We start from the raw sequence: 54,277 nt of genomic DNA on the forward strand, positions 1-54,277 counted from the left end.
ATGGCAAAAGGTAAATTCGAGCGTACGAAGCCTCATGTGAACATTGGCACGATTGGTCACGTTGACCACGGCAAGACGTCGCTGACGGCGGCGATCACGAAGTATTTCGGCGAGTTCAAGGCCTACGATCAGATTGACGCTGCTCCGGAAGAGAAGGCGCGCGGCATCACGATTTCGACGGCGCACGTCGAGTATGAGACGCCGACCCGTCACTATGCGCACGTCGACTGCCCCGGCCACGCCGACTATGTGAAGAACATGATCACCGGTGCTGCCCAGATGGACGGCGCGATCCTGGTTGTTTCGGCTGCCGACGGCCCGATGCCGCAGACGCGCGAGCACATCCTTCTGGCGCGCCAGGTTGGCGTTCCTGCGATCGTTGTGTTCCTGAACAAGGTCGACCAGGTCGACGACGCCGAGCTTCTGGAGTTGGTGGAGCTGGAAGTTCGCGAGCTTCTGTCGAAGTACGAGTTCCCGGGCGACGACATTCCGATCGTCAAGGGCTCGGCGCTTGCTGCTCTCGAAGACTCCAACAAGGAGATCGGCGAGAACGCGGTTCGCAAGCTGATGGAAGAGGTTGACGCCTACATCCCGACGCCGGAGCGTCCGATCGACAAGCCGTTCCTGATGCCGATCGAAGACGTGTTCTCGATCTCGGGCCGCGGCACGGTTGTGACGGGTCGCGTCGAGCGCGGCATCGTCAAGGTCGGCGAGGAACTGGAGATCGTCGGCATCCGTCCGACGGCCAAGACGACCTGCACGGGCGTTGAGATGTTCCGCAAGCTGCTGGACCAGGGCCAGGCCGGCGACAACATCGGCGCGCTGCTGCGCGGCGTTGACCGTGAGGGCGTTGAGCGCGGCCAGGTTCTGGCCAAGCCGGGTTCTGTGAAGCCGCACAAGAAGTTCAAGGCGGAAGCCTACATCCTGACGAAGGAAGAGGGTGGCCGTCATACGCCGTTCTTCACGAACTACCGTCCGCAGTTCTACTTCCGCACGACGGACGTGACGGGCATCGTTTCGCTGCCGGCCGGCACCGAGATGGTGATGCCTGGCGACAACATCACCGTTGACGTCGAGCTGATCGTGCCGATCGCCATGGAAGAGAAGCTGCGCTTCGCTATCCGCGAAGGCGGCCGCACCGTCGGCGCCGGCATCGTCGCTTCCATCGTCGAGTAAGAAGAACAAGAGATCTGTCGCGGGCGGGAATACGCCCGCGCCGCGCCAGAACAAGGAATAGACGCATGAACGGACAGAATATCCGCATCCGACTTAAAGCGTTCGATCACCGCGTGCTCGATGCTTCGACGCGTGAAATCGTTTCGACGGCCAAGCGCACCGGCGCTAACGTCCGCGGCCCGATTCCGCTGCCGACCCGCATCGAGAAGTTCACGGTCAACCGTTCGCCGCACGTCGACAAGAAGAGCCGCGAACAGTTCGAGATGCGCACCCACAAGCGCTTGCTCGACATCGTGGACCCGACCCCGCAGACGGTTGATGCGCTGATGAAGCTCGATCTGGCCGCCGGCGTGGATGTCGAAATCAAGCTCTAAGAGCTGAACCATGAGCCGGCGGGGCAACCCGGCCCGCTCCTCTGAAGGAAGATGAACCGATGCGTTCAGGTGTAATTGCACAGAAGGTGGGAATGACCCGCATCTACAATGATGCCGGTGAGCATGTCCCCGTTACCGTTCTCCGCATGGAGAGCTGCCAGGTCGTCGCGCAGCGCACGCAGGAAAAGAATGGCTACACCGCCGTTCAGCTCGGCGTCGGGCTTGCCAAGGTCAAGAACACGTCGAAGGCCATGCGCGGTCATTTCGCCGCCGCCTCCGTGGAGCCCAAGGCCAAGCTTGCCGAGTTCCGCGTTTCGCCGGACAACCTGCTGGACGTCGGCGCAGAGCTGACCGTCGACCACTTCGTCGCCGGCCAGAAGGTCGACGTTACCGGCACTTCGACCGGTAAGGGTTTCCAGGGTGTCATCAAGCGCCACAACTTCGGTGGTGGTCGTGCGACCCACGGTAACTCGCTGTCGCACCGCGTGCACGGCTCGACCGGTCAGCGCCAGGACCCCGGCAAGGTGTTCAAGGGCAAGAAGATGGCCGGCCACATGGGTGCCACCCGCGTGACCACGCAGAACGTCGAGGTCGTTTCGACCGACGCCGATCGCGGGCTTATCCTCATTCGTGGCGCGGTTCCGGGCACCAAGGGCGCCTGGATCCTGGTTCGTGACGCCGCCAAGGTGGCGCTGCCTGCCAACGCGCCGAAGCCGGCCGCGATCCGCGCCGCCGCCAACAATCAGGCTCCGGCCACCGAGGGAGCGGAATAATGGACCTCAAGATCACCACTCTCGCCGGTAAGGACGCCGGCAAGGTGAAGCTCTCGGAAGAGATCTTCGGCCTTGAGCCGCGCGAGGATATCCTCGCCCGCGTCGTCCGCTGGCAGCTCGCCAAGAAGCAGCAGGGCACGCACCAGACCAAAGGTCGCGCCGACATCGCGCGCACCGGTGCGAAGATGTACAAGCAGAAGGGTACCGGCCGCGCCCGTCACTCTTCGGCACGTGCTCCGCAGTTCCGTGGCGGTGGCAAGGCTCACGGCCCGGTTGCCCGCAGCCACGAGCATGATCTGCCCAAGAAGGTCCGTGCACTTGGCATCAAGCACGCGCTCTCGGCCAAGGCGAAGAGCTCGTCGCTCATCGTTGTCGACGATCTGAAGCTGGCCGAGGCCAAGACCAAGGCTCTGGTTGAGAACTTCGCGTCGCTCGGTCTGACCAACGCGCTGTTCATCGGCGGTGCGGAACTCGACCAGGGTTTCAAGCGGGCTGCTTCGAACATCCCGAACATCGACGTGCTGCCCATCCAGGGCATCAACGTCTACGACATTATGCGCCGCGGCACGCTGGTCCTTTCCAAGGCCGCCGTCGAGGCTCTCGAGGAGCGCTTCAAATGACCGACCTTCGTCATTACGATGTGATCGTCTCGCCGGCGATCACCGAAAAGTCGACCATGGCGTCCGAGCAGAACCAGGTGGTCTTCAACGTCGCCAAGAAGGCGTCGAAGCCGGAGATCAAGGCAGCAGTCGAGGCGCTGTTCGGCGTCAAGGTGACGGCTGTGAACACGCTGGTCCGCAAGGGCAAGGTGAAGCGCTTCCGCGGCACGATCGGCCGCCAGGGCGACGTCAAGCGAGCAGTGGTGACGCTGGCCGATGGCCAGTCGATCGACGTCGCGACGGGTCTCTGAGCTAGGCCGCGAGGACAACGACAATGGCACTGAAGAAATACAACCCGATAACGCCGAGCACCCGTCAGCTGGTCATCGTTGACCGCTCGGGCCTCCACAAGGGCAAGCCCGTCAAGGGCCTGACCGAGGGGCTGACCAAGTCGGGCGGCCGCAACAACTACGGTCGCATCACCGCCCGTTTCATCGGCGGTGGTCACAAGCGCACGTACCGCATCATCGACTTCAAGCGTCGCAAGTTCGACGTGGTCGGCACGGTCGAGCGCCTGGAATACGACCCGAACCGCACCGCCTTCATCGCTCTCATCAAGTATGAGGATGGCGAGCTGAACTACATCATCGCTCCGCAGCGCCTGCAGGCCGGTGACAAGGTTGTGGCTGGTGAATCGGTCGACGTGAAGCCTGGCAATGCGATGCCGCTCTCGGCCATGCCGGTGGGCACCATCGTGCACAACATCGAGCTGAAGCCCGGCAAGGGCGGCCAGGTTGCCCGTTCGGCTGGTGCATATGCCCAGCTCGTCGGTCGCGACCAGGGCATGGCGATCCTGCGCCTGAATTCGGGCGAGCAGCGCATCGTGCACGGTTCTTGCTTTGCTACCGTCGGCGCCGTGTCGAACCCTGACCACGGCAACATCAACGACGGCAAGGCCGGTCGTTCGGTGTGGCGCGGCAAGCGTCCGCATAACCGCGGCGTTGCCATGAACCCGGTCGACCATCCGCATGGCGGTGGTGAAGGCCGCACCTCTGGTGGCCGTCATCCGGTCACCCCGTGGGGTAAGCCTACCAAGGGTAAGAAGACGCGGTCCAACAAGGCGACCGATAAGTTCATTGTGCGCTCGCGCCATCAGCGCAAGAGCTAAGAAGAGGTAACGCCAAGTGACTCGTTCGATTTGGAAAGGCCCCTTCGTCGACGGCTACCTTCTGAAGAAGGCAGACAAGGTTCGTGAAGGTGGTCGTAGTGAGGTGATCAAGATGTGGAGCCGGCGCTCCACCATCCTGCCGCAGTTTGTCGGCCTCACCTTCGGTGTCTACAACGGCCAGAAGCACGTCCCGGTCTCCGTGAACGAGGACATGGTCGGCCACAAGTTCGGTGAATTCGCTCCGACCCGGACCTATTACGGTCACGGCGCGGATAAGAAAGCGAAGAGGAAGTAAATCATGGGCAAGGCCAAAGCTCCGCGCAGGCTTGCTGATAACGAGGCTCGTGCCGTCCTGCGCACGATCCGTATCAGCCCGCAGAAGCTGAACCTGGTTGCCGCGTTGATCCGCGGCAAGAAGGTTGCGACTGCGCTCAACGATCTGGAATTCTCGCGCAAGCGGATTTCGGAGACCGTGAAGAAGACGCTGGAATCGGCGATCGCTAACGCGGAAAACAACCACGACCTCGATGTCGATGCGCTGATCGTGGCCGAGGCCTATGTCGGCAAGTCGATCGTCATGAAGCGTTTCCACGCTCGTGGTCGCGGTCGCGCCAGCCGTATCGAAAAGCCGTTTTCGCACCTCACGATCGTCGTGCGTGAGGTTGAAGAGAAAGGGGAGGCTGCATAATGGGCCAGAAAATCAATCCGATCGGTCTCCGTCTCGGCATCAACCGCACCTGGGATTCGCGCTGGTACGCGAACACCGGCGAGTACGGCAAGCTGCTGCACGAAGACCTGAAGATCCGCGAGTATCTTGAGAAGGAACTCAAGCAGGCCGCGATCTCCAAGATCGTCATCGAGCGTCCGCACAAGAAGTGCCGCGTGACCATCCACGCCGCTCGCCCGGGTCTGATCATCGGCAAGAAGGGCGCCGACATCGAGAAGCTGCGCAAGAAGCTGACCGAGATGACGCAGTCCGAGACGCATCTCAACATCGTTGAAGTGCGCAAGCCGGAGATCGACGCGACGCTGATCGCCCAGTCGATCGCCCAGCAGCTCGAGCGCCGCATCGCTTTCCGTCGCGCCATGAAGCGCGCCGTGCAGTCGGCCATGCGTCTCGGCGCCGAGGGCATCCGCATCAACTGCGGCGGCCGTCTTGGCGGCGCCGAAATCGCTCGTATGGAATGGTACCGCGAAGGCCGCGTGCCGCTGCATACGCTGCGCGCCGATGTCGACTACGGCACCGCTGAAGCTCAGACGGCTTATGGCATCTGCGGCGTCAAGGTATGGGTGTTCAAGGGCGAGATCCTGGAGCATGACCCGATGGCTTCGGAACGTCGTGCCACCGAAGGCGACCATTCGCAGGGCGGTGAGCGCTCCGAGCGCGGTCGTCGTCGCGAAAACGCCTGATAGGCAAGGGAATTTGGAGTTAGAACGATGCTGCAGCCAAAGCGCACAAAGTTCCGTAAGCAGTTCAAGGGCCGCATCCACGGCACCGCGAAGGGCGGCACCAATCTGGATTTCGGCGGCTTCGGACTGAAGGCGCTGGAGCCGAACCGCGTCACCGCGCGTGAGATCGAAGCGGCTCGCCGCGCGATCACCCGCGAGATGAAGCGCGCCGGTCGGGTCTGGATCCGTGTGTTCCCGGACGTTCCGGTGACCTCGAAGCCGACCGAAGTGCGCATGGGTAAGGGTAAGGGCGCGGTCGACTACTGGGCTTGCCGCGTCAAGCCGGGCCGCGTCATGTTCGAGATCGACGGTGTGTCGGAAGAGATCGCCCGCGAGGCTCTGCGCCTCGGTGCCGCCAAGCTCTCGGTTCGCACGCGCTTCGTGCAGCGCATTGCAGAATAAGAAAGGGCTAAGCGATGAAGGCCTCTGATGTACGTATGAAGACCGTCGACGAGCTCGACGCTGATCTTGCCGATCTGAAGAAGGAGCAGTTCAACCTGCGCTTTCAGAAGGCCACCGGCCAGCTCGAAAAGACCGCGCGCGTGAAGCAGGTCCGCAAGGACATCGCGCGCATCAAGACCATCGCTGCTGAAAAAGCAGCGGCCAAGAAGGCATAAGGACGAGAATCATGCCAAAGCGCATCCTGCAGGGCACCGTCGTCAGCGACAAGAACGAGAAGACGGTCGTCGTCAAGGTCGAGCGTCGCTTCACCCATCCGGTGATGAAGAAGACCGTGCGCATGTCGAAGAAGTACAAGGCGCATGACGAGAACAACACCCACAAGGTGGGCGACCAGGTGTCTATCCAGGAATCGGCTCCGATCTCCAAGGATAAGCGCTGGGTCGTGATCGGTTCCGATCAGGCGTAACGAAACGAATTTTGGACAGACCGGGGAGGGGCTTTTAAGCCCGTCCCGATAGCGAAGAAGAAGGCGGCCAGTCATGATTCAGATGCAAACAAACCTCGACGTCGCGGACAACTCCGGCGCCCGTCGTGTCATGTGCATCAAGGTGCTGGGCGGTTCGAAGCGGAAGTATGCATCCGTCGGCGACATCATCGTGGTGTCGATCAAGGAAGCCATTCCGCGCGGCCGCGTGAAGAAGGGTGATGTGATGAAGGCGGTCGTGGTTCGCACGGCCAAGGACATCCGTCGTCCGGACGGCAGCGTGATCCGTTTCGACAAGAACGCAGCCGTTCTCGTCGATAACAAGAAAGAGCCGGTGGGCACCCGTATCTTCGGGCCGGTTCCGCGCGAGCTTCGCGCGAAGAACCACATGAAGATCATCTCGCTCGCACCTGAAGTGCTGTAAGGAGCCGGAGAAATGCAAAAGATCCGTAAAGGCGACAAGGTCGTCGTGCTTTCCGGCAAGGATAAGGGCCGCTCCGGCGAAGTTCTGTCCGTTCAGCCGAAGGAAGACACCGCCATTGTTCGCGGTATCAACATCGTGGTCCGCCACCAGCGCCAGACCCAGGCCCAGCAGGGCGGTCTGATCCGCAAGGAAGCGCCGATCCATCTTTCGAACATCGCCGTTGCCGATCCCAAGGATGGCAAGCCGACCCGCGTCGGCTTCAAGCTCGAGAAGGACGGCAAGAAGGTACGAGTCGCCAAGCGCTCGGGAGAAGTCATCAATGGCTAAGGCAGCACAAACCGCGCAGAACACGCCGCGCCTGAAGCAGGTCTACAACGAGACCATCAAGAAGGCGCTGCTCGAGCAGTTCAAGTACGACAACGAGATGCAGATCCCGCGTCTCGACAAGATCGTGCTGAACATGGGTGTCGGCGAAGCTACCGCCGATTCCAAGAAGCCTTCCGTGGCTGCCGAGGACCTGGCGCTGATCGCCGGCCAGAAGCCGGTCGTTACCCGCGCCCGCAAGTCGATCGCCGGCTTCAAGGTTCGTGAGAACATGCCGATCGGCACCAAGGTGACGCTTCGCAAGGAGCGCATGTATGAATTCCTGGACCGCCTGGTCAACATCGCGCTGCCGCGCGTTCGCGACTTCCGCGGCCTGAATCCGAAGAGCTTCGATGGCCGCGGCAACTACGCCATGGGCATCAAGGAGCACATCGTGTTCCCGGAGATCAACTACGACAAGGTCGATCAGATCTGGGGCATGGACATCATCGTTTGTACGACTGCGAAGACGGACGACGAAGCCAGGGCGCTGCTCAAGGCTTTCAACTTCCCCTTCCGCCAGTAACGGCAGCGAGCAAAGGAAAAATCTGAAATGGCAAAGACCAGCTCAGTCGAGAAGAACAACCGGCGCCGCAAGCTTGTGGACCAGTACGCTGCCAAGCGTAAGGCCCTCAAGGAAATCGTCATGGATCAGTCCAAGCCGATGGATGAGCGCTTCCGCGCCCAGCTGAAGCTCTCGGCCCTGCCGCGCAACTCGGCCAAGATCCGTATCCGTAACCGCTGCGAAGTCACGGGCCGTCCGCGCGCCTTCTATCGCAAGCTCAAGGTCTCGCGTATCGCGCTTCGCGATCTTGGCAACAACGGCCAGATCCCGGGCCTGGTCAAGTCGAGCTGGTAAGGAGGACATGATATGTCATTGAGCGATCCTCTCGGCGATATGCTGACCCGCATCCGCAATGCCTATGGCCGTAAGAAGTCGACCGTGTCGACCCCGGCCTCGCGTCTGCGTGCCCGTGTTCTCGATGTGCTGAAGTCGGAAGGTTACATCCGCGACTACAGCCAGACCGACTTCGACAACGGCAAGTCGGAAATCGAGATCGAACTGAAGTACTTCGACGGCAATCCGGTCGTGCGCGACATCTCTCGCGTTTCGAAGCCGGGCCGCCGCGTCTACGTTTCGGCCAAGTCGATCCCGCAGGTCGCCAACGGCCTCGGCATCGCCATCCTTTCGACCCCGAAAGGCGTTATGGCCGATCACGAAGCACGCGAGCAGAACGTCGGCGGTGAAGTCCTCTGCCAGATCTTCTGATCGGCGAGTTGAGATAGGAAGGACGAGAGAAAATGTCTCGTATTGGTAAGAAACCCGTCTCCGTACCGGCCGGCGTGACCGCTTCTGTCAACGGCCAGACCGTGACGGCCAAGGGTCCGAAGGGCGAACTGAAGTTCGTGGTCAACGACGAAGTTCTGGTCAAGCTGGACGAAGGCCAGATCGCCGTCGAGCCGCGCGATCAGTCGAAGGACGCCCGCTCCAAGTGGGGCATGTCGCGTACTCAGATCGTCAATATCCTGACCGGTGTGAAGGACGGCTTCGAGAAGAAGCTCGAGATCACCGGCGTCGGTTACCGTGCTGCCATGCAGGGCAAGAACCTGCAGCTCGCGCTCGGCTTCTCGCACGACGTGGTCTATGAGACCCCGCAGGGCATCACGATCACTGTGCCGAAGCCGACCGAAATCACCGTTTCGGGCATCGACAAGCAGCAGGTCGGCCAGGTCGCGGCCGAGATCCGCGAATATCGCGGCCCAGAACCCTACAAGGGCAAGGGCGTGCGCTATGCTGGCGAGAAGATCGTCCGCAAGGAAGGCAAGAAGAAGTAATCGGCTCGGCCCTGAACGGATTGTTCGGACAGGGCCGGACCTGAGAAATGCAACGCCACGGGGTGTTGCCGCGGGAGGAGGGAAACCTACCGCACAGGGCAAGCCCCGTCTTACAAGGCAGGAATCACGACTATGGCAACCAAGGAAGCCACCCTGCGCCGCTCGGCGCGTATCCGTCGCCAGATCAAGGCAGTCGCCAACGGTCGCCCGCGTCTTTCGGTGCACCGCACCTCGAAGAACATCTATGTTCAGGTGATCGACGACGCCAAGGGGCAGACCATTGCAGCCGCCTCGACCCTGGAGAAGGACTTCAAGGCCGGCAAGAAGACGGGTGCCGATACCGCGGCTGCCGCCGCTGTCGGCAAGCTGGTTGCCGAGCGTGCGATCAAGGCTGGCGTCAAGGACGTCGTCTTCGACCGTGGCTCGTACATCTATCATGGCCGCGTCAAGGCGCTGGCCGAAGCCGCCCGCGAGGGTGGCCTGAACTTCTAAGCCTGAGCCCTTTCCGAATGCCGGCTTCAAAAAGAGGCTGACATTTCGGAACGGATCGTGCAGAAGGCGCAAGTTTTCGCCGCCGGCGACCTCGAAAAGGGGCGCCGGCATTTCAGCAACCCGTGCTTCCGGAAAAGAACAAGGACTAGGATATGGCACAGGAACGTAGGGAAGGCGGCCGCGAACGTGGCCGTGACCGCGAAGAGCGCGACGACGGCATCGTCGACAAGCTCGTACACATCAACCGCGTCGCCAAGGTGGTCAAGGGTGGCCGTCGCTTCGGCTTCGCCGCGCTCGTCGTCGTCGGCGACCAGAAGGGCCGCGTCGGCTTCGGCCACGGCAAGGCGCGCGAAGTGCCTGAAGCGATTCGCAAGGCGACCGAATCGGCCAAGCGCGACATGATCTTCGTCCCGCTGCGTTCGGGCCGTACGCTGCACCACGACGTCGAAGGGCGTTGGGGCGCCGGCAAGGTTCTGCTGCGCACCGCCAAGCAGGGTACCGGCATCATCGCTGGTGGCCCGATGCGCGCTGTCTTCGAGACGCTCGGCATGCACGACGTCGTCGCCAAGTCGATGGGCTCGTCGAACCCGTACAACATGGTTCGCGCCACGTTCGACGCCTTGAAGCGCCAGATGCATCCGAAGGATGTGGCTGCTGCGCGTGGCATCAAGTATTCGACCCTTCAGGCCCGCCGCGGCAATGCCGTTGCGGCTGATGAATAGTCGATAGCTTAGAGGGACCACAAACATGGCCAAGAAAGCTACCAAGACCGTCACCGTTGAGCAGATCGGTTCGCCGATCCGTCGGCCGAAGGAACAGCGCGCAACGCTGGTCGGCCTCGGTCTCAACAAGATGCACCGCAAGAGCACGCTGGAAGATACGCCTTCCGTGCGTGGCATGATCGCGGCCGTCCAGCATCTCGTCCGCGTTGTGGACGAGAAGTAAGCCGCAGGAGAACGACCATGAAACTCAACGAACTGCGTGACAAGGACGGCGCGACCAAGGCTCGCAAGCGTCTCGGACGCGGCATCGGCTCGGGCTCCGGCAAGACCGCCGGCCGCGGCGTGAAGGGCCAGAAGGCCCGCTCCGGCGTTGCCATCAACGGCTTCGAGGGTGGCCAGATGCCGCTCTACCGCCGTCTGCCGAAGCGCGGCTTCAACAACATCTTCGCCAAGAGCTTCGCTACCGTGTCGCTCGCTCGCATTCAGACGGCGATCGATGCCAAGAAGCTTGACGCCAAGGAAACCGTGACCGGTGAGGCACTCGTCAAGGCCGGCGTCATCCGCCGCCTCAAGGACGGCGTGCGCGTCCTCTCCGACGGCGAACTCAAGGCCAAGCTCACCTTCGACGTGGCCGGCGCTTCGAAAGCCGCCGTCGAGAAGATCGAGAAGGCCGGCGGTTCGGTGAAGCTGCCCGAAAAGGCATCTGCCGAATAATATCTCAGACAAGCGGCCGCGCTCGACGCGGCCGCTTGCATCTTGGCACCGCCGAGCCTATGTCCGGTGCTCGGTGATAGGCGCTGCCCGAAGCGGGCGCTCCCGCGTCATCTGGCGGAGAAATTTCCATGGCTTCGGCTGCTGAACAACTAGCATCCAATCTCAATTTCGCGGCTTTTGCCAAGGCCGAGGATCTCAAGAAGCGCATCTGGTTTACGATCGGCGCTCTCCTCGTTTATCGCCTCGGCACTTACATCCCGCTTCCAGGCATCGATCCGGCCGCTTTCTCGCAGGCCTTCCAGTCGCAGTCCAAGGGCGTGCTGGGCATGTTCAACATGTTCGCCGGCGGTGCCGTGCAGCGCATGGCGATCTTTGCGCTGGGCATCATGCCCTACATCTCCGCCTCCATCATCATGCAGCTGATGACCTCGGTCATTCCGTCGCTGGAAGCGCTGAAGAAGGAAGGTGAGCAGGGCCGCAAGATCATCAATCAGTATACCCGCTACGGCACCGTGCTGCTTGCCATCGTGCAGGCCTACGGCATTTCGGCGGGACTTGAGAACGGCAACGGCATCGTCACGGATCCGGGCATGTTCTTCCGCATCTCCACCGTCATTACCCTGGTGGGCGGCACAATGTTCCTGATGTGGCTGGGCGAACAGATCACTGCCCGCGGCATCGGCAACGGCATCTCGCTGATCATCTTCGCCGGCATCGTCGCCGGCCTGCCAAGCGCCATTTCCGGCACGCTGGAACTCGGCCGCACCGGCGCGCTGTCGACACCGCTGATTCTGGCCATCATCGTGCTGGCCATCGTGGTCATCGCCCTGATCGTGTTCTTCGAACGTGCCCAGCGCCGGCTTCTGATCCAGTATCCGAAGCGTCAGGTCGGCAACCGCATGTTCCAGGGTGATACTTCGCATCTGCCGCTGAAGCTCAACACTTCAGGCGTCATTCCGCCGATCTTCGCCTCGTCGCTGCTGCTGCTGCCGGCGACCGTCGCGGGCTTCTCGAGCACGACCAACCTGCCGGGCTGGGCGAACGCTCTCCTGGCCTCGCTCGGTCACGGCCAGCCGCTCTACATGGCGTTCTATGCTGCGATGATCGTGTTCTTCGCTTTCTTCTACACGGCGATCGTCTTCAATCCGAAAGACACCGCCGACCAGCTGAAGAAGCATTCCGGTTTTATTCCCGGTTATCGCCCAGGCGAGCGCACCGCCGAATATATCGACTATGTGCTCACCCGCATCACGGTGATCGGCGCCATCTATCTGGTTGTCATCTGTCTGTTGCCGGAGTTCCTGATTTCGGCCACTGGCGTACCGTTCTACCTTGGTGGCACTTCGCTTCTGATCGTTGTCAGTGTAACGCTCGACACCGTTGCGCAGATTCAGGGTCACCTGATCGCGCATCAGTACGAGGGTCTGATCAAGAAGTCGAAGCTGCGCGGAGGTAAGAGGGGTAGATGAGGTTGATATTGCTTGGCCCGCCTGGTGCGGGCAAGGGGACGCAAGCGCAGCGACTGGTCGAAAAACACGGCATTCCGCAACTCTCCACCGGAGATATGTTGCGTGCTGCGGTCAAGGCTGAAACACCGGTCGGTCTCAAGGCTAAGGCGGTCATGGATGCCGGCGAACTGGTGTCCGACGCTATCGTCAATGCGATCGTTGCCGAGCGCATCGATCAGGCTGATTGCGCCAAGGGGTTCATTCTCGACGGTTATCCACGCACGCTGGCCCAGGCCGATGCGGTGGAGACGATGCTGGCCGAGCGCAAGCTGAAGCTGGATGCCGTGATCGAACTTGTTGTCGATGACAAGGTTCTGGTCGGCCGAATCGTCAAGCGCGCGCAGGAAGCGGCAGCAGCCGGGCAGCCCGTTCGCAAGGACGACAACCCGGAAGTCTTTGAAGAGCGTCTGCGCGAATATTACAAGAAGACCGCACCGCTCATCGGCTACTACCATGCCAAGGGTATGCTGAAAGGCGTCGACGGCATGGCTGATATCGACGCCGTGACCGGGCAGATCGAGACCGTTCTGGCTGCTGCTGTCCAGAAATGAACAATTCAGCTTGACTGGGCCGGGCTGCTGGAGTATGGCGGCCCGTCTCCCTATCAGGCATGAGCTTTGCTTGTCCGTGAGGACAGGGCAGCCGCTTTGAACAGGAACTCCCGCAAGGGCCGGCCTCCACCGGACGCGGGTTCACGTAATAAGCGCCGGTTCGACGTTGTCGTCCGGCCCAAATGGAGAAAGAGAAGTTATGGCCCGTATAGCCGGCGTCAACATTCCGACCAACAAGCGCGTCGTCATCGCGCTTCAGTATATTCATGGCATTGGCAAGAAGTTTGCCCAGGAGATCGTCGACAAGGTCGGCATCCCTGCCGAGCGCCGCGTCAACCAGTTGACCGACGCCGAAGTGCTGCAGATCCGCGAGGCGATCGACCGCGATTACCAGGTCGAAGGCGATCTGCGTCGCGAAGTTTCGATGAACATCAAGCGTCTGATGGACCTCGGCTGCTACCGCGGCCTGCGTCACCGTCGTTCGCTGCCGGTGCGCGGTCAGCGCACGCACACCAACGCCCGCACCCGCAAGGGCCCGGCGAAGGCGATTGCCGGCAAGAAGAAGTAATTAGGGCAGTAAGAGAGTAGGGCACTACGGCAGTAGGATTGGCAGGAAGACTGCCCTAATGCCGTATTCCCTTGCCGTCTTATCCCTGGTGTAGCCGCTGGCATTACGGCGGTGTAGAGATCAACTGAAAGGACTACCATGGCCAAGGAAGCCGCACGCGTCCGTCGCCGCGAACGCAAGAACATTTCGTCGGGTGTCGCTCATGTCAACTCGACCTTCAACAACACCATGATCACCATTTCCGACGCGCAGGGCAACGCGATTGCCTGGTCGTCGGCTGGCGCCCAGGGTTTCAAGGGTTCGCGCAAGTCGACCCCGTTCGCTGCCCAGATGGCTGCCGAAGACGTTGCCAAGAAGGCGCAGGAACACGGCATGCGCATGCTCGAAGTCGAAGTTTGCGGTCCGGGTTCGGGTCGTGAATCGGCGCTTCGCGCGCTGCAGGCCGCCGGTTTCACCATCACCTCGATCCGTGATGTGACGCCGATCCCGCACAATGGCTGCCGCCCGCGCAAGAAGCGTCGCGTCTAACAGCTTTTTCGAACACCGTCGGGAACGCCTCGTGCGTTCCCGAATGGTTTCCAGGTCGCCCGCCACGATTGGATGGTGGTGGGGAAACGGAAGGACAGAAAATGATCCAGAAGAACTGGCAGGAACTGATCAAGCCCAACAAGATCGACTTCTCGTCGAAGGGCAAGACGCTGACGACGCTGGTCGCTGAGCCGCTTGAGCGCGGCTTTGGCCTGACCTTGGGCAACGCGCTGCGCCGCGTGCTGCTTTCGTCGCTGCGTGGCGCGGCCGTCACCGCCGTGCAGATCGACGGCGTGCTGCATGAATTCTCGTCCATCGGCGGTGTGCGCGAGGACGTGACCGACATCGTTCTCAACATCAAGGAAATCGCCATCAAGATGGAAGGCGATGGTCCCAAGCGCATGGTCGTGCGCAAGCAGGGCCCGGGTGCCGTCACCGCTGGCGACATCCAGACTGTGGGCGATGTCGAGATCCTGAACCCCGACCATGTCATCTGCACCCTCGACGAGGGCGCCGAGATCCGCATGGAGTTCACGGTCGACACCGGCAAGGGCTATGTCCCGGCCGAACGCAACCGTGCCGAAGACGCGCCGATTGGCCTTATCCCGGTCGATTCGCTCTATTCGCCGGTCAAGAAGGTCTCCTACAAGGTCGAGAACACCCGCCACGGCGAGGAGCTCGACAAGGACAAGCTGACCATGACGCTCGAGACCGACGGTTCGGTCACGGGTGAGGACGCAGTGGCTTTCGCCGCTCGCATCCTGCAGGATCAGCTGTCGCTGTTCGTCAACTTCGACGAGCCGCAGAAGGAGGTTGCGACCGAAGCCGTCACCGAACTCGCCTTCAACCCGTCGCTCCTCAAGAAGGTCGACGAGCTGGAGCTTTCGGTGCGTTCGGCCAACTGCCTGAAGAACGACAACATCGTCTATATCGGCGACCTCATCCAGAAGACGGAAGCGGAAATGCTCCGCACGCCGAACTTCGGTCGCAAGTCGCTGAACGAGATCAAGGAAGTTCTGGCTGCGATGGGCCTGCACCTCGGTATGGAAGTGCCGGACTGGCCGCCGGAAAACATCGAAGACCTCGCCAAGCGTTACGAAGACCAATATTGAGCATGAATTCCAAGGATCGGCGGCGTGAGCCGCTCGATCCGACGGTCATGCGGAAAACCATCAGAGGCCGTGGCCTCTTGAACAACTGAAGAAGGAAAAGAGCCATGCGCCACGGTTTCAAAGGCCGTCGCTTCGCCCGCAGCGTAAGCCACCGCAAGTCGATGTTCGCCAATCTCGCCGTGTCTCTGATCGAGCACGAGCAGATCGTCACCACCCTGCCGAAGGCGAAGGACCTGCGTCCGATCGTCGAGAAGCTGGTCACGCTCGGCAAGCGCGGCGACCTGCATGCCCGCCGTCAGGTCATTGCCCAGATCGGCAACGAGCCGGTCGTGAAGCGACTGTTCGACACGATTGCGCCGCGTTATGCGGAACGCAACGGTGGCTATCTGCGCATCATGAAGGCAGGCTTCCGCAAGGGCGACAACGCCGCCATGGCGGTCATCGAGTTCGTCGACCGCGATACCTCGGCCAAGGGCGCTGCTGACCGCGCTCGCGTCGAGACGGAAGCGACCGAGACCGAAGCGGCGTAAGCCTTTCGGACTTTCTTGAAAGACATTCAGGGGCCCCGAGGGGTCCCTTTTTGTTGCGCAAATCCCACATGAGCTGCGGCCGACGCATCGGTGCGAAAATCGAAATCAATTTTTTTAAGCACGATGCGCGGTTTGAGAGCGTTAGAGCGTCCCTTGTGTGAGGCGTGGCGCTCTAAGGGAAAGGTCGCAGAAATGCTCCCGAATATTCTTCGCGTCGTCGTGTTCCTCATCGGATTGATTACCGGCGGCACTGTCGTCGCCGAGGCCAAGGAGGCACCATCCATGTTGATCGAAGCGATCACCAGCGGTGACATTTCGGTGCTCAAGGCCGCGATCGCAGCGGACACAGACCTGGAACAACGCGACGGCAAGGGCCGCACGGCGCTGCTGATTGCCGCTCATGCCGACAATGCCGAAGCGGCCAAGTTGCTCATCGAGGCGGGCGCCGACGTCAATGCCAAGGACGACATCCACGACACGCCGTTTCTCTATGCGGGTGCCGAGGGCAGGAACGAGATCCTGAAGGCCATTCTCGCCTCCGGCAAGGCCAACCTGAAGGACACCAACCGCTTCGGCGGTACTGCCTTGATCCCTGCCGCGGATCATGGCTATCCGGAAACCGTAGCGATCCTGCTTGCGACCGATATCGACGTCGACCACGTCAACGATCTCGGCTGGACAGCGTTGATGGAGGCCGTGATCCTTGGTGACGGAGGTCCCGTGCAGCAGCAGATCGTCGACCTTCTGCTCAGTGCCGGCGCCAAGGATATCCCTGATCGTGATGGCGTGAGCACGCTCGATCACGCCCGACAGCGCGGTTACGACGCCATCGCTCAGAGGATTGCCGAGGGCGTGCGCTGACTGTCGGGTCGGCCATCCCAACGATGAACGGGGATGGTCACCGAACCTTTGCCCGGCTGTCATCTGCCGGTCATGGCTTTCCAACAAAACGGTGAGGGCGGGTCTCGGGAGAGACCTATCACCGTTTGAAGGACCGACGACCATGACCACTCTCATCAGGCGTTCGCTGCTGGCTACGGCAGCGCTTTCCGCGCTTCTCGTTTCGGGCACTGTTCACGGGCAAGATGCCGCCGATGCCTACCTGCAGCGCGGCGCCAAGGGCGACATCACCCAGCAGGGTGGCGCACGGCGTCTGACCGGTGAGGCTACCGCAGAGCTTCAGAAGTACATCCAGAGTGGCGAGGTGAAGAACGTCATTCTGCTCATCGGCGACGGCATGGGCGATTCCGAGATCACGGTGGCGCGCAACGTTGCCGAAGGCGCAGGGGGCTTCTTCAAAGGCATCGACGCTTTGCCTGTCACCGGCCAGTACACGCACTATTCCATCGACAAGAAGAGCGGCAAGCCAAGCTACGTCACCGATTCCGCAGCTTCGGGTTCGGCCTGGGCGACAGGCACCAAGTCCTACAACGGCGCCATCTCGGTCGACATCCAGGAAAAGCCGCACAAGACACTGATCGAACTCGCCAAGGCTGCCGGCATCGGCACCGGCAATGTGTCCACCGCCGAGATCCAGGATGCCACGCCGGCTGTCCAGGTCGCCCACGTCACGCAGCGCAAATGCTACGGCCCGACCGCGACTGCTGAAAAGTGCCCGGCCAACGCACTGGAGAACGGCGGTCTCGGCTCAATCTCGGAGCAGTTGCTGAACACACGCGCCGATGTGGTGCTGGGTGGTGGCGCCAAGAGCTTCGGTGAAACGGCCAAGGCAGGCGACTGGAAAGACAAGACCTTGCTCGACCAGGCCAAGGAGCGCGGCTTCCAGCTTGTTACCAACGCCGACGAGCTCAAGGCCCTGACCGTGGCAAACAACGACAAGCCGGTGCTCGGCCTCTTCTCGGAAGGCAACATGCCGGTACGCTGGAAGGGTCCGAAGGCCACCCACCACGGCAACATCGACCAGCCGGCTGTGACCTGTGAGCCGAATGCCGAGCGCGCTGCCACCGTGCCGACACTGGCTGCGATGACGACCAAGGCGATCGATCTGCTCAAGACCAACGACAAGGGCTTCTTCCTGCAGGTCGAGGGCGCTTCGATCGACAAGCAGGACCATGCAGCCAATCCGTGCGGCCAGATCGGCGAGACGGTCGATCTCGACGAAGCCGTGCAGGTCGCACTCGACTTCGCCAAGGCCGATGGCAAGACGCTGGTTATCGTCACCGCAGATCACGCCCACACCAGCCAGATCATCCCGAACGAGACCAAGTCGCCGGGCCTCACGCAGGCACTCAACACCAAGGACGGCACGGTCCTCACCATCAACTACGGCACGTCGGAAGATGAGGAGGACCAGGAACACACCGGCGCGCAGCTGCGCGTCGCGGCCTTTGGTCCGCATGCGGCCAACTTCGCCGGCCTGACCGACCAGACCGACATGTTCTTCACGATCCGTGATGCGTTGAAGCTGGCTGACTGACAGGGCCTTGCCCCTTTCCAGCAATACGGGGAGAGGGCACTGACGGCACCTGTCGCAAAGTGCAGGCAGAATTGCGGTCTTCGTAAATTTCAGGACGAAATGATTCCGGTTTCAACGTGCTGGCGGTTTTCATGACGAAAACCGCCAGTTTTTTTATGCCATGAAGATTTGGCCGGTTCGCCGAAAAGGCGCATTCGAAGGCATTTTGGCGGCCTTTTACCGAGCGGGGAAAATGGGTGAGGGCGACGCTGTTGGATTCCGCTTCCGCGCTTCCTACTTTGTCGGAAACCCTCTAGCCTCGCGCGCAGTCAGAATCGTTAGCCAAGGCCCGCCATGCGCTGCCCCTATTGCCAATCCGAAGACACGCAGGTGAAGGATTCGCGTCCTGCCGAGGATGGCGCCGCCATCCGCCGGCGCCGCGTTTGCCCCGACTGCGGCGGCCGCTTCACCACATTCGAACGTGTGCAGCTACGTGATCTCGTCGTCATCAAGAAGTCCGGCCGCAAGGTGCCATTCGATCGTGACAAGCTGGCCCGCTCGGTCGAGACGGCGGTGCGCAAGCGCAATGTCGATCCCGACCGCATCGACCGTGCCGTCACCGGCATCGTGCGTCAGCTGGAAAGTTCGGGTGAAACAGAAATCCCGTCGGCTGAAGTTGGCCGTCTGGTGATGGATGCGCTGAAGTCGCTGGACGACGTCGCCTATGTACGCTTCGCCTCGGTCTATCGCAATTTCCGCGAGGCCAAGGACTTCCACGAAGTGCTGGGCGAGTTGAAGAGCGACGAGGACGCTGGATAGGTCGTGATTTCGCATAGCAGTCCAGAACAGCAGGCTCTCGACCGCCGTTTCATGGCCGCGGCGATCCGGCTGTCGCGGCGCAACCTCGGCCGTACTGCCACCAATCCCTCCGTTGGCACCATTATCGTGCGCGACGATGGCGGTGGCCCGATGATCGTCGGCACCGGCGTCACCGCGGTCGGCGGACGCCCCCATGCCGAAACCGAGGCACTGGCCGAGGCCGGCCCGCTGGCCAAGGGCGCTACCGCCTATGTGACACTGGAGCCCTGCGCCCACCATGGCCGCACGCCGCCTTGCGCCAATGCGCTGGCAGCCGCCGGCATCAGGCGGGTGGTCGGTTCCGCGAGCGATCCTGACCCGCGTGTGTCCGGCAAGGGCTATGCCATCCTGCGCGACGCCGGCGTTGAGGTCGTCGAGCGTGTTCTTGCCAAAGAAGCGGCCGAGCAGATGGCGGGCTACCTGATCCGCTCCCTCAGGAAGCGGCCGGAAGTGATTCTGAAACTTGCCCTTTCCGCCGACGGTATGATCGGCCGCAAGGGCGCTGGCCAGGTCTCGATCACCGGTGATGCCGCGCGCCGGGAGGTCCATCTGATCCGGGTGGAAGCGGATGCGGTTCTGATCGGCATCGGCACGGCACTTGAGGATGATCCTGCGCTTACTGTTCGCCTACCGGGGCTGGAAGGACGTTCGCCAGCGCGGATCGTGCTCGATCGTCACATCCGTTTGCCGGAAACAGCCAAGCTGGTGGCGGAGGTGGATCGCGTGCCGCTCTACATAGCAGCCTGCGCCGAAGCCGATCCTCAGCGCAAAGCGGCGTTGGAGCGGCGCGGTGTGCGCTTTGTCGGCACTGAAACGGTAGACGGCCGTATCGCCTTGCCGGAGCTGATGGAAGACCTGGCCGCGCTTGGCATGGCGAGCGTGCTGGTCGAAGGTGGTGCGGAAGTCACAAGGGCGTTTCTCGACGAAGAACTGGTCGACCGTATCATCCTGTTCACCGGGCCGGAGGCAATCGGCGACGGCGGCATCGCTTCACCCATCGATGCCGCCGGCATTCCGGCTAGCTTCCGCAAGTTGCGCGAGACCAGCTTCGGTGAGGATCATTGCGCCGAATGGGTAAGGGATATTTTCTGATGTTCACTGGCATTGTCACCGATATTGGCACCGTGGCTGCGGTGAGCCCCCGCAAGGAAGGCGTCGGCCTGCGCATCGACACCAGTTATGATCCTGCCACCATTGACATCGGTGCCTCGATCTCCTGCGGTGGGGTATGCCTGACTGTGACGGCGCTGCCGGAGCAGGGCTCCAACGCCCGCTGGTTCGAAGTCGAGGCCTGGGAAGAGGCATTGAGGCTGACCACCGCGTCCGATTGGAGGGCCGGTAGCCGCATCAACCTGGAGCGCGCGCTGAAGATTGGCGATGAACTGGGTGGCCACATCGTGTCCGGTCATGTCGACGGCACCGCGCTGATTGTGGCACGCGAAGACGAGGGGGAGGCGGTACGCTTCACGCTCGAGGCGCCGCGCGAACTGGCGAGGTTCATCGCTCCAAAGGGTTCGGTGGCGCTGGACGGCACCTCGCTGACCGTGAACAAGGTGGAAGGCACGCATTTCGACGTGCTTTTGATCCACCATTCGCTGCAGGTGACCACCTGGGCGGACCGGCAGGTGGGCGATCGCATCAACATCGAGATCGACACCATGGCGCGTTATGCGGCGCGGCTGGCGGAGGCTGCGAAAGAGGGACTTTAAGGCCACCTTAGGGGGCGCGATGTCTGGTTTCCGGTTTGAGGCGACGGTGGTTCATTGGCGGGGACCGTCTCCATTTTTCTTCGCTCCGGTACCGCCGCCGTGCGGTGACGAGATAAAACGGCTTTCGACGTTCGTCACCTACGGCTGGGGGATGATACCGGTCGAGGCAACGATCGACGGTGTCACGTTCTCGACATCGCTGTTCCCGAAGAACGAGAGCTATCTTTTGCCGCTGAAAGCGAAGGTGCGGCAAAAGCTCAACCTGACGGCGGGCGATACGATTTCCGTCGAGATGAGAGTTCAACCGGCGCAGCGCAGATAGCCGGTGCGCGGCTCCATCGCCTTCAGATGGCCGTCCATGGATGTGGTCACGGATCTGGAATCGTACCGGCCAGCACTTGCGAATAGGTCGCCGCATCGATGTTGCCGCCTGAGATTACGCAGACCACATTGCCTTTGATCTGGTCGCTGGCCAGGGCAACGGCCAGCGAGGCGGCGCCTGCGCCTTCCGCAACAACCTTCGCTTTCGAGAACAGCAGCCGCATTGCATCCGTGATCTGGTCAAGGCTGACGGCAACAGCACCGTCAATCAGTTCGCTCACCACCGGCCACAACTGCGGCACGAGCGAAGGGCCGCCGATGCTCTTCACGAAGGACGGCTTTGTCTCGATCTCCACGATATTTCCCGCGGCAAGCGCTGCGGTGACGGGAGCGGCGCTCTCGTCCTCGGCGGCAACAATCATTGCCTGCGGACGCAGCGCCTTGACCGCGCTGGCGACACCGGTCGTCAGGCTGCCGCCGCCAAAGGGCGTCACCACGACATCGATTTCGGGGAGGTCCTCGACGATTTCCAGGCCGATGATGCCGTTCCCGCTCAGCACGGCCTGATCCGTCACGGGATTGATCAGAAGCTCGTCAAGTTCAGGCCGCTCTGCCTCGACGATGTAGCGCCACCACGTCTCCGTGGAGATGAAGCGCACGTCGCCGCCGAGCCTGCGGACGCCGTCGATCTTGGCACGGGGTGCTCCCGAATACATGTAGGCGGCCATCGGGACACCGAGCCTGTGCGCCGCCCAGGCCATGCCATAGGCCATGTTGCCGGAGCTTGCCGTCGCAACGCCGCTGCACAAGGTCTTGATGTCACGCGACAACAGCGCGTTGAGTGCCGGCCTCAGCTTGAAGGCCCCTATGGGGGAGAGTGTTTCCAGTTTTAGGAAGATGCGCCGATCCGGCAGCCTGAGATCGAGCTGAACCAACGGCGTGCGGTGCATGTAGGCAGCCAGCCGGGTCCGCGCTGCCTCGATCTCGTCGAGCTGCGGGCGTCGTGGCCTTGCAGTCTCTGAGCTGTCTGCCCACTTTTCCATGGAATACCTTCGTCCATCATGTGTTCTGGCGCGGATTATATTTTATCCCTAAAACAATAAAAGGGTGTCCCGGCGAAGTGCCGGCATCGCGCATGACTGTCGGTGAGCGCATGTGATGGCAGGCATGCTCAAACGTCGCTTGCGCCCGCCGTCGCTTCGGCCTAAGTCACCGACAATTCCGGAGACCTTCATGGCTGGCACATCCCAACACGGCAAGGCGTTCATTCAGCCGCAGAAGAACGCCCACCTTCTCATCATCGAGGCGAGGTTCCACGACGACCTCGCGGACGCGCTGCTTGACGGTGCCGCGAGCGCACTCGGCGAAGCGGGCGCGACCTACGACGTGGTGACCGTTCCTGGCTCGCTCGAAATCCCCGGCGTCATCGCCTTCGCGCTCGACGGCATGGCCGAGGGCGGCAAGATCTATGACGGCTTCGTGGCGCTCGGTACCGTTATTCGTGGTGATACCTATCATTTCGATATTGTGGCGAACGAGTCGAGCCGTGCGCTGATGGATCTTTCTGTCCAGGAGTCGATTGCAATCGGCAATGGTATCCTGACCACCGAAAACGAGGAACAGGCCTGGGTACGCGCCAAGAAGAGCGAAGGCGACAAGGGCGGGTTCGCGGCGCGTGCAGCGCTGACCATGATTGCGCTCAAGGAAAAACTGGGAGCGCCATCGTGACCGAACCGTCCGATTCTGCTCCGCGCCAGGCCAACAAGCGGGGTGCCGCGCGCCTGGCAGCAGTGCAGGCGCTCTACCAGATGGATGTCGCCGGCTCCGGCTTGCTGGAGATCACCGCCGAATACGAGGCGTTCCGGCTCGGCAAGGAAGTCGACGGCGCGCTCTACCGTGAGGCGGACGCACAGTGGTTTCGTGCCATCCTGGCCGGCGTGGTCGAGAACCAGAAGACGGTTGACCCGGTTATTCGCCAGTCTCTGACCGAGGATTGGCCGCTGTCGCGGCTGGATTCCACGCTGCGCGCCATCCTGCGTGCCGGCGTCTACGAGCTGATGAAGCGCGAGGATGTGCCCGTCGCGGTGATCGTCTCTGAATATGTCGATATCGCCAAGGCCTTCTATTCCGAGGAAGAGCCGAAGCTGGTCAATGCGGTGCTTGACCGTGTTGCACGCCGTGTGCGCGGCGAGGGCAGGGGAAAGGACGCTCGATGAGCGTCGTGACGGTCGCGGCGGAAAACGAGGCGCGCCGTACCGCCTTCATCTTGTCCGCTGCCCAGGCGGTGCTGGGGTCGGCCGGACCGATCTGCTTTGCACTCGGCGCGCTGGCTGGCGAATTTCTTCTGGGGCCAGACAAGTCGCTCGCCACGGCACCACTCACCGGGTTCTCCGTCGGCCTGGCGGTGGGCGCGCTGCCTTCGGCTGCGCTGATCCGCCGGTTGGGCCATCGGGATGGCTTTCTCCTCGGTACCGTCGTCACCGCGCTGGGCGGGTTGATTGCCACCTTGGCGCTGTTCCAGTCGAGTTTCTGGATCTTTGTGTTCGGCCTGCTGGTGATAGGAGTAGGAGCCGCCTTCGTGCAGCAGTTCCGCTTTGCGGCCGCCGACAATGCCCCGCAGGAATTCAAGGCACGTGCCATTTCCTTCGTGCTGGCGGGTGGTATCGTCACGGCAATTCTCGGCCCGCAGGTGGTGATCTTCACCAAGGACCTGCTGGCACCGGTGCCTTTTGCCGGCGCCTTTGCGTCTATCCTTGCCCTGTCGGTGGTGGGCGGTGCGATCCTGTTTTTCCTCAACACGCCCAAACCGTCGCAAGCGGAACATGCCGCCGCCCATGGTGGCAGGCCTCTCTCCGAGATCATCAGCCAGCCGCGCTTCTTCATCGCGCTCTTCTGTGCCGTCGGCTCCTACACGATGATGACCTTCGTCATGACCGGCGCGCCTCTGGCCATGGTCGGTTGCGGCTTTTCCTCCGATGAAGCTACGCTCGGCATCTCCTGGCACGTGATGGCCATGTTCGGACCGAGCTTCTTCACCGGCCGGCTCATTCACCGTTTCGGGGCGCCAACCATCGTCGCCGTCGGTTTCATACTTTTGATCGGCTGTGCGGTGGTGGCGTTGTCGGGCATCCAGCTTTGGCAGTTTTGGACCACGCTGATCCTGCTGGGCCTCGGCTGGAACTTCGGTTTCATCGGAGCCACCGCCATGGTGACGGAAAGCTACCGGTCCGAAGAAAAGGGCACGATCCAGGGCTTTCACGATCTTATCCTGTTCGGCTCGGTGGCTTTCGCCTCGCTGATGTCGGGAGCGGTTTACAATGCCTGGGGTTGGACGATGCTGGCCTGGATCGTCTTTCCCGTTTCGATCCTGTGCCTTGTGGCTCTTGGCGCGCTACGCACGACGGCCCTGCGCCGCGCCAACTGACCGGTCGGCGCTGTTTGAAGCCTTTGCGCGGAAGGCGCCTGCCGATTGGCGCAGAATCCCACCCGCGGCCTCTACCGCTGCCTGCCCATGGCTATGTATTGACGATTGGTACCAGTCCTTCCGTTCCGGCGCGCGGTACCGGCATCGCATCGAAGCAGGATAGACACAACGCAAGATCTGACCTGCGTTCAAATCAACAAAACCGCTGCCAAGCCAACTGACAGGATGCTGTCGGGAAGGGCGCGAGTTGAACGCCAATTCCAGATAAAAATATTGCGCTTACCCCGCATCTTATGAAACCGTATGCCCCGACTGCCCGTCTGGGTCGTGCGATAGCAAGCATCGTCTTCGGTTTCATCACAGGGATTTGCCGCTATGTCCTCAACCAGATTTCTAGCCAGTGCGCTTGTCGCGCTCGGCCTTTCCGTCGCTTCAGCGAATGCCGCCGATGTCGTCGTCTCCTCCAAGATCGATACCGAGGGCGGAGTGCTTGGCAACATCATCCAGTCGGTCTTGAACGCCAACGGCATCAAGACTGTCGACCGCATCCAGCTTGGCGCCACCCCGGTGGTGCGCAAGGCGATCATCGCCGGCGAAATCGACATCTATCCGGAATATACCGGCAATGCCGCCTTCTTTTTCGAGAAGGGCGACGATCCGCTCTGGAAGGATGCTGCAAAGGGCTATGCCGAGGCCAAGAAGCTTGACTACGACGCTAACAAGATCGTCTGGCTGACGTCATCACCGGCCAACAATACCTGGGCGATCGCACTGCGGAAGGATGTCGCCGACGCCAACAAGCTGGTTTCGTTCTCCGACTTCGGCAAGTACGTATCGGGCGGCGGTAAGGTGGTGCTGGCCGCCTCTTCCGAGTTCGTCAATTCCGCGGCTGCCCTGCCGGCTTTTCAGACCACCTACGGCTTTACGCTGAAGCCGGATCAACTCATCACGCTATCGGGCGGCGACACGGCAGCGACCATTGCGGCAGCCGCCAACCAGACCAACGGCGCCAATGCGGCGATGGTCTATGGCACCGACGGCGGCATCCAGCCGTCCGGTCTTGTCGTGCTGACCGACGACAAGAATGTTCAGCCGGTCTATCAGCCGACCCCGATCATTCGCGAGGCAGTGCTGAAGGAAAACCCGAAGATCGAGGAAGTGCTCAAGCCGGTGTTCGAGAAGCTCGATCTGGTGACGCTGCAGGAACTCAACGGTCGCGTCCAGGTTGGCGGCGAGCCGGCAAAGGCGGTCGCGGAAGATTTCCTGAAGAAGAACGGCTTCCTCAAGTAGCGAGCGGTTCCGGCGCGCCTTCTGGGCGCGCCGAACCTGAAGGGCCAGGATCGTGGGCATTCGCTTCGACAAGCTGGGCGTGGTGATTGCCGCGATTGCCGCCTATGCGGCCTTTCTCGCGCCCTTCGCCACGTTTCGCGCCAATCGTATCGTGCCGGGCGAGGGACGTTTTATCCTCGACGCGCTTCCAGTCGTCAGCGGACCATTGCTGCTGGCGCTTGTCGTCGCAGCCATCGTCGTGGCGCTGTTGAAGACGCCCCTGGCCTTGCGGCTGATTGCAAGTGTTGTCCTGCTGGTGGCCCTCGCGCTGGCCATCGGCGCGGCTGGCGGCTTCCTCACGCCGCCCGGCAACACGTTCGCCCGGATTTCACCGGCCTCCGGCTTCTGGTTGCTGATTTTCGCCTTCACGCTGCTTCTGGCCGATGTACTGGCACGGCTTGAGCTGTCGCCATTTGTGCGCCTCGCCGTTCTTTTGGTTGCCGCGGTGGCGGTCGGCGCCCTGTTGGCATCCGGCGTATGGGACAGCCTCTCCATTCTCAAGGAATACACAAACCGGGCTGATAGCTTCTGGGCCGAGGCGCGCAAGCATGTGACGCTGGCCCTGGGGTCGCTGGTGGCTGCCGTGGTCGTCGGCTTGCCGCTCGGCATTCTCTGTCACAGGGTCGAGGCACTGCGGGCAGGGGTGCTCAATGTGCTCAACATCATCCAGACCATTCCTTCGATCGCGCTGTTCGGCATGCTGATCGGCCCGCTCGGCTGGGTGGCACTGCATGTACCAGGGGCATCCGAGCTCGGTATCCGCGGCATCGGCACCGCGCCGGCTTTCGTGGCGCTGTTCCTCTATTCGCTGCTGCCGGTGGTGGCGAATACGGTGGTCGGCCTGGCCGGCGTGCCAAAGGCCGCCAACGAGGCGGCACGCGGAATGGGTATGACGGATCGGCAACGCTTGTTCGGCGTCGAGTTCCCGCTTGCCTTCCCCGTGATCCTGACCGGCATCCGCATCGTTCTGGTGCAGAATATCGGCCTTGCCACCATTGCAGCCCTCATCGGCGGTGGCGGTTTCGGCGTCTTCGTCTTCCAGGGTGTCGGGCAGACGGCGATGGATCTTGTGTTGCTCGGCGCTGTGCCGACGGTCGCCCTGGCCTTCGTGGCGGGCATCGTGCTCGACGCCATCATCGAACTCACCGCAACAGCCAGGCGCAAGGAAGCGATCGCATGATCGAGATCGAACACATCACCAAGCGCTACGACAAGCAGACCGTGGTCAACGACGTGTCGATGGTGATCGAGCCGCACACGATTGCGGCGATCGTCGGCACCTCCGGATCCGGCAAGACGACGCTGCTTCGCATGGTCAACCGGCTGGTGGAGCCGACAGCTGGCACGATCAAGCTGGATGGTGTCGACAACCATTCGCTGCCCGGATACGAGCTGCGCCGTTCCATAGGCTACGCCATCCAAGGCCACGGCCTTTTCCCCCACCGCACTGTGGCGCAGAACATCGCCACGGTGCCGCTGCTGCTCGGTTGGGACAAGGAAAGCATCGATGAGCGCGTCGACGAATTGCTGAAGCTTTTCCAGCTCGATCCTGCCGATTTCAGCCAGCGCTACCCGCACGAGTTATCCGGCGGCCAGCAGCAGCGTGTCGGTGTCGCGCGTGCGCTCGCCGCCAAACCGAACGTGCTTTTGATGGACGAGCCGTTCGGTGCGCTCGATCCGATCATCCGAAACAAGGCGCAGGAGGATCTGCTCGCCATCCAGAAACATTTCGGCACCACCATCATCCTGGTCACGCACGACATGGAGGAGGCGGTGCATCTGGGCCACAAGATCGCAGTGATGGACGGCGGCAAGCTGGTGCAATACGCAAAACCCGCCGAGATTCTCGCAAAACCGGCCAGTTCCTTCGTCGAGACGCTGGTCGGTTCATCAGAGCGGCCGTTTCGGCTGCTGTCGCTCGGTCGCGTCGGCGATGCGGTGGAGAAGGGCAGTGCAGAGGGCGAAGCCATTCCGGCAGACGCCAGCCAGCGCGATGCGCTAGCTGAACTGCTCTGGTCCGGCCGACCGGCGTTGCCAGTCAAGGGCGCCGACGGCAAGGCGCTCGGCCGTGTCACCGTCGACGGCCTGGTAAAACTCGCGGCGAGGCCGGCATGAAGACGTTCCTGCCGGCGGCATTGCGTGTGATCCTGCTGGTTCTCCTGGTGGCGTTCATCGTCAATCCTGGCTGGTTCGAGCCGCTGTTCAAGCCGCTGACGGAAAACAATGCGCCAGCGATCTACAATCAGGGCAGCCTGCTGTCGTTGACCCTGCAGCATCTGGGTACCGTTGCGGTGGCCACGATCGCGGCGATCATCGTCGCCATCGGCCTTGCCATCCTGGTGACCCGGCCCTTCGGCGCCGAGTTCCTGCCGCTGTCGCGCTCGCTGGTCAATATCGGCCAGACTTTCCCGCCGGTGGCAGTGCTGGCATTGGCCGTACCTGCGGTCGGCTTCGGGGAAAAACCAACATTGATCGCGCTTTTTCTCTACGGGCTGCTGCCGATCTTCGAGAACGCGCTGACCGGGCTCACAACGCTGCCCTCCAACATCGTGGAGGCAGCGCGAGGTGCCGGCATGACCAATCGCCAGAAGCTGCTCAGAGTGGAACTGCCGCTCAGCCTGCCGGTCATTCTGGCTGGCATCCGTCTATCGGTCGTGATCGGCCTGGCGACCGCCACCATAGGGTCTACCGTCGCAGCCAAGACGCTGGGCGAAGTCATCATTGCCGGATTGATCTCCAACAATCTCGCCTTCGTCGTCCAGGGTGGTCTCATCGTGGCTGGCCTGGCCGTCTTCATCTATGACGGACTGATGGCCCTGGAACGCGTCGCTGCAAGACGGATGGGTCAAGTTGCCCACTGACTATGGCCGGCCGATCGGGATTGCCGCTCAGCGCCTCGGGGACGCCGCCGGATAGTCGAGGGTGATTTCCAATTCTGTGCTGTTTGCGGCAGCGACCCACCGACGCCGGATGATTGAAAAATCATGGCGCACGCCCTTGCCGGCCTCCAGCGATACGAGATCGCCGTTGGCACAGCCTTCCGGTAGCCGCAACAGATCGAGCGCCGTCGCCAGATCATGGTCTCTCACGTAACGCTCCGCGCTTGCGGTCAGGACTATCGTCGTGGCGCGCATTGCGTGATCGGCGGGACTCGGTGATCCTGCTTTACCGTGACCAGAATCATCGAAAGCAGAAGGGGCTTTTGCCATGACGTCACGTCTTTCCAAGATCACCATGTGCCTGTGTCTGGCGGCCTTCGCCTTCCTCGTCGCCTTTGGCAACATCACCGACTATGGCTCGAACTTTGCCTTTGTCCAGCACGTGCTCTCCATGGATACAACCTTTCCGGGCAACGCGCTGATGTACCGCTCGATCACCAATCCTGCCCTTTGGACGGCGGGTTATTGGCTGATCATCTTCGGCGAGGCGCTGACCTGCCTGCTCTTCCTGATCGCCGCATGGAATTTATGGAGCGCTCGCAAGGGGAGCGGCCAGGCTTTCAACAGCGCCAAGAAATTCGCCATCATTGCCACCACCATGGGGTTCCTGGTCTGGTATTTCGGGTTCATGGTGATTGGCGGGGAGTGGTTTGCCATGTGGCAGTCACAGACCTGGAACGGGCAGGAGGCTGCCTTCAAATTCTACATGACCATGCTTGTCGTGCTGATCTTCATCATGCAACCAGACGGCGATCTCCAGCAGTAGTGGCGTAGTCGAACGCACTCGCCAATCTCGCCTGAATAGTCACGGCGTGGCGGGTGACGTGCGGGTACGGCTCGCAAGGGCGCGGTAAACTGTCGCAGGCAAATGCGGGCAAATGTCGCACGCCGGCTTGACGGTCGAGACCGCGGCTTTGCATAAATCGATCGAGGGGTCGGGATTCCGCTCGGGAATCTCGGTTCGAACGGCCTGGGGAGGAGGTCTGCCGGGCCATAGATCGAGGAATAATCCGCAAATGACCATGCTTTATGTCGTCATCCTCTGCGGCGTGCTTTCGGTCGTCTACGCCATCTGGGCTACACAGTCCGTGCTGGCGGCCGACCAGGGCAACGCACGTATGCAGGAAATCGCCGCGGCCATCCGCGAGGGTGCGCAAGCCTATCTGGCGCGCCAATACACCACCATTGCCATCGTCGGGGTCGTCGTGTTCCTGCTGGCCTGGTGGCTGCTGTCGGGTACCGCCGCCATCGGCTTCCTGATCGGTGCCGTGCTTTCGGGTGCGGCAGGCTTCATAGGCATGCACGTTTCGGTGCGCGCCAATGTGCGCACGGCGCAGGCCGCGTCGAACAGCCTGGGTGCTGGCCTCGACATCGCCTTCAAGTCGGGCGCCATCACCGGCATGCTGGTTGCCGGTTTGGCGCTGCTCGGCGTCTCCGTCTACTACTGGGTACTGACCGGCCCGCTGGGCCTGGCACCCGGCGATCGTACCGTGATCGACTCGCTGGTGGCCCTGGGCTTCGGTGCCTCGCTGATCTCGATCTTCGCACGTCTCGGCGGCGGCATCTTCACCAAGGGTGCCGATGTCGGCGGCGATCTCGTCGGCAAGGTGGAAGCCGGCATTCCGGAGGATGATCCGCGCAATCCTGCCACCATCGCCGACAATGTCGGTGACAATGTCGGCGACTGCGCCGGCATGGCTGCCGACCTGTTCGAAACCTGCGCGGTGACCGTGGTTGCCACTATGGTGCTCGCAGCGATCTTCTTTGCCGGAACCGATGTGTTGTCGAGCATGATGCTTTATCCGCTGGTCATATGCGGCGCCTGCATCATCACCTCTATCGTCGGCACCTTCTTCGTGAAGCTCGGCGCCAACAGTTCAATCATGGGTGCGCTCTACAAGGGCCTGATCGTCACCGGCATTCTGTCGATCGTCGGTCTTGGCGCCGCCACGTCGATGACCATAGGCTGGGGTCCGATCGGCACCGGTGCGCATGTCGTGACCGGCACGAATCTGTTCATCTGCGGCCTGATCGGCTTGCTGGTGACGGCGCTGATCGTGGTGATCACCGAATACTACACCGGCACCGACAAACGTCCGGTCAATTCGATCGCCCAGGCCTCGGTCACCGGCCATGGCACCAACGTCATCCAGGGTCTCGCGGTTTCGCTGGAATCGACGGCACTGCCGGCCATCGTCATCGTCGGCGGCATCATCGCCACCTTCCAGTTGGCGGGCCTGTTCGGCACGGCGATCGCCGTCACCACCATGCTCGGCCTTGCCGGCATGATCGTGGCGCTCGACGCCTTCGGTCCGGTCACCGACAATGCCGGCGGCATCGCCGAAATGTCCGGCCTGCCCAAGGAAGTGCGTCAATCCACCGACGCGCTCGACGCTGTCGGCAACACCACCAAGGCCGTGACCAAAGGTTATGCCATCGGTTCGGCCGGCCTCGGTGCTCTGGTGCTGTTCGCGGCCTATTCCAACGACCTGCAGTATTTCGCGGCCAATTCCGCGCAATACCCTTACTTCTCCGATCTCGGCACGGTCTCTTTCGACCTGTCGAATCCCTATGTCGTTGCCGGTCTGATCTTCGGCGGCCTGATTCCATATCTGTTCGGCGGCATCGCCATGACAGCGGTGGGACGCGCAGCGGGTTCGATCGTGGAAGAGGTCCGCCGCCAGTTTCGCGAGGATCCGGGCATCATGAAGGGCACGTCCAAGCCTAACTATGCGCGGGCGGTCGACCTTTTGACCCGGGCGGCGATCAAGGAAATGATCATTCCGTCGCTGCTGCCGGTGCTGGCACCGTTGGTTGTCTACTACGGTGTTCTCCTGATCTCAGGCTCCAAGGCTTCGGCTTTTGCTGCCCTCGGCGCCTCGCTGCTCGGCGTCATCGTCAACGGCCTGTTCGTCGCCATTTCGATGACCTCAGGCGGTGGTGCCTGGGACAACGCCAAGAAGTCGTTCGAGGATGGCTTCACCGACAAGGACGGCGTCAAGCACCTGAAGGGTTCGGAGGCGCACAAAGCCTCCGTCACCGGCGATACGGTTGGCGATCCCTACAAGGACACCGCCGGTCCGGCCGTGAACCCGGCCATCAAGATCACCAACATCGTGGCGTTGCTGCTGCTGGCTGTATTGGCGCACAGCTAGTGCCTGTCGGCTGAACAAGAAACCCGCGGGAGCGATCCCGCGGGTTTTGCTTTTGAGGACTTATCCTACAGGCTGTGCCAACCCGTTGTGAGGTTAGAGCGCGGCTGCCGGATTGGGCTTGAGCTTGCCGGCACCGGAGATGATCTGGCCGAGGAAGTTCTGGTCCTTGCCGCCGGTCGGGGTCGTGCGCGAAATGAAGTCGAACACCCGGCCGTCCTTCAGACCGTAATTGGCAAGTCGGGCGACGCGGCCGTCCTGGCCGAAATAGACCGCCAGCACTTTCTGGTCGACGACGCTTGGATTTGCGAAGGCAACCGCGCGGCGGCGGGTCTGCGAGATGTAGTAGAAGACCTCGTTGTCGAAGGTCGCGGTGGTCGACGGTGTGCCGAGCGCCAGCAGCACCTGCTCGCGGCTGGAGCCGACGGGGACCGAATCCAATGTCTGCTGGTCGACGATGTAACCCTGGGTGAGGGTTTCGCCGGGGGTGAGATCCCCGAACATCTTCGACGAATTGCAGCCGGTCAGCGCCGCTGCGATGACAAGCATCGAGGCGACGGAAGCAGAACCTGCCAAGGCGGTCGACTTGAATTTCAATGCGCGCAACGACAACTCCATAGTCCGCTCTCGGGCACCGGCTTGCGCGAGGCGGCAAAACCGGTAAACCAGCTTAGCCGCCGATGCAACAATTGTGCCTTAACAAACAGGTCCCCGGGAGACCGTCCCCAATGTTTCAGCGCCTGTTCGGCCGCGAACGCCATGCCAACCGCGCTATTGTCGAGGCGCTGTACGGACAAATCGTGGCAGCGGCGCGGCAAACTTTCTTTTATTCGCACTGGAATGTGCCCGATACGCCACTCGGCCGTTTCGAGATGCTGTCGCTGCACATGTTCCTGCTCCAGCATCGGCTGCATGGCGAGAGCGGCGTACCGGCTGAACTCGCACAGACGCTGATCGACGAGTTCTTCACCGATGTCGACCATTCGCTGCGCGAACTTGGCATTAGCGACGTTGGTGTTCCGAAACGCATGAAGAAACTGGCCAAGATGTATTATGGCCGCACCGCCGCCTATGCCGATGCGCTGGACCGTGACGACAAAGGCGATCTCGCCACAGCCTTGTCCCGCAATGTCCGCCCCGATGTCGCGGAATGGGCGGAGGCGCCCGATATGGCGGCTTATGTGCTGCGCGCCAGGGAGACGCTTGCCGCGCAATCGTCGAAAGCGATCTGTCTCGGCGAGCTTGCCTTTCCGGCTGCCGCTGGTTGAAGGATGACTGCGATGAAACATCAAGAGGAACCACGAAGCTCGGTTTCGTTCGAGGCGCACGTCTCGCGCCTGCCGCAAAAGGGCATGCCGGTGCGCATCGAGGCCGATGCAGCCCAGCGCGAGGCCCTCGCCAGGGAGCACGAGCTCGTCTCCGTCGAACGCTATGTGGCGGATCTCGTGGTCACGCCCTGGAAGCGCCACGGCGTGAAAGTGAAGGGCCGCGTCGAGGGCGATATCACCCAGGCCTGTGTGGTGACGCTGGAGCCGGTGACAGCTCATATCGACGAGGAAGTCGAGGGTTTGTTCCTGCCCGAGGATTCGAAACTGGGCCGCCAGGGGTTCGAGGGCGGCGGCGAGATATTGCTCGACGCCGATGGTCCCGACGGCCCGGAAACCTTTATCGGCGATACGATCGACGTTGGCGCACTTGCCGAGCAGTTCTTCGGCCTGGCGATCGATCCTTATCCGCGCAAACCCGGCGTGTCTCTGGAAGCTGCGCCGGAGGAGGCGGAACCCGAAAGTGAATTCCAGAAAAAGCTGAAATCCCTGCTCGGAAAATCCTGAAAGCCAGGGACCGACGAGAAAAAGCCGGTTGTGCGGTGACTCAAAACCGCTATTTTCGCCGGAAAGTCACGATGGTCCCAAGCCAACCCACGAGATGAACAACGCGTGATAAAAATCTCCATTGATGCCATGGGCGGCGACCACGGTCCCGGCGTGGTCATTCCGGCGCTCCAGACTGTCGCCACCCGCCGCCCGGACATCCGTTTCGTCATCTATGGGCGCGAAGAGATGGTGCGACCGGAACTGGCGAAATTTCCAGGTCTTGCCGAGAAGAGTGAATTCTTCCACTGCGAGGTTGCTGTCCGCATGGACGACAAGCCAAGCCAGGCATTGCGCCATGGCCGCTGGAAATCCTCCATGTGGAAGGCGATCGAAGCGGTAAAGGCAAACTCGGCCGATGCCTGCGTTTCCGCTGGCAACACCGGCGCGCTGATGGCGATGTCGAAATTCTGCCTGCGCACGATGGCAACCATCGACCGGCCGGCGATTGCCGCCATCTGGCCGACCATGCGTGGTGAGAGCGTCGTGCTGGATGTCGGCGCCACGATCGGCGCGGACGCCCACCAACTGGTCGATTTCGCCATTCTCGGCACCGGTATGGCGCGTGCGGTCTTCGGTGTGGAGCGGCCGACTGTCGGCCTGCTCAATGTCGGCGTCGAGGAGATCAAGGGCCAGGAAGTGGTCAAGGAGGCCGGACGCATGCTGCGCGAGGCCAATATGAACTCGCTTGTCTATCACGGTTTCGTCGAGGGCGACGACATCGGCAAGGGCACCGTCGATGTCGTGGTGACGGAAGGCTTCGCCGGCAACATCGCGTTGAAGACCGCCGAGGGTACTGCACGCCAGATCGGCGGTTATCTGCGCGCGGCCATGGGCCGGACGTTGATGGCACGTATCGGCTATCTGTTTGCGAAAGGCGCTTTCGACCTTTTGCGTGAAAAGATGGATGTCAGCCGTTCCAACGGCGGTGTCTTCCTCGGATTGGACGGCGTCGTGGTAAAAAGTCACGGCGGTGCCGATTCGGCAGGGTTTGCCGCGGCGGTGGAACTGGCCTACGACATGGTGCGCAACCGGTTGCTGGATCGCATCGAAGCGGATCTCGATCTCTTCCATGCCCGCAACCCGCAGTCTCCGGCACTCAGAAAATCTGACGTCGCGGTCGACGAAGAAGGATAGAACAGCTTGATCAGATCAGTCGTGCGCGGCACGGGCCAGGCGTTGCCCCGCCGTATCATGAAGAATGCCGATTTCGAGGGCATGGTCGAAACGTCGGACGAGTGGATCGCCCAACGTACCGGCATCCGCCAGCGCCACATCGCCTCCGATGACGAAACGACGGCTTCGCTCGGCGAGGCGGCGGCGAGGGCGGCACTTGCCGATGCCGGTCTCACACCTGACGATATCGACCTGATCGTTCTGGCGACCTCTACTCCCAACAATACCTTTCCGGCGACCGCAGTCGAGATCCAGCAGCGGCTCGGCATGCGCCATGGCTATGCCTTCGACATGCAGGCGGTCTGCTCCGGCTTCGTCTACGCCGTCACCACGGCCGATGCGTATATCCGCGCGGGGCTGGCCAAGCGGGTGCTGGTGATCGGCTCGGAGACCTTCTCGCGCATTCTGGATTGGAACGACCGCTCGACCTGTGTTCTGTTCGGTGACGGTGCAGGCGCCATAGTGATGGAGACCGCCGAAGCGGCGGGCACTATTGCCGACCGCGGTGTCCTGGCCGCCAGCCTTCGCTCCGACGGCACGCACAAGGAAAAGCTCTATGTCGATGGTGGTCCGTCGACCACCGGCACGGTCGGCCATCTCAGGATGGAAGGGCGCGAGGTGTTCAAGCATGCCGTCGGCATGATCACCGACGTAATCGAAGCAACGTTCTCGCAGGCCGGCATCACAGCGGACGACCTCGACTGGTTCGTGCCGCACCAGGCCAACAAGCGCATCATCGACGCCTCCGCCAAGAAACTCGGCATCGCCGAGGAGAAGGTGGTGATCACCGTCGACAAGCATGGCAATACGTCCGCGGCCTCGGTTCCGCTGGCGCTTTCGATCGCTGCTGCCGATGGCCGCATCAAGCGTGGCGACCTCGTCCTTCTGGAAGCCATGGGGGGCGGATTCACCTGGGGTGCGGTTCTCATCAGATGGTGAGCGAACCGCACGGTTCGGTTCTTGACCTTGTCGAGTCAATTACTTAGGCTCCGCCCTCGTTTCGTCGATACATTTGAGCACAAGCTGATAGGACGGTCTGATGGGGGGAAAGACACTGACACGTGCTGACCTTGCTGAGGCCGTTTATCGCAAGGTTGGTTTGTCACGCACTGAGTCGGCCGAACTGGTCGAAGCGGTTCTGGACGAAATCTGCGAAGCCATCGTTCGCGGGGAGACAGTGAAGCTGTCCTCTTTCGCCACTTTCCATGTCCGTTCCAAGAACGAGCGCATCGGACGCAATCCAAAGACGGGCGAGGAAGTGCCGATCCTGCCGCGGCGGGTGATGACCTTCAAGGCCTCGAATGTGCTGAAGAGCCGCATCCTGCGCTCGCATCAGGCCGGCAAGACGAAGTCGGGCAAATAGGCGAGAGCCCGACTCCGCGGTTGAAAACCGTCCCCGACTTGATGCCGGGCTTGAATGTCAGGCGATAAATCGCTGAAATAGGTTTCGATTCGACGGGATAGTGTCGAATCTTCGGTTCGTTTGTTCTTTGCGCATTGGATTGACCAACGCATGTAACGACGCGTCCGATCCGATGCCCAGCGCGAGGATCCGCCCATGGACAAGAGCCCCGATGCTTTCCGCACCATTTCCGAGGTCGCCGAAGATCTTGATTTGCCTCAGCACGTCTTGAGGTTCTGGGAGACGCGTTTCAATCAGATCAAGCCGATGAAGCGCGGCGGCGGCCGCCGTTATTACCGGCCGCAGGATGTCGAACTGATCAAGGGCATCCGCCACATGCTCTACGATCAGGGTTACACCATCAAGGGCGTGCAGAAGCTGCTGCGCGAGAACGGCAACCAGTTCCTGATCGCCATTGGCCATGGCGACGTCGCCGCCGTCGAAGCGATCGCGCAGCGTCGGCAGGCCGAAGAAGTGCCGTTGACGCCCGCGGCGCAGCCGCGCGCTGATGACGAGATGCTGGTCGGCCAGCCAACTGCCAAGCCCAACCGCCGCTTCTTTGGCCTCGGCAAAGCCGACGACGAGGGGCCCGTGCAGGCAGGCTCCGGCAAGCTTTCACGTGACAACCGCGCATTGCTGCAGGAAGCCCTGTTCGATTTGCTCGAGTGCAAGCGCCTGCTCGACCAGGTGCGGTGACGGGCAACCGAACGAAAAAGTGCCGGCTGGCATGAGCCGCTGGGCGCTCTCGGTTTGTCTTCTCAAAATCGCTCGCGAAACAGGTTGACCGGCGAGAGCCTATCACGTACATCGCGACCGGTCCGGAGTGTAGCGCAGCCCGGTAGCGCACTTGACTGGGGGTCAAGGGGTCGTGGGTTCGAATCCCGCCACTCCGACCATTCTTCTCCTAAAGCTTGATCCCGTTGATTGGTGGCCGCGAGGCGCTCACGCGTGCACGTCTGCGAGCAGCTACGCTGCCGGCGCCAGAGACAGAAGCGATACGGATCGCATCGATGTGGCAGGCGCTGGTGAGGAGATAGCCGGGGTGGATTCGGTTGCTTCCATCCTGCTTGACGGTACGGAGCGCGGTGCTGGCAGGGTGATCAATCCGCGCCGATAGCGGTATTCCAGCGCGATGCCTCCCCAGATCAGGCCGAGAAGCAGGTAGAAGTGGCGCCAGTGGTCGGTGTCGATGACGCTGCCGAGCCCAATATGGCCGACATAGACGACGTAGGCGCACAGCACATAGGGCTGCCAGGGCCGGTTTCGCAGCAGGAGGCGAAAGCCGGCAACGATCGTCCACACCGTCAGGATGAGATAGGACACGAAGCCCAGCCAGCCATAGTCCATCAGCGTCTTCAGCCAGATGTTGTGTGTGTCTTCGCCGTAGATCTTGCCGAACACCAGCGCACCGATGCCGAACGGCTTTTCCAGCGCCAGCATGAAGCCGATGGCATAGCGGGCAAATCGGCCGAGCCGGGCGGTGTCGTAATCCTGCGCCAACTGAGCACGGGTAGTCAGCATTTCGGCCACGCCGGGGATCTGCAGCACGACGATCATCGCAATCACCAGCAGCACCAGGGCTGCGAGGGTCATGACCACCACGCGCAGCCGGAAGCGGCCGCTGGTGTTCTGCAGGAACACCAGCCCGGTCAGCAGGACGACGGCGACGCCGAACAGGCCCCAGGCGCCGCGCGAAAAGGATAGAAAAATGCCGCCGACGACGATCAGCAGCGGTATCGCTATCAGCGGCATGCGCTGCACCGGTCCGGTCAGCAGCCGGTAGAGCAGGTAGATGCCGGGCAGCGCCAGAAAAGGGCCGAAGACGTTCGGATCCTGGAAGGCGCCGGCGGCACGCTCGTATTTGGTGAAGATTTCCGCACCCGGAAACAGTTTGAAATAGCCGGCAATACCGAGAACCGAGGTGACGACGGCGGCGGTCACGTAGGCCAGGAAGATCAGCCTGTAGAGATCGGGGCGACGTTCGACCACGGATGCGAAGAAAACGGCGGTGAAAGCCAGAAACAGTGAGACGGCCAGATAAAGCGGCGTCCATGACAGGTCCGCCATTTGCGTCATGGCGATCATGCCGCCGATATTCATCGTTACCAGCAGAATGAGCAGCGGCACCACGGGTCGCGAAATGTGCAGGCCGAACAGCGCCCAGACGCCGATCAGCGCGGCCATATAGAGCTCATAGGGCGCCGGCTCCTCGATGACGAAGCCGGAGAGCAGGATGCCGAGGATGATGGCACCCGACGACAGCAACGCGATCAGCTTGGCGTTGACCGCTCCCGATGGCAATTCATGTGTCAGCGTACTCAATAGGCGTTTTCCGTGTTGAGCAGGCGCACCGGCGTCAACAGCAGGATCTTCAGGTCGAACAGCATCGACCAGTTCTCAATGTAATAAAGATCATACTCGGTACGCATGCGGATCTTTTCGTTGGTGTCCATTTCACCGCGCCAGCCATTGATCTGCGCCCAGCCGGTCACGCCGGGCTTGACGCGATGGCGGGCGAAATAGCCGTCGACCACTTCGTTGTAGAGAAGGTTGTGCGACTGGGCGGCGACGGCATGCGGCCGCGGACCGACCAGTGACAGCGTGCCCAACAGCGAATTGAAGAACTGCGGCAGCTCGTCGAGCGAGGTCTTGCGGATGAAGCGGCCGACGCGGGTCACACGCGGGTCGTTCTTGGTCACGGTTTTCTTGGCGCTGGGGTCGGATTTGTCCGCATACATGGAGCGGAACTTGTAGACCATGATCTCCTCATTGTTGAAACCATGGCGTTTCTGCTTGAAGAGGACGGGCCCCTTGCTGTCCAGCTTGATGGCAATCGCGGTCGCCAGCATGATCGGCGAGAATGCGATGATGCAGAGGACTGAAAAGACGATATCGAAGGCACGCTTGGCGACCGAATCCCAGTCGTTGATCGGCTTGTCGAAAATATCGAGCATCGGCACCGAGCCGATGTAGGAGTAGGAGCGCGGCCTGAATTGCAACTGGTTGGTATGCGCTGAAAGACGGATATCCACCGGCAGCACCCAGAGTTTCTTCAAAAGCTGCAGCACGCGCGCTTCCGCAGAGATGGGAAGTGACACGATCAGCATGTCGATGCGGGCGACGCGGGCGAATTCGAGCAGTTCCGCGATGGTGCCGAGTTTGGGGTAGCCGGCAACCACCGGCGGCGATCGGCTGTCGTCGCGGTCGTCGAAGATACCGCAGATGCGGATATCGTTGTCGGGCTGTTTTTCGATGGAGCGGATAAGCGTTTCCGCTGCTTTGCCGCCGCCGACGATGACGGCGCGGCGCTCCATGCGTCCGTCGCGCGCCCAGCGGCGCAAAAGGCGTGCAGTAACCAGCCGCATGAGGAAGGTGAGCACGAAGCCGACGATGAACCATGTGCCGAACAGAAGTCGCGAATAGTCTTCGGATATCTTGAGGAAGAAGGCAGCGACGGCGAGGGCGGCGAAAGTGCACGCCCAGATCGACAACAACCGGCCGAAATTGGAGACGGGCCTGAGCAGCCGGGGAACCTGATAGCAGTCGGCAATTTCGAGAAGCACGATCGCAAGCAGCGAGGCGGAAGCGAAGGTCAGCGTGTATTGCCAGGCGAGATTTCGGAAAAAGCCTTCGTAGAAGACGTAGAGGGTCAGGCCGGACAGGAACAACAGCGAAAATTCGATCAGCCGCAACGTGCCGATGACCATCACCGGAGACATGGTGTCGCTGCGGTACTGTGCGGCCACCTGGCGGGCAAGTTCGCTCAAGCCGCCGGGGGACGCCTTGCCCGCGGCCGGATCGTCGAACTTGCGTATCGCATCGGCTGAAAAGCGGCTCGCCGGATCGCTTTTGTTCATGGAATGGTCCCCAAGCTGGCTCTCTCTAGCACAGGAGAGCTAATATTCCCTTCCCGGAACCTTTTAAGTTCAAACTTTCAGACGGGCGCCGCTGCCGGCATGCTAGCAGAACGCCGGAGGCTTGTCGCGAAAGCTCGAATCAGTTCGGGCTCGTGAAGGGTCTGCTTGGGCAGCGCGCCGGCGAAAGCCGGCACGCTGTTGTTTTGGTGGAGATGTGTTGCCTTGTCAGCCCGCGACGACGCCACGTGCTCGCAGTGCCTTCACCACCCGATCGTGCGGTAATGCTGGGCTGCGGTGGCCATCGCGGCCGGTCATCTCGGCATTGGCGACCAGCGCGTTGACCACAGCTTCTTCGGTTGCTTGCACGACCGCCGTGTAGAAATCGTCCATACGGCCCCAGGGGATGAAGTCCATGTGGCTGTAGGTACCGGCGTCGGGCTCACCTCTCGGGAAACGGCCGTTCAGCGCATCGCGATTGCCGGTCGAGAAGGCGAGAAAGATATCGCCCGAGAAATGCGAGCCGGCTGTACCGGTACGCGCGAGCCCCAGCGGCACACGCCGAGCCAGTGCCTTGCACTGACCGGGCAGGAGAGGGGCATCGGTGGCAACGATGCCGATGCAGGAGCCGGCGCCGGCCGGCAGGCTGGCCGCGAAGCTTTCCATCGGGTTGTCGTCGGCAAGTTCCGTACCCAGCGGCACGCCGGCAATGGTCAACTCGTTGCGGGACCCGAAATTGGTCTGCAGGAAGACGCCGATCGTATAGTCACGATGGCCGTAGTTGACGATGCGCGAAGCGGTGCCGTTGCCGCCCTTGAAAGCATAGCAGTTCATGCCGGTGCCGCCGCCAACCGAGCCTTCTTCGACCGGGCCGTTCGTCGCTGCGTCGAGCGCAGCGACGGCATGGCTGCTGGTCACATGTGGCCCGTTGATGTCGTTCAAATAGCCGTCCCAGGTTTCCGCCGCCACCGGCAGCATCCACTGGCTGGCCACTTCCGGCTTGTTGCGCACCATCCAGTCGATTGTGCCACGATGGCAGGGGCCGATGGCGTGGGTGTTGGAAATCAAGATCGGCATGTTGAGTGCGCCGGCTTCTTCCAGCCATGACACGCCGGTCATTTCGCCGTTACCGTTGAAGGAATGATAGCCGGCGGCGATCGCCTGACCGGCGCCTTCGCGTCCGAGCGGCAGAATGGCGGTGACGCCTGTGCGCACCGGCCCCTTGCCGATTTCCATCTTGCCGTCGCCAGAAACCAGTGTGGTGTAGCCGACCTCGACCCCTGGCACGTCGGTGATCGCATTGAAGCGGCCCGGATTGCCGGTGAAGGGAATGCCGAGCGCCCGGCCGCGCGGTTTGCCAGCGGGCGTGACATGCGAGGTCTCACTCATACGATTTGTCCTTGAGTTTGGCTGTTCAGAAACGATCAGGAAAGGCGGCAGCCCGTCGCCGTCTCGGCGTAGGCTGTGAGGATGCGAAGGGCAGTCGGATAGTCGACCGCCGGCACGACGTTCAGGAGGTGGAGGCCAAGGCCATCTTCGAGAACGACGAGGCTGCGCGCCAGCGTGTCGCTGGTATCGGCAAGCTTGAACGTGCCGGTGATGGCACCCGCCTCCAGGATGCCGACATAGATGGCGACCTGCCGCTCGAACAGAGTGATGTGACGCGCAGCATAGGCGGCATCGGAGCGGGCATAGGCGCCAAGCTCCATCAGCAGTCGGCAAAGCCGGTCGCTGGGATCTTCCGGAATTCCGGTGCGGATCATGGCCTTCAGACGTTCGCGCGGGTCCGAAATCTGAGCGATCGCCACGGCTCTGACCGTGCAGAACCGCTCCACGGCCTGTTTCTGCACATCATCCAAAAGATCCTTCAGGCCTGGATAGTAATAAAGCGCGGCGCTTGAACTCATGCCGGCCTCGTTGGCGACGGCGCGGAGCGTTACGCCGGTGAGGCCATGCTTGGCGATCATCGTTTCAGCCGCATTGATAAGAGTAAGCCGGCGTTCGGCCTGGGCGACGGGTCGGCTCATGTTTCCTCCTGAACGATGTTCAAATTAAAATCGATGTCATGAGCATTGCAAGTGGCTTTGATGGAAGTTTGTTGACGAAATGTCGACTCGAGCGTAGCGTTTTGATGGGAACGTTATTTTAATCATATCAAAATGGGAGGGCTTGATGCCATCACAGGATTCGCCGTCAAGCGGAGGGCTTGACCGCGCGCTCAACGGACTGGGCACGCTGATGATCGTGCTGTCGGCGGTGACGCCGGCATCGTCGGTTTTCATCATCGTGCCCGGCGTCATCGCACTGGCTGGCACGGGCTCGTTCCTGTCATTCTTCTTCGCCGCCATCATTGGCCTGTTCATGGCCTTCGTTTATGCCGAGTTGTCTTCGGCCTATCCGACCGCCGGTGGTGAATACACCATGATCGGTCGCACGCTTGGCCGCTTCTGGGGGTTCGTCACGCTGGTGCTCGTTTTCGTCTCCATCGTGCTCATCATTGCGGTGGTGGCGCTGGGCGTCGGCACCTATCTGGGCGTGCTGTTGCCCGATCTCAGCGCGCAATGGGTCGGCGTGGCCACGATCGTCCTGGCTGGCATCGTGGCGGCGCTGCGCATCAAGCTCAACGCCTTCGTTACCGGCATCTTCCTCGGCATCGAGATGCTGGCCCTGCTGATTCTGGTCGTGCTCGGCTTCATCAACATCGAACGGCCGCTTTCCAGCCTGTTTACCTCGCCGCAGATCCTCGATGCTGCGACCAATTCGCTGGTGCCGGCCTCGACCGGGCTGATCCTGGCCGCCACGGCCGTCGCCATCTTCGCCTATAACGGCTATGGCGCTGCCGCCTATTTCGGCGAGGAAACGCAGGACGCCAAGCGCAGCATCGGCAAGGTCGTGTTGTGGGCGCTGGTCATCACGGTCGCAGCGGAACTGATCCCGCTTACAGCCGTGCTGCTCGGCTCGCCCGATCTCTCCGCGCTGCTCGCGGCGCCCGCCAAGATCGAGTATTTCCTCGATGCCCGTGGCGGTCACACGCTTACCGTTCTGGTCAGCCTGGCGATTGCCGTCGCCATATTCAACGCGGTGATCGCCATTGTGCTGCAGGCATCACGTCTTCTGTTCTCCTCTGGCCGCGATAAGACCTGGTTTGGGCCGATCAACAACGCGGTTGCTTCCGTGCACGGCACCTATGCCTCGCCCTGGGTTGCCACCATCGTGGTTTCGGTCCTCGCAGCCATTGCATGCTTTATCGACTTGAACCTGTTGCTGGTGGTCTCGGGTACCTCATTGGTCGTCATCTATGCGCTGCTGTGCCTGGGCGCGGTTGCCGGTCGCCGCAACGGCGCTACCGCGGAAGGGCACTACCGCATGCCGTTGTTCCCGCTGCCGCCAATCCTCGCCTTCGTGGCTCTGGTCTATGTCGCCTATCAGAATTGGCTCGATGCTGCTTTCGGACGGCCAAGCCTGATGGCGACGCTGGCGATCGTGGCCGTGGCGGCAATCTATTATGTGGTGTTCCTGGCGCGGCGCGCGGACTGGACGCTGCATGCGCCGGAAGAAATCGAAGAGATTGCCGGATAAGTCGTCCTCCTTCGACAAATCCAGCAATAACCCCGGCCGCAAGGCCGGGGTCTTTTTTTGCTTTCGGCCCAGCACTCGGTCTGCCGATGATCAGTCTGAGTCCGTGGAAGGCCGGTTGGCGGGCAGGGCGTGTCGTTTTTGCATCGCCACCTCGCCATAGAAAAACCCCGGCCGAACGACCGGGGTTCTTTTATCCAGCGATGAGAACCGCTTAGACCGAGTAGTACATGTCGAACTCGACCGGATGTGGGGTCATTTCGAACCGCATCACCTCGGCCATCTTGAGTTCGATGAAGGCGTCGATCTGGTCGTCGTCGAAAACGCCGCCAGCCTTCAGGAAGCCGCGATCCTTATCGAGGCTCTGCAGGGCCTCACGCAAGCTGCCGCAGACGGTTGGGATCTTCTTCAGTTCCTTTGGCGGCAGGTCGTACAGGTCCTTGTCCATTGGCTGGCCAGGGTGGATCTTGTTCTTGATGCCGTCGAGGCCGGCCATCAACAGCGCCGCGAAGCCGAGATAGGGGTTCGCGCCCGGATCGGGGAAACGAACCTCGACGCGCTTCGACTTCGGCGAGTTGCCGAACGGAATGCGGCAGGACGCCGAACGGTTGCGCGCCGAATAGGCGAGCAGAACCGGAGCCTCGTAGCCCGGCACAAGGCGCTTGTAGGAGTTGGTGAGCGGGTTGGTGAAGGCATTCACCGCCTTGGCGTGCTTGATCACGCCGCCGATGAAGTATAGGCAGTTCTCCGACAGGCCGGCATATTCGTTGCCCGCGAAAGTCGGTTTGCCGTTCTTCCAGATCGACATGTGCACGTGCATGCCCGAGCCGTTGTCGCCGAAGATCGGCTTCGGCATGAAGGTGGCCGTCTTGCCATAGGCGTTGGCGACCTGGTGCACGACATACTTGTAGAGCAGCATCTTGTCGGCGTTGCGCACCAGCGTGTCGAACTTGATACCGAGTTCGTGCTGGGCGGCAGCCACCTCGTGGTGATGCTTCTCGACGCGCACGCCCATGTCGGTCAACACGGTGAGCATCTCGGAGCGCATGTCCTGACACGAGTCGATCGGCGGAACCGGGAAGTAGCCGCCCTTGACGCGTGGACGGTGGCCGAGGTTGCCGGTCTCATAGTCGGTGTCGTCGTTGGATGGCAGCTCCGAGGAGTCCAGCTTGAAGCCGGTGTTGTATGGATCGGCCTTGTACTTGACGTCGTCGAACACGAAGAACTCGGCTTCCGGGCCAACATAGATGGTGTCGCCGATGCCTTCGGCCTTCATGTAGGCCTCGGCCTTCTTGGCGGTGCCGCGCGGGTCGCGGTTGTAAGCCTCGCCGGAGACCGGATCGAGGATGTCGCACAGGATGACCATGGTCGACTGAGCGAAGAACGGATCCATGTGGACCGTGTCGGTGTCCGGCATCAGCACCATGTCGGACTCGTTGATCGCCTTCCAGCCACCGATCGAAGATCCGTCGAACATGACGCCATCGGCGAACATTTCCTCTTCGACCTCGGCGACGTCCATGGTGACGTGCTGGAGCTTGCCCTTCGGGTCGGTGAAGCGTAGGTCGACGAATTTTACGTCGTTATCCTTGATCTGCTTCAAGATGTCTTTGGCTGTCGTCATGTCTCTTTCCTGTGTGATGACGTTGAAACTTGAAAACTAAAAATGGTGGGACGGAGCGTCAGATTGCGTCCGGGCCAGTCTCGCCGGTGCGGATACGCACAACTTCCTCGATATTGGAGACGAAGATCTTGCCGTCGCCGATGCGCCCCGTTTGAGCGGCCTTTCGAATCGCCTCGATGGCGACTTCGACGGACTCGTCGCCGAGCACGACCTCGATCTTCACCTTGGGCAGGAAGTCGACGACATATTCGGCGCCGCGATAAAGTTCGGTATGGCCCTTCTGCCGGCCGAAGCCCTTGGCTTCGGTGACGGTGATGCCTTGCAGGCCGGCTTCCTGAAGCGCTTCCTTCACTTCATCCAGTTTGAAAGGCTTGATGATCGCTTCGATCTTTTTCATATCGGTATAGGGCCTCCACTGCCGGTAAAACGGGTTGTCGGTCCCGCTCGCGCATCCTTCAAGCATGAAGCGTGCCAATTGCCGTGATGGGGTGGCTCTGCGGTGAATTTTCTTTGGGATCTCATGGCGGGAACGGTTTTGCGGCGCTGCTTTGGTCATGAGCAACCCGTATTGCCAAAGCGCGAGGCAGCGAACTTTCAGTGCTCTGCCTAATCTTTGTGCAACGTGCACATAAATTGGATGTTTGCCTCCCATCCCAAACTGTTCGAATGTCCATGCGGGCGCCAATGGGAGATGTCACATGAACCTCGAATTGCTCACGCCCGCCGAAATGGCCGAGGCCGATCGGCTGGCGATCGCCACAGGACCGTTCGACGGCATCGGGTTGATGCGCAATGCCGGCGGGGCCGTTGCCGCCGTGGCGCTGGAGCGTTTTCCGAACGCCAAGCGCGTTCATGTGCTGGCCGGGCCGGGCAACAATGGCGGCGACGGCTATGTGGCGGCGAAGATCCTGAATGAAAGCGGCATCGCCGTTTCACTCTGGGCATCGGGCGCTCCACGCGATGGCACCGATGCGGCGATCGCAGCTGCCGAATGTCCCGTATCAGAGCGGCCTCTTGCCGATTTCGACGCCGAAGCCGGTGAACTGATAATCGACGCGCTTTATGGCGCCGGCCTGTCGAAGCCGCTTGTCGATGCCGCTGCGCGCGCGGTCGCCCTTGTCGCGACCAAGCGCTTGCCGGTCATCGCTGTCGACCTGCCGTCCGGTGTCTCGGGCGAAAGTGGCAAGGTGTTGGGCGATGCTTTTCGTGCGACACTCACCGTCACCTTCGCACGCAAGAAACCCGGCCATCTGCTCATGCCGGGTCGAGATCTGTGCGGCGAGCTGATCGTCACCGACATCGGCATCTCCCCAGATGTCATTGAATCCCTTGCCGTAATCACGTCCGAGAATCAGCCGTCCCTGTGGCGACGAGCCTTTCCTTCACCCGCGGTCGATACACACAAATACCGTCGTGGCCATGTCGGCGTCTTTTCCGGCGGTCCGATCTCAACGGGGGCGGCAAGACTCTCCGCCTTGGCGGCGGCTCGCGCCGGAGCAGGGGCTGTGACAGTGTTCTCTCCGGGCAATGCTCTCGCGGTCAACGCCATGCATCTGACCTCGATCATGCTGCACAAGGTCGATGATGTCGCGGAGCTTGCGGCGGTGCTGGGCGAAGGGCGTTCCTCCGCCTTCGTGCTGGGGCCTGGCTTCGGCGTCGGCGAAAAAGCTCGTGATTTCGCGCTGGCCATATTGGCGGCCGGCGGCCGCTTGGCCGAGGCCGGAGCAGAGGGGCTCGTCCTCGACGCCGACGGCATCACCGCCTTTCGTGACGCGCCGCAATGGCTGTTCGAGGCGGCCGCCCGGCCCGAGGCCCCAGCGCTGGTGCTGACCCCACATGAGGGTGAGTTCGCGCGCCTGTTTTCCAACGTTGCCGGAAATGACGACCTGTCGAAGCTCGGCAAGGCGCGCGCGGCGGCCGCGGCGGCACATGCGGTCGTCATCTACAAGGGCGCCGATACCGTGATTGCTGCGCCTGACGGCCGCGCCGCGATCAACGCCAACGGCGCACCCTGGCTGGCGACGGCTGGTTCCGGCGACGTGCTGGCCGGGATTGTCGCGGGACTGATCGCGCAGCGCATGCCGGCCTTCGAGGCAGCTTGCGCTGGCGTGTGGCTGCACGCCGAAGCTGGCAGTCGCTTCGGTCTGGGGTTGATCGCTGAGGATTTGCCGGCTGCTCTGCCGCCGGTGATCAAGTCGCTTTCCGGGCAAGATTCCGTGAGCGGTTCGCAGCATTAGCCGCGATCGATCGCCAGGTTCGGATTTCGATCCCTGGTCGTCCTCTGTCCGGTCACCACGAGTATGACCGATGCCAGCAGACCGAATGCTCCAGCACAGGCGACCGCCAGGGAAAAACCCTGGCCCATGGCTTCGGCGAGCAGCGATCGGAACAATTCGGGCGCCATATCGAGGCCAGCCGGCATCGCGTGTTGCCTGACCGCGATTGTCGCAACGCCAATTGTATCGGCTGCGCTGGTGCTCGACAGATAGTCCGTCATCGAGGAGATGGCGCGCGTGCTCATCAGCGTGCCGAGCAGCGCGATGCCGATCGTCATTCCTCCCTGGCGAAGGGCATTCATCGTGGCCGAGGCTGTTCCGCTTCTTTCTCGTGGTGCGGCCGCCATGGCTGCGGCACCGGTGGAGGGCACGGCGAGACCCATGCCTATGCCCAGGATCGCGAAAACAACCGCAACGATCGAGTAGGGGGTACCCGGTGTAAACAGCGCCATCGCCAGCATCGAACCGCCGAGCAGGGCATAGCCGACAATCATCGGCCAGCGGGTTCCGCACCATGATGACAACTTGCCGAACAAGGAAGAGGTGAGCGCCATCGCAATGAAGACTGGAGCCATGCGCCATCCCGTCGCCGTTGCCGACAAGCCCTGTACTTGCTGGAGAAACAGGGAAAAGAAGAACAGGCTGCTGTAGCCCGAAAAGCCGAGTGCGAACGAAGCGAAGTTGATGGCGGTAAATGTGCGGTCACGGAAGAGATCGACAGGCAGCACCGGGCACGCCGCACGCAGCTCGATCGCAATGAAAGTGATGAGCCCGGCAATCGCTATTGCCAGCGCAATCGTAGTCTTCAGGGATGTCCAGCCGGCATGGCCCGCGTTGATCAGCGCATAGGTCAGCGCGCCGAGAAAGACGATGGACAGCGCCTGCCCTGCGGGATCGAGCGCGGCGTGATCGGGATCCGCGCTCTCGGTGATGCCCCTCAGGCCGAGCGCTAAGGTGAGCGCGCCAATCGGTATGTTGATCAGAAAGATACTCGACCAGCCGACATTGTCGACCAGGAGGCCGCCGAGCATTGGTCCCAGGATCAGCGATACCGCGCTGAAGGAGGCCCAGCCACCGATCACATGGGCGCGTTGTGCAGGATCGGTAAATGCTTGTGTCAGGATGGACAATGCGCCGGGAATGACCAGGGCACCAGCAATGCCTTGCAACGCGCTGCCAGCGATCAGGATGCCAAGCGACGAAGCCGCGGCCGAGATCACCGATCCAATCGAGAACAGCGCGACGCCGATCAGCCAGACGCGTTTGCGTCCATAGCGGTCACTGATCGGTCCGGCCGACAACATGAAGGCGGAAAGGCAAAGCGCATAGGAACCCACCACCCATTGCAGCCCGGAAAGGTCGGTCCTGAGTGCTGCCTGAATGGCTGGAAGAGCGACCGTAACGATGCTGATGGCCAGCGTTGCCATGAACGTGCCGAGGTAGACGGCTGCGACGAGACCGCGTCTGTGCGTTGATGGCATGGGGTTAATCCTGATGATTTTGCTCAACAATATATTCTGACCGACCGTCGGTCAATACGAGGAGCTTTTTGAAATCGTTGGAACTATGCGAGGACGGATCGGAAGGCGTAGAATGACTCTGCCTCAGCCGCGGGAATAGCAATGAACGGAAATGCAAATCTGTCCGCTAAACGCCGTTCGCGACCTCGGCGGCGCACCTTGCCGGCCGAAGTGCGCACGGACGATCTGATGGCAGCCGCAGCAGTGCTGTTCATCGCGAAAGGCATCGAGGCGACGACGATCGACGAGATCGTTGCGCGTGCCGGCGTGGCCAAGGGCACTTTCTATCATTATTTCGCGACGAAGACGGATGTCGTCTTGGCCCTGCGGGAACGTTTCTCGCGGGATTTCGCGAGAGGCGTGAACGAGGCAATCGAGGCCTGTCCCGCGGCGGATTTCCCGGCGCGACTGTCAGCCTGGGTTCACGGTGCTGTGCGAGCTTATCTCGCCAATTTCAAATTGCATGATGTGGTCTTTCACGATTTCAGCCACTCACGGCGGCATTCGAAGGAAAAGGATGCCGTGATCGCTCAGCTTGGCGCCTTGCTGGACGCTGGCCAGGCGGCGGGTGCCTGGTCTGTGCCCGATATCCGCATGACCGCGCTGGTTCTATTCGACGGCATGCACGGTGTCGTCGATGACGCAATTGCATCCGAAAGGCGCGATCCGCAGCCACTCTGCGACATCCTGCTGGAATTGTTCTCGAAGATGCTGTCGGTCAGCCGAGGCACTTTTCCGCTAGTCCCCAGCTGATCGAACGAGGAGGAGCCGCTCGCGTATGGCGTCAGCTCCCTGGATGCCGATCACGGGTTGGCGGCGAAGCAGACGAGGTTGCCGTCGGGGTCGGTCACGATGAATGTGCGGGAGCCCCAGGGCTCGGTTTTGAGTGCCTGGAAGAACGGCACATCGGCAGCCTGGTAGTCGAGGAACAGTTTCTTGATACCGTGGTCCAGCACGATCGTTGCCACCACAAGGTGTTCCGGCACGATCCTGGCGGTATCCAGCACCGGTCTATCAACATGGCGCAGGTTGAGGCGCGCTCCATCCCGGAAGACCTGCGCGTAGAAGGGCGGCTCGCCATAGGTGAAACGAAGGGTGAAGCCGAGCTTGCCGGTATAGAAATCGCAGGCACGGCCTATGTCGGCAACGAACAGCTGTGGCTCCGAAAGAGCGAGAAACGGTTCTTTTTCGGGTGCGGTAGAGGTGCTCATGACTGCAGGTCCTTTCTTGAGCGCCTCCCAATTCTCGAAACCCGCCTTGCGGGCAACAAGCTCTTGCGCATCGGCGAGCTTGAACTCGCGTTCAAGGATTTGCCGGTCGCTGAGACCTCGATAGCGTGGCAGCAGCGACCGGATCGCCGCGGCCACGGGATAGCGGCCCTCGCGATGCCATTTGAGATAGAGCTTGGCCTGTTTGCGGAAATGTTCGAACTGGGACATGGGCGCATTTCGGGTTGAGGTGTCGTAGGCGGGCAATGCCCCTTCGGCCGAAACCGGTGCGCCCTACAGCAGCGGAAGGATCGTAAGCGGAGCCAAAGCGCGAGACAAGAGCACTGCAGGACCTTGGTTGGGTCATTGCGGGCTCTTATCTGTCGGATGGCAGGCCTTAGCGTGGTTGACTTGGCCAAGCCCTTCCGATTTACCGTCACCAGCAAATCCCGACACTGCGGACGCCCTTTCCATGCTCGAAAAAACCTATGACGCGAAAAGCGTCGAGCCTAAGATCGCCAAGATTTGGGAGGAGGCGGATGCCTTCCGCGCCGGTGCCGGTGCGGAGGAAGGCGCCGAGCCGTTCTCCATTGTCATTCCGCCGCCCAATGTTACCGGCTCGCTGCATATGGGCCATGCGCTCAACAACACGCTGCAGGACATCCTGGTGCGCTTCGAGCGTATGCGCGGCAAGAATGTGCTTTGGCAGCCGGGCATGGACCATGCCGGAATCGCCACGCAGATGGTGGTCGAGCGCAAGCTCATGGAAAAGCAGATCCATCGTCGTGACCTCACGCGAGAACAATTCGTCGAGAAGGTCTGGGAGTGGAAGGGCGAATCCGGCGGCGTCATTTTCAACCAGCTCAAGCGTCTGGGGGCGTCGGCGGACTGGTCGCGTGAGCGATTCACCATGGACGAGGGCTTGTCAAAGGCGGTGCTCGAGGTCTTTGTCACGCTGCACAAAGAGGGCCTGATCTACCGCGGCAAGCGTCTGGTGAACTGGGATCCGCAGTTCGAGACGGCGATCTCCGACCTCGAAGTCGAGAACAAGGAAACCGACGGCCATATGTGGCATTTCAAGTACCCGCTGGCCGGCGGCGAAACCTACACCTATGTCGAGAAGGACGCGGACGGAAACGTCATCCTGAAGGAAGAACGCAATTACATTTCCATCGCGACCACCCGTCCGGAAACCATGCTGGGCGACGGGGCGGTTGCCGTTCATCCTTCCGACGAACGTTATGCGCCAATCGTCGGCAAGCTTTGTGAAATTCCGGTCGGCCCGAAGGAGCATCGGCGCCTGATCCCGATCATCACCGACGAATATCCCGACCCGACCTTCGGCTCGGGTGCCGTGAAGATCACGGGTGCGCACGACTTCAACGATTATCAGGTCGCCCGTCGCAACAACATTCCACTCTACCGGCTGATGGACACGCAGGCCGCGATGCGCGCTGACGGTGAGCCCTATGCCGACTATGCGGCGCAGGCACTGGATATCGCCAGGACCGGGAACGTGCCGAGCGAAGCCGAAGTCGACGCCATCAATCTGGTTCCGGACGAATATCGCGGCCTCGACCGCTACACCGCTCGCAAGCTGATCGTCGAGGCGATCACTGCGGAGGGGCTCGCCGTCACGGTCAAGGACGCCGAAGGCAACGACATTCCCTTCGTGGAAAAGAAGAAGCTCATGCAGCCGTTCGGCGATCGCTCCAACGTCGTGATCGAGCCGATGCTGACGGACCAGTGGTTTCTTGACGCCGAAGTGCTGGCAAAGCCAGCGCTGGCCTCGGTACGCGAAGGGCGCACGAAGATCATCCCAAGCAGTTGGAACAAGACATATTTCCAATGGATGGAGAACATCGAGCCCTGGTGCATTTCGCGCCAGCTATGGTGGGGACATCAGATTCCAGCCTGGTATGGACCGGATGGGCGCGCCTTTGTCGAGAAGACCGAGGAAGAGGCGCTCGAGGCCGCAATCCAGCACTATCTTGCCCATGAAGGTCCTTGGAAGGCCTGGGTGGAGGAGAAGTTGGAAAACTTCCAGCCGGGCGAGATCCTGACGCGTGACGAAGATGTGCTGGACACATGGTTCTCATCTGCGTTGTGGCCGTTCTCGACGCTCGGCTGGCCGGACAAGACACCGGAGCTGAAGACCTACTATCAGACGGATGTGCTGGTCACAGGTTTCGACCTCATCTTCTTCTGGGTCGCCCGCATGATGATGATGGGCCTGCACTTCATGGACGAGGAGCCGTTCCATACCGTCTACATGCATGCACTGGTGCGCGACAAGAACGGGCAGAAGATGTCGAAGTCGAAAGGCAACGTCATCGATCCGCTCGAGCTGATCGACGAATATGGCGCCGACGCCCTGCGTTTCACGTTGGCGATCATGGCGGCACAAGGGCGTGACGTGAAGCTCGACCCTGCCCGCATCGCCGGCTACCGGAACTTCGGCACCAAGCTTTGGAACGCCACGCGCTTTGCCGAGATGAACGGTGTGGCCCGCGACGATACTTTCTGGCTGCAGGATGCCAAGCTTGCGGTGAATCGCTGGATCCTGACCGAGCTGACCCGTGCGGCGCGCGAGATCACTGACGCGATCACGTCCTACCGCTTCAACGAAGCGGCAGGTGCCGTCTATCGATTCGTCTGGAACCAGTTCTGCGACTGGTATCTCGAACTGCTGAAGCCGGTGTTCATGGGCGAAGACGAGGCGGCGAAGGCCGAGAGCCGCGCCTGCGTCGCTTTTGTGCTCGACGAGATCTACAAGCTGCTCCATCCGATGATGCCGTTCATGACGGAAGAGCTGTGGGCTGAGACGGCGGGAGAGGGCAAGGAGCGTTCGTCGCTGCTTTGTCACGCTAGCTGGCCGTCACCGGATTTCGAAGATGCCGAGGCGGCCGACGACATCAACTGGCTGATCGATCTGGTCAGCGGCATTCGTTCGGTGCGTTCGGAGATGAACGTGCCGCCGGCAGCGATCGCGCCCTTGGTGGTCATCGGCGCAAATGCCGCGACCAAGGAACGGCTGGTTCGGCACGAGGCAGCGATCAAGCGGCTGGCACGGGTCGGCGAGATTTCGCACGCCGACACGGCGCCGAAAGGCTCGGCACAGATCGTGTTGGGTGAGGCGACGGCCTGCCTGCCGCTGGGCACTCTGATCGACCTTGTCGCTGAAGCCGCGCGTCTCCAGAAGGAACTGGCCAAGGTGACGGAGGAGATCGCCCGTCTGCACAAGAAGCTGTCGAACGACAAGTTCGTCGCCAATGCGCCGGAAGAGGTGGTCGAGGCCGAACGCGAGAAACTCACCGAATACAACGAGCAGCAGCAGAAGCTGTCGGCTGCGTTGACCCGGGTACGCGACGCCGGTTGAGCTCACGCCATCCCGACCGTTTCCGGCGCGCATTGCGATGCGCCGGAGACCCGATTCTGACGTTGCGTTCAGAGCGTTCCGAGGCCATCGAAAACCCGCCAAAAAGGCATTCCGCTGCGTCACAATTGACGTAAACGGAAACTTTGAACCGCATTGTTGCCATAATGTAACAATTCTGGTTTGAACCCGCCAAAATGAGGCTTTTTCGTGCGTTTTGTCCGAATTTTGGCGCTGTTTTGCTTCGTCGACCTTAAAAAATGGTGGCTTTTTGGTGTCCGAGCCAATGCTGTGATGAGTAAGTGCGGTGTATTCGGAACCACGGAAAAAAACTGTACTTGTACAGCTTGAAATTCCTTATTGCCTCATTAACGCGAATTGGCTCTAGCTTGGTGCACGAATTTCCGGGGAGAGGATTTCATGACCAATTTGCGTATCAAAGCGCTCCTGGGGGCAGGATGCGTGTCGCTGGC

At 61.5% G+C, this 54,277-nt stretch carries 65 protein-coding genes and 1 tRNA gene (1 of these 66 cut by a window edge); 55 read left to right on the top strand and 11 right to left on the bottom strand.

The window, feature by feature from the left end; all coding sequences use genetic code 11:
• From tuf to AO692_RS18365, 34 genes are all read left to right on the top strand, one after another.
• Positions 1-1,176 (top strand): elongation factor Tu (gene tuf / locus AO692_RS18200; RefSeq protein ID WP_054311475.1); only part of this gene is annotated, 1,176 nt, incomplete at its 5' end.
• 65 nt (positions 1,177-1,241) lie between these two features.
• Positions 1,242-1,550, top strand: a complete 309-nt coding sequence (gene rpsJ, locus AO692_RS18205; RefSeq protein ID WP_006205468.1) for a 30S ribosomal protein S10 — start codon at positions 1,242-1,244, stop codon at positions 1,548-1,550.
• 59 nt (positions 1,551-1,609) lie between these two features.
• On the top strand, positions 1,610-2,323 hold the full coding sequence (gene rplC / locus AO692_RS18210) for a 50S ribosomal protein L3 (RefSeq protein WP_054311476.1): 714 nt from the start codon (positions 1,610-1,612) through the stop codon (positions 2,321-2,323).
• On the top strand, positions 2,323-2,943 hold the full coding sequence (gene rplD, locus AO692_RS18215) for a 50S ribosomal protein L4 (protein WP_054311477.1): 621 nt from the start codon (positions 2,323-2,325) through the stop codon (positions 2,941-2,943). Before rplC ends, rplD begins: the two co-directional genes overlap by 1 nt.
• Complete coding sequence (locus tag AO692_RS18220) at positions 2,940-3,233, top strand: 50S ribosomal protein L23 (protein WP_054311478.1); 294 nt, start codon at positions 2,940-2,942, stop codon at positions 3,231-3,233. The genes rplD and AO692_RS18220 overlap by 4 nt, the downstream gene beginning before the upstream one ends.
• Positions 3,234-3,256: 23 nt before the next feature.
• Complete coding sequence (gene rplB, locus AO692_RS18225; protein WP_054311479.1) at positions 3,257-4,090, top strand: 50S ribosomal protein L2; 834 nt, start codon at positions 3,257-3,259, stop codon at positions 4,088-4,090.
• A gap of 16 nt (positions 4,091-4,106) precedes the next feature.
• A complete protein-coding gene (gene rpsS / locus AO692_RS18230; protein ID WP_054311480.1) occupies positions 4,107-4,385 on the top strand; it encodes a 30S ribosomal protein S19 in 279 nt (92 codons plus the stop codon).
• Between the two features lie 3 nt (positions 4,386-4,388).
• Positions 4,389-4,778, top strand: coding sequence for a 50S ribosomal protein L22 (gene rplV / locus AO692_RS18235; RefSeq protein ID WP_054311481.1), 390 nt, complete (start codon positions 4,389-4,391; stop codon positions 4,776-4,778).
• Complete coding sequence (gene rpsC / locus AO692_RS18240; protein ID WP_054311482.1) at positions 4,778-5,500, top strand: 30S ribosomal protein S3; 723 nt, start codon at positions 4,778-4,780, stop codon at positions 5,498-5,500. Before rplV ends, rpsC begins: the two co-directional genes overlap by 1 nt.
• A 27-nt stretch (positions 5,501-5,527) precedes the next feature.
• Complete coding sequence (gene rplP, locus AO692_RS18245; protein WP_054311483.1) at positions 5,528-5,941, top strand: 50S ribosomal protein L16; 414 nt, start codon at positions 5,528-5,530, stop codon at positions 5,939-5,941.
• 14 nt (positions 5,942-5,955) lie between these two features.
• A complete protein-coding gene (gene rpmC, locus AO692_RS18250; RefSeq protein WP_054311484.1) occupies positions 5,956-6,156 on the top strand; it encodes a 50S ribosomal protein L29 in 201 nt (66 codons plus the stop codon).
• Between the two features lie 11 nt (positions 6,157-6,167).
• Positions 6,168-6,407 carry a 30S ribosomal protein S17 gene (rpsQ, locus tag AO692_RS18255; protein WP_054311485.1) on the top strand — a complete coding sequence of 80 codons (240 nt, stop codon included), beginning with the start codon at positions 6,168-6,170 and terminating at the stop codon, positions 6,405-6,407.
• A gap of 73 nt (positions 6,408-6,480) precedes the next feature.
• Complete coding sequence (gene rplN / locus AO692_RS18260; protein WP_024924768.1) at positions 6,481-6,849, top strand: 50S ribosomal protein L14; 369 nt, start codon at positions 6,481-6,483, stop codon at positions 6,847-6,849.
• 12 nt (positions 6,850-6,861) lie between these two features.
• On the top strand, positions 6,862-7,176 hold the full coding sequence (rplX, locus tag AO692_RS18265; protein ID WP_054311486.1) for a 50S ribosomal protein L24: 315 nt from the start codon (positions 6,862-6,864) through the stop codon (positions 7,174-7,176).
• Complete coding sequence (gene rplE / locus AO692_RS18270) at positions 7,169-7,738, top strand: 50S ribosomal protein L5 (RefSeq protein ID WP_054311487.1); 570 nt, start codon at positions 7,169-7,171, stop codon at positions 7,736-7,738. Before rplX ends, rplE begins: the two co-directional genes overlap by 8 nt.
• A gap of 27 nt (positions 7,739-7,765) precedes the next feature.
• Positions 7,766-8,071 (top strand): 30S ribosomal protein S14, encoded by a 306-nt coding sequence (gene rpsN, locus AO692_RS18275; protein ID WP_054311488.1) that lies wholly within the window; start codon positions 7,766-7,768, stop codon positions 8,069-8,071.
• A 12-nt stretch (positions 8,072-8,083) separates the two neighbouring features.
• Positions 8,084-8,482, top strand: a complete 399-nt coding sequence (gene rpsH, locus AO692_RS18280; protein WP_054311489.1) for a 30S ribosomal protein S8 — start codon at positions 8,084-8,086, stop codon at positions 8,480-8,482.
• Between the two features lie 32 nt (positions 8,483-8,514).
• A complete protein-coding gene (gene rplF / locus AO692_RS18285; protein WP_054311490.1) occupies positions 8,515-9,048 on the top strand; it encodes a 50S ribosomal protein L6 in 534 nt (177 codons plus the stop codon).
• 132 nt (positions 9,049-9,180) lie between these two features.
• The gene (gene rplR / locus AO692_RS18290) at positions 9,181-9,540 is read left to right on the top strand and encodes a 50S ribosomal protein L18 (protein WP_054311491.1); all 360 of its coding nucleotides are present in this window, start codon (positions 9,181-9,183) and stop codon (positions 9,538-9,540) included.
• Between the two features lie 152 nt (positions 9,541-9,692).
• Positions 9,693-10,262, top strand: a complete 570-nt coding sequence (gene rpsE / locus AO692_RS18295; RefSeq protein ID WP_054311492.1) for a 30S ribosomal protein S5 — start codon at positions 9,693-9,695, stop codon at positions 10,260-10,262.
• 25 nt (positions 10,263-10,287) lie between these two features.
• On the top strand, positions 10,288-10,485 hold the full coding sequence (rpmD, locus tag AO692_RS18300; protein WP_054311493.1) for a 50S ribosomal protein L30: 198 nt from the start codon (positions 10,288-10,290) through the stop codon (positions 10,483-10,485).
• A gap of 17 nt (positions 10,486-10,502) precedes the next feature.
• On the top strand, positions 10,503-10,976 hold the full coding sequence (gene rplO, locus AO692_RS18305; RefSeq protein ID WP_054311494.1) for a 50S ribosomal protein L15: 474 nt from the start codon (positions 10,503-10,505) through the stop codon (positions 10,974-10,976).
• Positions 10,977-11,104: 128 nt separating this feature from the next.
• Positions 11,105-12,445, top strand: a complete 1,341-nt coding sequence (gene secY, locus AO692_RS18310; protein ID WP_054311495.1) for a preprotein translocase subunit SecY — start codon at positions 11,105-11,107, stop codon at positions 12,443-12,445.
• Positions 12,442-13,035: an adenylate kinase gene (locus AO692_RS18315; protein ID WP_054311496.1), complete on the top strand. Its 594-nt coding sequence runs from the start codon at positions 12,442-12,444 to the stop codon at positions 13,033-13,035. The genes secY and AO692_RS18315 overlap by 4 nt, the downstream gene beginning before the upstream one ends.
• 199 nt (positions 13,036-13,234) lie before the next feature.
• Positions 13,235-13,603 carry a 30S ribosomal protein S13 gene (gene rpsM / locus AO692_RS18320; RefSeq protein ID WP_054311497.1) on the top strand — a complete coding sequence of 123 codons (369 nt, stop codon included), beginning with the start codon at positions 13,235-13,237 and terminating at the stop codon, positions 13,601-13,603.
• A 138-nt stretch (positions 13,604-13,741) separates the two neighbouring features.
• The gene (rpsK, locus tag AO692_RS18325; protein ID WP_024924781.1) at positions 13,742-14,131 is read left to right on the top strand and encodes a 30S ribosomal protein S11; all 390 of its coding nucleotides are present in this window, start codon (positions 13,742-13,744) and stop codon (positions 14,129-14,131) included.
• A 101-nt stretch (positions 14,132-14,232) separates the two neighbouring features.
• Positions 14,233-15,243 (top strand): DNA-directed RNA polymerase subunit alpha, encoded by a 1,011-nt coding sequence (locus tag AO692_RS18330; RefSeq protein ID WP_054311498.1) that lies wholly within the window; start codon positions 14,233-14,235, stop codon positions 15,241-15,243.
• Positions 15,244-15,347: 104 nt separating this feature from the next.
• On the top strand, positions 15,348-15,773 hold the full coding sequence (gene rplQ / locus AO692_RS18335) for a 50S ribosomal protein L17 (RefSeq protein ID WP_054311499.1): 426 nt from the start codon (positions 15,348-15,350) through the stop codon (positions 15,771-15,773).
• Positions 15,774-15,965: 192 nt separating this feature from the next.
• Positions 15,966-16,634 (top strand): ankyrin repeat domain-containing protein, encoded by a 669-nt coding sequence (locus AO692_RS18340; RefSeq protein ID WP_152979879.1) that lies wholly within the window; start codon positions 15,966-15,968, stop codon positions 16,632-16,634.
• A 142-nt stretch (positions 16,635-16,776) separates the two neighbouring features.
• Positions 16,777-18,210 carry an alkaline phosphatase gene (gene phoA, locus AO692_RS18345; RefSeq protein WP_054311500.1) on the top strand — a complete coding sequence of 478 codons (1,434 nt, stop codon included), beginning with the start codon at positions 16,777-16,779 and terminating at the stop codon, positions 18,208-18,210.
• A 333-nt stretch (positions 18,211-18,543) separates the two neighbouring features.
• Positions 18,544-19,008 carry a transcriptional regulator NrdR gene (gene nrdR, locus AO692_RS18350; RefSeq protein ID WP_054311501.1) on the top strand — a complete coding sequence of 155 codons (465 nt, stop codon included), beginning with the start codon at positions 18,544-18,546 and terminating at the stop codon, positions 19,006-19,008.
• 51 nt (positions 19,009-19,059) lie between these two features.
• A complete protein-coding gene (gene ribD / locus AO692_RS18355) occupies positions 19,060-20,139 on the top strand; it encodes a bifunctional diaminohydroxyphosphoribosylaminopyrimidine deaminase/5-amino-6-(5-phosphoribosylamino)uracil reductase RibD (RefSeq protein WP_054311594.1) in 1,080 nt (359 codons plus the stop codon).
• Positions 20,139-20,756, top strand: coding sequence for a riboflavin synthase (locus AO692_RS18360; RefSeq protein ID WP_054311502.1), 618 nt, complete (start codon positions 20,139-20,141; stop codon positions 20,754-20,756). The genes ribD and AO692_RS18360 overlap by 1 nt, the downstream gene beginning before the upstream one ends.
• A gap of 19 nt (positions 20,757-20,775) precedes the next feature.
• Entirely contained in the window at positions 20,776-21,078 is a 303-nt protein-coding gene (locus tag AO692_RS18365) for a DUF1905 domain-containing protein (RefSeq protein WP_054311503.1), read from the top strand.
• Positions 21,079-21,124: 46 nt separating this feature from the next.
• Here AO692_RS18365 and AO692_RS18370 read toward each other — a convergent pair whose 3' ends face one another.
• The gene (locus tag AO692_RS18370; protein ID WP_054311504.1) at positions 21,125-22,120 is read right to left on the bottom strand and encodes a pyridoxal-phosphate dependent enzyme; all 996 of its coding nucleotides are present in this window, start codon (positions 22,118-22,120) and stop codon (positions 21,125-21,127) included.
• 190 nt (positions 22,121-22,310) lie between these two features.
• Here AO692_RS18370 and ribH point away from each other — a divergent pair, with 190 nt between their 5' ends.
• The 7 genes from ribH to AO692_RS18405 all read left to right on the top strand — a co-directional run bounded on the left by ribH (position 22,311) and on the right by AO692_RS18405 (position 28,691).
• A complete protein-coding gene (ribH, locus tag AO692_RS18375; protein ID WP_054311505.1) occupies positions 22,311-22,805 on the top strand; it encodes a 6,7-dimethyl-8-ribityllumazine synthase in 495 nt (164 codons plus the stop codon).
• Positions 22,802-23,293, top strand: a complete 492-nt coding sequence (gene nusB / locus AO692_RS18380) for a transcription antitermination factor NusB (RefSeq protein ID WP_054311506.1) — start codon at positions 22,802-22,804, stop codon at positions 23,291-23,293. Before ribH ends, nusB begins: the two co-directional genes overlap by 4 nt.
• Positions 23,290-24,501: an MFS transporter gene (locus AO692_RS18385; protein ID WP_054311507.1), complete on the top strand. Its 1,212-nt coding sequence runs from the start codon at positions 23,290-23,292 to the stop codon at positions 24,499-24,501. Before nusB ends, AO692_RS18385 begins: the two co-directional genes overlap by 4 nt.
• Positions 24,502-24,876: 375 nt before the next feature.
• Positions 24,877-25,791: an ABC transporter substrate-binding protein gene (locus AO692_RS18390; protein WP_054311508.1), complete on the top strand. Its 915-nt coding sequence runs from the start codon at positions 24,877-24,879 to the stop codon at positions 25,789-25,791.
• A 52-nt stretch (positions 25,792-25,843) separates the two neighbouring features.
• Positions 25,844-27,010, top strand: coding sequence for an ABC transporter permease (locus AO692_RS18395; RefSeq protein ID WP_054311509.1), 1,167 nt, complete (start codon positions 25,844-25,846; stop codon positions 27,008-27,010).
• Complete coding sequence (locus AO692_RS18400; protein WP_054311510.1) at positions 27,007-27,945, top strand: ABC transporter ATP-binding protein; 939 nt, start codon at positions 27,007-27,009, stop codon at positions 27,943-27,945. The genes AO692_RS18395 and AO692_RS18400 overlap by 4 nt, the downstream gene beginning before the upstream one ends.
• Positions 27,942-28,691 carry an ABC transporter permease gene (locus AO692_RS18405; RefSeq protein WP_054311511.1) on the top strand — a complete coding sequence of 250 codons (750 nt, stop codon included), beginning with the start codon at positions 27,942-27,944 and terminating at the stop codon, positions 28,689-28,691. The genes AO692_RS18400 and AO692_RS18405 overlap by 4 nt, the downstream gene beginning before the upstream one ends.
• A gap of 27 nt (positions 28,692-28,718) precedes the next feature.
• On the opposite strand, the gene AO692_RS18410 is transcribed toward AO692_RS18405, so the two are convergent.
• A complete protein-coding gene (locus tag AO692_RS18410; RefSeq protein ID WP_244483399.1) occupies positions 28,719-29,039 on the bottom strand; it encodes a hypothetical protein in 321 nt (106 codons plus the stop codon).
• Between AO692_RS18410 and AO692_RS18415 the strand changes: the two genes are divergently transcribed.
• Positions 29,038-29,535, top strand: coding sequence for a DUF2165 domain-containing protein (locus tag AO692_RS18415; protein ID WP_054311512.1), 498 nt, complete (start codon positions 29,038-29,040; stop codon positions 29,533-29,535). The genes AO692_RS18410 and AO692_RS18415 overlap by 2 nt on opposite strands.
• Before the next feature lie 250 nt (positions 29,536-29,785).
• Entirely contained in the window at positions 29,786-31,924 is a 2,139-nt protein-coding gene (locus AO692_RS18420) for a sodium-translocating pyrophosphatase (protein ID WP_054311513.1), read from the top strand.
• Between the two features lie 93 nt (positions 31,925-32,017).
• Here AO692_RS18420 and AO692_RS18425 read toward each other — a convergent pair whose 3' ends face one another.
• On the bottom strand, positions 32,018-32,527 hold the full coding sequence (locus AO692_RS18425) for an outer membrane protein assembly factor BamE (protein WP_054311596.1): 510 nt from the start codon (positions 32,525-32,527) through the stop codon (positions 32,018-32,020).
• Between the two features lie 122 nt (positions 32,528-32,649).
• Here AO692_RS18425 and AO692_RS18430 point away from each other — a divergent pair, with 122 nt between their 5' ends.
• The 7 genes from AO692_RS18430 (at position 32,650) to AO692_RS18460 (ending at position 37,266) form a co-directional block, all read left to right on the top strand.
• Positions 32,650-33,189 carry a ubiquinol-cytochrome C chaperone family protein gene (locus AO692_RS18430; RefSeq protein WP_054311514.1) on the top strand — a complete coding sequence of 180 codons (540 nt, stop codon included), beginning with the start codon at positions 32,650-32,652 and terminating at the stop codon, positions 33,187-33,189.
• 12 nt (positions 33,190-33,201) lie between these two features.
• The gene (locus AO692_RS18435; protein ID WP_054311515.1) at positions 33,202-33,753 is read left to right on the top strand and encodes a DUF177 domain-containing protein; all 552 of its coding nucleotides are present in this window, start codon (positions 33,202-33,204) and stop codon (positions 33,751-33,753) included.
• Between the two features lie 105 nt (positions 33,754-33,858).
• On the top strand, positions 33,859-34,929 hold the full coding sequence (plsX, locus tag AO692_RS18440; RefSeq protein WP_054311516.1) for a phosphate acyltransferase PlsX: 1,071 nt from the start codon (positions 33,859-33,861) through the stop codon (positions 34,927-34,929).
• Between the two features lie 6 nt (positions 34,930-34,935).
• Positions 34,936-35,907 (top strand): beta-ketoacyl-ACP synthase III, encoded by a 972-nt coding sequence (locus AO692_RS18445; protein ID WP_054311517.1) that lies wholly within the window; start codon positions 34,936-34,938, stop codon positions 35,905-35,907.
• Between the two features lie 100 nt (positions 35,908-36,007).
• Positions 36,008-36,331 (top strand): integration host factor subunit alpha, encoded by a 324-nt coding sequence (locus AO692_RS18450; protein WP_054311518.1) that lies wholly within the window; start codon positions 36,008-36,010, stop codon positions 36,329-36,331.
• 195 nt (positions 36,332-36,526) lie between these two features.
• Entirely contained in the window at positions 36,527-37,066 is a 540-nt protein-coding gene (locus AO692_RS18455) for a MerR family transcriptional regulator (RefSeq protein ID WP_054311519.1), read from the top strand.
• 123 nt (positions 37,067-37,189) lie between these two features.
• Positions 37,190-37,266: transfer RNA gene (locus AO692_RS18460), tRNA-Pro, on the top strand.
• Positions 37,267-37,336: 70 nt separating this feature from the next.
• On the opposite strand, the gene AO692_RS18465 is transcribed toward AO692_RS18460, so the two are convergent.
• The 4 genes from AO692_RS18465 to AO692_RS18480 form a co-directional block, all read right to left on the bottom strand.
• Positions 37,337-38,692, bottom strand: a complete 1,356-nt coding sequence (locus tag AO692_RS18465; RefSeq protein WP_082407434.1) for an O-antigen ligase family protein — start codon at positions 38,690-38,692, stop codon at positions 37,337-37,339.
• Positions 38,689-40,227, bottom strand: a complete 1,539-nt coding sequence (locus AO692_RS18470) for an undecaprenyl-phosphate glucose phosphotransferase (RefSeq protein WP_054311520.1) — start codon at positions 40,225-40,227, stop codon at positions 38,689-38,691. Before AO692_RS18470 ends, AO692_RS18465 begins: the two co-directional genes overlap by 4 nt.
• A gap of 225 nt (positions 40,228-40,452) precedes the next feature.
• Positions 40,453-41,613, bottom strand: coding sequence for a P1 family peptidase (locus AO692_RS18475; protein ID WP_054311521.1), 1,161 nt, complete (start codon positions 41,611-41,613; stop codon positions 40,453-40,455).
• Between the two features lie 35 nt (positions 41,614-41,648).
• The gene (locus AO692_RS18480) at positions 41,649-42,251 is read right to left on the bottom strand and encodes a TetR family transcriptional regulator C-terminal domain-containing protein (protein ID WP_054311522.1); all 603 of its coding nucleotides are present in this window, start codon (positions 42,249-42,251) and stop codon (positions 41,649-41,651) included.
• Between the two features lie 145 nt (positions 42,252-42,396).
• On the opposite strand from AO692_RS18480, the gene AO692_RS18485 reads away from it, so the two are divergent.
• A complete protein-coding gene (locus tag AO692_RS18485; protein ID WP_054311523.1) occupies positions 42,397-43,803 on the top strand; it encodes an APC family permease in 1,407 nt (468 codons plus the stop codon).
• 211 nt (positions 43,804-44,014) lie between these two features.
• Here AO692_RS18485 and glnA read toward each other — a convergent pair whose 3' ends face one another.
• Together glnA and AO692_RS18495 are read right to left on the bottom strand one after the other, a co-directional pair.
• A complete protein-coding gene (glnA, locus tag AO692_RS18490; protein WP_054311524.1) occupies positions 44,015-45,424 on the bottom strand; it encodes a type I glutamate--ammonia ligase in 1,410 nt (469 codons plus the stop codon).
• A gap of 58 nt (positions 45,425-45,482) precedes the next feature.
• On the bottom strand, positions 45,483-45,821 hold the full coding sequence (locus AO692_RS18495; protein WP_054311525.1) for a P-II family nitrogen regulator: 339 nt from the start codon (positions 45,819-45,821) through the stop codon (positions 45,483-45,485).
• A 301-nt stretch (positions 45,822-46,122) separates the two neighbouring features.
• Between AO692_RS18495 and AO692_RS18500 the strand changes: the two genes are divergently transcribed.
• Positions 46,123-47,661: a bifunctional ADP-dependent NAD(P)H-hydrate dehydratase/NAD(P)H-hydrate epimerase gene (locus AO692_RS18500; protein WP_054311526.1), complete on the top strand. Its 1,539-nt coding sequence runs from the start codon at positions 46,123-46,125 to the stop codon at positions 47,659-47,661.
• On the opposite strand, the gene AO692_RS18505 is transcribed toward AO692_RS18500, so the two are convergent.
• A complete protein-coding gene (locus tag AO692_RS18505; protein WP_054311527.1) occupies positions 47,658-49,181 on the bottom strand; it encodes an MFS transporter in 1,524 nt (507 codons plus the stop codon). The two genes, AO692_RS18500 and AO692_RS18505, sit on opposite strands and share 4 nt — an antisense overlap.
• A gap of 228 nt (positions 49,182-49,409) precedes the next feature.
• On the opposite strand from AO692_RS18505, the gene AO692_RS18510 reads away from it, so the two are divergent.
• On the top strand, positions 49,410-49,973 hold the full coding sequence (locus AO692_RS18510) for a TetR/AcrR family transcriptional regulator (RefSeq protein WP_244483400.1): 564 nt from the start codon (positions 49,410-49,412) through the stop codon (positions 49,971-49,973).
• Between the two features lie 50 nt (positions 49,974-50,023).
• Here the strand turns inward: AO692_RS18510 and AO692_RS18515 are convergent, their stop codons facing one another.
• Positions 50,024-50,659: a VOC family protein gene (locus AO692_RS18515; RefSeq protein WP_054311529.1), complete on the bottom strand. Its 636-nt coding sequence runs from the start codon at positions 50,657-50,659 to the stop codon at positions 50,024-50,026.
• Between the two features lie 241 nt (positions 50,660-50,900).
• Between AO692_RS18515 and AO692_RS18520 the strand changes: the two genes are divergently transcribed.
• Positions 50,901-53,807, top strand: coding sequence for a valine--tRNA ligase (locus AO692_RS18520; RefSeq protein WP_054311530.1), 2,907 nt, complete (start codon positions 50,901-50,903; stop codon positions 53,805-53,807).
• 417 nt (positions 53,808-54,224) lie between these two features.
• Positions 54,225-54,277 carry the beginning of an outer membrane protein transport protein gene (locus AO692_RS18525; RefSeq protein ID WP_054311531.1) on the top strand. It continues 1,159 nt past the right edge of the window, so only the first 53 of its 1,212 coding nucleotides appear in the window; it begins with the start codon at positions 54,225-54,227; its stop codon lies beyond the right edge, outside the window.

The sequence above is a fragment of the Mesorhizobium sp. 1M-11 genome, from assembly GCF_001303895.1.
In the GTDB taxonomy this organism is placed as follows: Bacteria; Pseudomonadota; Alphaproteobacteria; order Rhizobiales; family Rhizobiaceae; genus Mesorhizobium.

What these genes read in the sequence shown, in the direction of transcription:
- phoA (WP_054311500.1), top strand. Translation starts at nt 16,777, where the DNA reads ATGACCACTCTCATCAGGCGTTCGCTGCTGGCTACGGCAGCGCTTTCC.
- AO692_RS18315 (WP_054311496.1), top strand. Translation starts at nt 12,442, where the DNA reads ATGAGGTTGATATTGCTTGGCCCGCCTGGTGCGGGCAAGGGGACGCAA.
- secY (WP_054311495.1), top strand. Translation starts at nt 11,105, where the DNA reads ATGGCTTCGGCTGCTGAACAACTAGCATCCAATCTCAATTTCGCGGCT.
- AO692_RS18435 (WP_054311515.1), top strand. Translation starts at nt 33,202, where the DNA reads ATGAAACATCAAGAGGAACCACGAAGCTCGGTTTCGTTCGAGGCGCAC.
- rplR (WP_054311491.1), top strand. Translation starts at nt 9,181, where the DNA reads ATGGCAACCAAGGAAGCCACCCTGCGCCGCTCGGCGCGTATCCGTCGC.
- ribH (WP_054311505.1), top strand. Translation starts at nt 22,311, where the DNA reads ATGGCTGGCACATCCCAACACGGCAAGGCGTTCATTCAGCCGCAGAAG.
- AO692_RS18450 (WP_054311518.1), top strand. Translation starts at nt 36,008, where the DNA reads ATGGGGGGAAAGACACTGACACGTGCTGACCTTGCTGAGGCCGTTTAT.
- AO692_RS18405 (WP_054311511.1), top strand. Translation starts at nt 27,942, where the DNA reads ATGAAGACGTTCCTGCCGGCGGCATTGCGTGTGATCCTGCTGGTTCTC.
- rplV (WP_054311481.1), top strand. Translation starts at nt 4,389, where the DNA reads ATGGGCAAGGCCAAAGCTCCGCGCAGGCTTGCTGATAACGAGGCTCGT.
- rplX (WP_054311486.1), top strand. Translation starts at nt 6,862, where the DNA reads ATGCAAAAGATCCGTAAAGGCGACAAGGTCGTCGTGCTTTCCGGCAAG.
- AO692_RS18470 (WP_054311520.1), bottom strand. Translation starts at nt 40,227, where the DNA reads ATGAACAAAAGCGATCCGGCGAGCCGCTTTTCAGCCGATGCGATACGC.
- rpsQ (WP_054311485.1), top strand. Translation starts at nt 6,168, where the DNA reads ATGCCAAAGCGCATCCTGCAGGGCACCGTCGTCAGCGACAAGAACGAG.
- glnA (WP_054311524.1), bottom strand. Translation starts at nt 45,424, where the DNA reads ATGACGACAGCCAAAGACATCTTGAAGCAGATCAAGGATAACGACGTA.
- rplB (WP_054311479.1), top strand. Translation starts at nt 3,257, where the DNA reads ATGGCACTGAAGAAATACAACCCGATAACGCCGAGCACCCGTCAGCTG.
- AO692_RS18475 (WP_054311521.1), bottom strand. Translation starts at nt 41,613, where the DNA reads ATGAGTGAGACCTCGCATGTCACGCCCGCTGGCAAACCGCGCGGCCGG.
- AO692_RS18370 (WP_054311504.1), bottom strand. Translation starts at nt 22,120, where the DNA reads ATGGAAAAGTGGGCAGACAGCTCAGAGACTGCAAGGCCACGACGCCCG.
- rplN (WP_024924768.1), top strand. Translation starts at nt 6,481, where the DNA reads ATGATTCAGATGCAAACAAACCTCGACGTCGCGGACAACTCCGGCGCC.
- rpsC (WP_054311482.1), top strand. Translation starts at nt 4,778, where the DNA reads ATGGGCCAGAAAATCAATCCGATCGGTCTCCGTCTCGGCATCAACCGC.
- rpsE (WP_054311492.1), top strand. Translation starts at nt 9,693, where the DNA reads ATGGCACAGGAACGTAGGGAAGGCGGCCGCGAACGTGGCCGTGACCGC.
- AO692_RS18510 (WP_244483400.1), top strand. Translation starts at nt 49,410, where the DNA reads ATGGCAGCCGCAGCAGTGCTGTTCATCGCGAAAGGCATCGAGGCGACG.
- AO692_RS18430 (WP_054311514.1), top strand. Translation starts at nt 32,650, where the DNA reads ATGTTTCAGCGCCTGTTCGGCCGCGAACGCCATGCCAACCGCGCTATT.
- AO692_RS18385 (WP_054311507.1), top strand. Translation starts at nt 23,290, where the DNA reads ATGAGCGTCGTGACGGTCGCGGCGGAAAACGAGGCGCGCCGTACCGCC.
- AO692_RS18505 (WP_054311527.1), bottom strand. Translation starts at nt 49,181, where the DNA reads ATGCCATCAACGCACAGACGCGGTCTCGTCGCAGCCGTCTACCTCGGC.
- AO692_RS18485 (WP_054311523.1), top strand. Translation starts at nt 42,397, where the DNA reads ATGCCATCACAGGATTCGCCGTCAAGCGGAGGGCTTGACCGCGCGCTC.
- AO692_RS18220 (WP_054311478.1), top strand. Translation starts at nt 2,940, where the DNA reads ATGACCGACCTTCGTCATTACGATGTGATCGTCTCGCCGGCGATCACC.
- AO692_RS18400 (WP_054311510.1), top strand. Translation starts at nt 27,007, where the DNA reads ATGATCGAGATCGAACACATCACCAAGCGCTACGACAAGCAGACCGTG.
- rpsK (WP_024924781.1), top strand. Translation starts at nt 13,742, where the DNA reads ATGGCCAAGGAAGCCGCACGCGTCCGTCGCCGCGAACGCAAGAACATT.
- rpsN (WP_054311488.1), top strand. Translation starts at nt 7,766, where the DNA reads ATGGCAAAGACCAGCTCAGTCGAGAAGAACAACCGGCGCCGCAAGCTT.
- rplQ (WP_054311499.1), top strand. Translation starts at nt 15,348, where the DNA reads ATGCGCCACGGTTTCAAAGGCCGTCGCTTCGCCCGCAGCGTAAGCCAC.
- AO692_RS18520 (WP_054311530.1), top strand. Translation starts at nt 50,901, where the DNA reads ATGCTCGAAAAAACCTATGACGCGAAAAGCGTCGAGCCTAAGATCGCC.
- rplD (WP_054311477.1), top strand. Translation starts at nt 2,323, where the DNA reads ATGGACCTCAAGATCACCACTCTCGCCGGTAAGGACGCCGGCAAGGTG.
- rplE (WP_054311487.1), top strand. Translation starts at nt 7,169, where the DNA reads ATGGCTAAGGCAGCACAAACCGCGCAGAACACGCCGCGCCTGAAGCAG.
- AO692_RS18515 (WP_054311529.1), bottom strand. Translation starts at nt 50,659, where the DNA reads ATGTCCCAGTTCGAACATTTCCGCAAACAGGCCAAGCTCTATCTCAAA.
- AO692_RS18365 (WP_054311503.1), top strand. Translation starts at nt 20,776, where the DNA reads ATGTCTGGTTTCCGGTTTGAGGCGACGGTGGTTCATTGGCGGGGACCG.
- rpmD (WP_054311493.1), top strand. Translation starts at nt 10,288, where the DNA reads ATGGCCAAGAAAGCTACCAAGACCGTCACCGTTGAGCAGATCGGTTCG.
- ribD (WP_054311594.1), top strand. Translation starts at nt 19,060, where the DNA reads ATGGCCGCGGCGATCCGGCTGTCGCGGCGCAACCTCGGCCGTACTGCC.
- AO692_RS18495 (WP_054311525.1), bottom strand. Translation starts at nt 45,821, where the DNA reads ATGAAAAAGATCGAAGCGATCATCAAGCCTTTCAAACTGGATGAAGTG.
- AO692_RS18340 (WP_152979879.1), top strand. Translation starts at nt 15,966, where the DNA reads ATGCTCCCGAATATTCTTCGCGTCGTCGTGTTCCTCATCGGATTGATT.
- rplP (WP_054311483.1), top strand. Translation starts at nt 5,528, where the DNA reads ATGCTGCAGCCAAAGCGCACAAAGTTCCGTAAGCAGTTCAAGGGCCGC.
- rpsJ (WP_006205468.1), top strand. Translation starts at nt 1,242, where the DNA reads ATGAACGGACAGAATATCCGCATCCGACTTAAAGCGTTCGATCACCGC.
- rpsH (WP_054311489.1), top strand. Translation starts at nt 8,084, where the DNA reads ATGTCATTGAGCGATCCTCTCGGCGATATGCTGACCCGCATCCGCAAT.
- AO692_RS18390 (WP_054311508.1), top strand. Translation starts at nt 24,877, where the DNA reads ATGTCCTCAACCAGATTTCTAGCCAGTGCGCTTGTCGCGCTCGGCCTT.
- AO692_RS18410 (WP_244483399.1), bottom strand. Translation starts at nt 29,039, where the DNA reads ATGGCAAAAGCCCCTTCTGCTTTCGATGATTCTGGTCACGGTAAAGCA.
- AO692_RS18480 (WP_054311522.1), bottom strand. Translation starts at nt 42,251, where the DNA reads ATGAGCCGACCCGTCGCCCAGGCCGAACGCCGGCTTACTCTTATCAAT.
- nrdR (WP_054311501.1), top strand. Translation starts at nt 18,544, where the DNA reads ATGCGCTGCCCCTATTGCCAATCCGAAGACACGCAGGTGAAGGATTCG.
- AO692_RS18500 (WP_054311526.1), top strand. Translation starts at nt 46,123, where the DNA reads ATGAACCTCGAATTGCTCACGCCCGCCGAAATGGCCGAGGCCGATCGG.
- AO692_RS18330 (WP_054311498.1), top strand. Translation starts at nt 14,233, where the DNA reads ATGATCCAGAAGAACTGGCAGGAACTGATCAAGCCCAACAAGATCGAC.
- AO692_RS18420 (WP_054311513.1), top strand. Translation starts at nt 29,786, where the DNA reads ATGACCATGCTTTATGTCGTCATCCTCTGCGGCGTGCTTTCGGTCGTC.
- rpmC (WP_054311484.1), top strand. Translation starts at nt 5,956, where the DNA reads ATGAAGGCCTCTGATGTACGTATGAAGACCGTCGACGAGCTCGACGCT.
- rplC (WP_054311476.1), top strand. Translation starts at nt 1,610, where the DNA reads ATGCGTTCAGGTGTAATTGCACAGAAGGTGGGAATGACCCGCATCTAC.
- rpsM (WP_054311497.1), top strand. Translation starts at nt 13,235, where the DNA reads ATGGCCCGTATAGCCGGCGTCAACATTCCGACCAACAAGCGCGTCGTC.
- AO692_RS18360 (WP_054311502.1), top strand. Translation starts at nt 20,139, where the DNA reads ATGTTCACTGGCATTGTCACCGATATTGGCACCGTGGCTGCGGTGAGC.
- rplF (WP_054311490.1), top strand. Translation starts at nt 8,515, where the DNA reads ATGTCTCGTATTGGTAAGAAACCCGTCTCCGTACCGGCCGGCGTGACC.
- AO692_RS18415 (WP_054311512.1), top strand. Translation starts at nt 29,038, where the DNA reads ATGACGTCACGTCTTTCCAAGATCACCATGTGCCTGTGTCTGGCGGCC.
- rplO (WP_054311494.1), top strand. Translation starts at nt 10,503, where the DNA reads ATGAAACTCAACGAACTGCGTGACAAGGACGGCGCGACCAAGGCTCGC.
- AO692_RS18455 (WP_054311519.1), top strand. Translation starts at nt 36,527, where the DNA reads ATGGACAAGAGCCCCGATGCTTTCCGCACCATTTCCGAGGTCGCCGAA.